Source organism: Desulfosporosinus fructosivorans (assembly GCF_004766045.1).
Lineage (GTDB): Bacteria > Bacillota > Desulfitobacteriia > Desulfitobacteriales > Desulfitobacteriaceae > Desulfosporosinus > Desulfosporosinus fructosivorans.
In genome coordinates this window covers 57,672-115,342 of sequence record NZ_SPQQ01000012.1, presented here as the reverse complement: position 1 = coordinate 115,342, position 57,671 = coordinate 57,672, and the positions used below count along the sequence as shown (strand labels likewise).

At 41.9% G+C, this 57,671-nt stretch carries 49 protein-coding genes and 5 pseudogenes (2 of these 54 cut by a window edge); 14 read left to right on the top strand and 40 right to left on the bottom strand.

Translation table 11 applies throughout. The annotated features are described in order from the left end of the window. From E4K67_RS24450 to E4K67_RS24435, 3 genes are all read right to left on the bottom strand, one after another. Positions 1 to 1,433: the 5' portion of a spore germination protein gene (locus E4K67_RS24450; protein ID WP_135551529.1), read on the bottom strand. It extends 118 nt beyond the left edge of the window; the window shows 1,433 of its 1,551 coding nt (coding positions 1-1,433); the start codon lies at positions 1,431 to 1,433; its stop codon lies beyond the left edge, outside the window. 697 nt (positions 1,434 to 2,130) lie between these two features. Then, positions 2,131 to 2,709 (bottom strand): type 1 glutamine amidotransferase family protein, encoded by a 579-nt coding sequence (locus E4K67_RS24440; protein WP_135551527.1) that lies wholly within the window; start codon positions 2,707 to 2,709, stop codon positions 2,131 to 2,133. A gap of 47 nt (positions 2,710 to 2,756) precedes the next feature. Then, entirely contained in the window at positions 2,757 to 3,704 is a 948-nt protein-coding gene (locus tag E4K67_RS24435) for a helix-turn-helix transcriptional regulator (RefSeq protein ID WP_135551525.1), read from the bottom strand. Positions 3,705 to 3,918: 214 nt separating this feature from the next. Here E4K67_RS24435 and fabZ point away from each other — a divergent pair, with 214 nt between their 5' ends. Beyond that, positions 3,919 to 4,356 carry a 3-hydroxyacyl-ACP dehydratase FabZ gene (gene fabZ / locus E4K67_RS24430; RefSeq protein ID WP_135551523.1) on the top strand — a complete coding sequence of 146 codons (438 nt, stop codon included), beginning with the start codon at positions 3,919 to 3,921 and terminating at the stop codon, positions 4,354 to 4,356. A 76-nt stretch (positions 4,357 to 4,432) separates the two neighbouring features. Beyond that, a complete protein-coding gene (locus E4K67_RS24425) occupies positions 4,433 to 4,621 on the top strand; it encodes a hypothetical protein (protein WP_135551522.1) in 189 nt (62 codons plus the stop codon). 60 nt (positions 4,622 to 4,681) lie between these two features. On the opposite strand, the gene E4K67_RS31370 is transcribed toward E4K67_RS24425, so the two are convergent. The 8 genes and pseudogenes from E4K67_RS31370 to E4K67_RS24385 form a co-directional block, all read right to left on the bottom strand. After that, positions 4,682 to 4,744, bottom strand: coding sequence for a hypothetical protein (locus E4K67_RS31370; protein WP_338031914.1), 63 nt, complete (start codon positions 4,742 to 4,744; stop codon positions 4,682 to 4,684). 229 nt (positions 4,745 to 4,973) lie between these two features. Then, positions 4,974 to 6,716, bottom strand: a complete 1,743-nt coding sequence (locus E4K67_RS24415; RefSeq protein ID WP_243454606.1) for a methyl-accepting chemotaxis protein — start codon at positions 6,714 to 6,716, stop codon at positions 4,974 to 4,976. A gap of 356 nt (positions 6,717 to 7,072) precedes the next feature. After that, complete coding sequence (locus E4K67_RS24410; protein ID WP_243454609.1) at positions 7,073 to 8,245, bottom strand: MFS transporter; 1,173 nt, start codon at positions 8,243 to 8,245, stop codon at positions 7,073 to 7,075. A gap of 262 nt (positions 8,246 to 8,507) precedes the next feature. Then, positions 8,508 to 8,870: a VOC family protein gene (locus tag E4K67_RS24405; protein WP_135551520.1), complete on the bottom strand. Its 363-nt coding sequence runs from the start codon at positions 8,868 to 8,870 to the stop codon at positions 8,508 to 8,510. Positions 8,871 to 9,114: 244 nt separating this feature from the next. After that, complete coding sequence (locus E4K67_RS24400) at positions 9,115 to 10,188, bottom strand: EFR1 family ferrodoxin (protein ID WP_135551518.1); 1,074 nt, start codon at positions 10,186 to 10,188, stop codon at positions 9,115 to 9,117. Positions 10,189 to 10,269: 81 nt separating this feature from the next. After that, a pseudogene (locus tag E4K67_RS24395) lies at positions 10,270 to 10,467 on the bottom strand (helix-turn-helix domain-containing protein); the annotation flags it as partial. Between the two features lie 8 nt (positions 10,468 to 10,475). Then, positions 10,476 to 10,943 carry a hypothetical protein gene (locus E4K67_RS24390; protein ID WP_135551517.1) on the bottom strand — a complete coding sequence of 156 codons (468 nt, stop codon included), beginning with the start codon at positions 10,941 to 10,943 and terminating at the stop codon, positions 10,476 to 10,478. A 190-nt stretch (positions 10,944 to 11,133) separates the two neighbouring features. Next, the gene (locus tag E4K67_RS24385) at positions 11,134 to 11,343 is read right to left on the bottom strand and encodes a DUF3102 domain-containing protein (protein WP_206752229.1); all 210 of its coding nucleotides are present in this window, start codon (positions 11,341 to 11,343) and stop codon (positions 11,134 to 11,136) included. Between E4K67_RS24385 and E4K67_RS30835 the strand changes: the two are divergent. After that, a pseudogene (locus E4K67_RS30835) lies at positions 11,242 to 11,478 on the top strand (XdhC family protein); the annotation flags it as partial. The gene E4K67_RS24385 and the pseudogene E4K67_RS30835 overlap by 102 nt on opposite strands. Before the next feature lie 411 nt (positions 11,479 to 11,889). Here E4K67_RS30835 and E4K67_RS24380 read toward each other — a convergent pair. The 14 genes from E4K67_RS24380 to E4K67_RS24320 all read right to left on the bottom strand — a co-directional run bounded on the left by E4K67_RS24380 (position 11,890) and on the right by E4K67_RS24320 (position 25,757). Further along, entirely contained in the window at positions 11,890 to 13,137 is a 1,248-nt protein-coding gene (locus tag E4K67_RS24380; RefSeq protein ID WP_135551513.1) for a flagellin N-terminal helical domain-containing protein, read from the bottom strand. Positions 13,138 to 13,383: 246 nt separating this feature from the next. After that, on the bottom strand, positions 13,384 to 13,779 hold the full coding sequence (gene fliS / locus E4K67_RS24375) for a flagellar export chaperone FliS (RefSeq protein ID WP_135551511.1): 396 nt from the start codon (positions 13,777 to 13,779) through the stop codon (positions 13,384 to 13,386). 101 nt (positions 13,780 to 13,880) lie between these two features. Then, a complete protein-coding gene (locus E4K67_RS24370) occupies positions 13,881 to 14,060 on the bottom strand; it encodes a carbon storage regulator (RefSeq protein WP_135551509.1) in 180 nt (59 codons plus the stop codon). Between the two features lie 244 nt (positions 14,061 to 14,304). After that, positions 14,305 to 14,748, bottom strand: coding sequence for a hypothetical protein (locus E4K67_RS24365; protein ID WP_135551507.1), 444 nt, complete (start codon positions 14,746 to 14,748; stop codon positions 14,305 to 14,307). Between the two features lie 19 nt (positions 14,749 to 14,767). Further along, complete coding sequence (fliD, locus tag E4K67_RS24360) at positions 14,768 to 16,717, bottom strand: flagellar filament capping protein FliD (protein WP_243454604.1); 1,950 nt, start codon at positions 16,715 to 16,717, stop codon at positions 14,768 to 14,770. Positions 16,718 to 16,720: 3 nt separating this feature from the next. Next, the gene (gene flgL, locus E4K67_RS24355; RefSeq protein ID WP_135551505.1) at positions 16,721 to 18,097 is read right to left on the bottom strand and encodes a flagellar hook-associated protein FlgL; all 1,377 of its coding nucleotides are present in this window, start codon (positions 18,095 to 18,097) and stop codon (positions 16,721 to 16,723) included. 42 nt (positions 18,098 to 18,139) lie between these two features. Further along, entirely contained in the window at positions 18,140 to 19,663 is a 1,524-nt protein-coding gene (flgK, locus tag E4K67_RS24350; protein WP_135551504.1) for a flagellar hook-associated protein FlgK, read from the bottom strand. A gap of 2 nt (positions 19,664 to 19,665) precedes the next feature. Beyond that, positions 19,666 to 21,156 (bottom strand): flagellar hook-associated protein FlgK, encoded by a 1,491-nt coding sequence (gene flgK, locus E4K67_RS24345; protein ID WP_135551503.1) that lies wholly within the window; start codon positions 21,154 to 21,156, stop codon positions 19,666 to 19,668. Positions 21,157 to 21,198: 42 nt separating this feature from the next. After that, positions 21,199 to 22,518 carry a flagellar hook protein FlgE gene (locus E4K67_RS24340; RefSeq protein ID WP_135551501.1) on the bottom strand — a complete coding sequence of 440 codons (1,320 nt, stop codon included), beginning with the start codon at positions 22,516 to 22,518 and terminating at the stop codon, positions 21,199 to 21,201. A gap of 33 nt (positions 22,519 to 22,551) precedes the next feature. After that, entirely contained in the window at positions 22,552 to 23,343 is a 792-nt protein-coding gene (locus E4K67_RS24335; protein ID WP_135551499.1) for a flagellar hook capping FlgD N-terminal domain-containing protein, read from the bottom strand. A 249-nt stretch (positions 23,344 to 23,592) separates the two neighbouring features. Beyond that, positions 23,593 to 24,330, bottom strand: coding sequence for a response regulator transcription factor (locus E4K67_RS24330; RefSeq protein WP_135551497.1), 738 nt, complete (start codon positions 24,328 to 24,330; stop codon positions 23,593 to 23,595). Positions 24,331 to 24,857: 527 nt separating this feature from the next. Next, positions 24,858 to 25,205, bottom strand: coding sequence for a DsrE family protein (locus tag E4K67_RS24325; protein ID WP_135551495.1), 348 nt, complete (start codon positions 25,203 to 25,205; stop codon positions 24,858 to 24,860). Positions 25,206 to 25,220: 15 nt separating this feature from the next. Further along, entirely contained in the window at positions 25,221 to 25,343 is a 123-nt protein-coding gene (locus E4K67_RS31195; protein ID WP_274594912.1) for a hypothetical protein, read from the bottom strand. 51 nt (positions 25,344 to 25,394) lie between these two features. After that, positions 25,395 to 25,757, bottom strand: coding sequence for a VOC family protein (locus E4K67_RS24320; RefSeq protein ID WP_135551493.1), 363 nt, complete (start codon positions 25,755 to 25,757; stop codon positions 25,395 to 25,397). Between the two features lie 197 nt (positions 25,758 to 25,954). On the opposite strand from E4K67_RS24320, the gene E4K67_RS24315 reads away from it, so the two are divergent. From E4K67_RS24315 to E4K67_RS24295, 4 genes are all read left to right on the top strand, one after another. After that, positions 25,955 to 26,299 carry a YciI family protein gene (locus E4K67_RS24315; protein ID WP_135551491.1) on the top strand — a complete coding sequence of 115 codons (345 nt, stop codon included), beginning with the start codon at positions 25,955 to 25,957 and terminating at the stop codon, positions 26,297 to 26,299. A 265-nt stretch (positions 26,300 to 26,564) separates the two neighbouring features. Beyond that, positions 26,565 to 28,688, top strand: coding sequence for a beta-propeller domain-containing protein (locus E4K67_RS24310; protein ID WP_135551490.1), 2,124 nt, complete (start codon positions 26,565 to 26,567; stop codon positions 28,686 to 28,688). Positions 28,689 to 29,293: 605 nt separating this feature from the next. Next, positions 29,294 to 31,219 (top strand): endonuclease MutS2, encoded by a 1,926-nt coding sequence (locus E4K67_RS24300; protein ID WP_135551488.1) that lies wholly within the window; start codon positions 29,294 to 29,296, stop codon positions 31,217 to 31,219. Positions 31,220 to 31,277: 58 nt separating this feature from the next. Beyond that, a complete protein-coding gene (locus E4K67_RS24295) occupies positions 31,278 to 31,886 on the top strand; it encodes a GNAT family N-acetyltransferase (protein ID WP_135551486.1) in 609 nt (202 codons plus the stop codon). A 96-nt stretch (positions 31,887 to 31,982) separates the two neighbouring features. Here the strand turns inward: E4K67_RS24295 and E4K67_RS24290 are convergent, their stop codons facing one another. From E4K67_RS24290 to E4K67_RS24270, 6 genes and pseudogenes are all read right to left on the bottom strand, one after another. Next, entirely contained in the window at positions 31,983 to 33,818 is a 1,836-nt protein-coding gene (locus E4K67_RS24290) for a sensor domain-containing diguanylate cyclase (protein WP_135551484.1), read from the bottom strand. A 10-nt stretch (positions 33,819 to 33,828) separates the two neighbouring features. Beyond that, the gene (locus E4K67_RS24285; RefSeq protein WP_243454603.1) at positions 33,829 to 34,464 is read right to left on the bottom strand and encodes a hypothetical protein; all 636 of its coding nucleotides are present in this window, start codon (positions 34,462 to 34,464) and stop codon (positions 33,829 to 33,831) included. A 212-nt stretch (positions 34,465 to 34,676) separates the two neighbouring features. Then, positions 34,677 to 34,829, bottom strand: a pseudogene (locus E4K67_RS30830) (AAA family ATPase); the annotation flags it as partial. After that, positions 34,826 to 35,233 (bottom strand): molybdenum cofactor biosynthesis protein MoaE, encoded by a 408-nt coding sequence (locus tag E4K67_RS24275; protein WP_135551480.1) that lies wholly within the window; start codon positions 35,231 to 35,233, stop codon positions 34,826 to 34,828. The pseudogene E4K67_RS30830 and the gene E4K67_RS24275, both read right to left, overlap by 4 nt. After that, entirely contained in the window at positions 35,226 to 35,402 is a 177-nt protein-coding gene (locus E4K67_RS29930; protein ID WP_158408567.1) for a hypothetical protein, read from the bottom strand. The genes E4K67_RS24275 and E4K67_RS29930 overlap by 8 nt, the downstream gene beginning before the upstream one ends. Positions 35,403 to 36,092: 690 nt before the next feature. Then, positions 36,093 to 38,330: a hypothetical protein gene (locus E4K67_RS24270; protein ID WP_135551478.1), complete on the bottom strand. Its 2,238-nt coding sequence runs from the start codon at positions 38,328 to 38,330 to the stop codon at positions 36,093 to 36,095. 362 nt (positions 38,331 to 38,692) lie between these two features. Here E4K67_RS24270 and E4K67_RS31655 point away from each other — a divergent pair. Next, positions 38,693 to 38,932 (top strand): annotated as a pseudogene (locus tag E4K67_RS31655) (endonuclease MutS2); the annotation flags it as partial. A 90-nt stretch (positions 38,933 to 39,022) separates the two neighbouring features. Here the strand turns inward: E4K67_RS31655 and E4K67_RS24260 are convergent. Beyond that, positions 39,023 to 40,168, bottom strand: coding sequence for a cysteine desulfurase family protein (locus E4K67_RS24260; protein WP_135551555.1), 1,146 nt, complete (start codon positions 40,166 to 40,168; stop codon positions 39,023 to 39,025). A 543-nt stretch (positions 40,169 to 40,711) separates the two neighbouring features. Between E4K67_RS24260 and E4K67_RS24250 the strand changes: the two genes are divergently transcribed. Genes E4K67_RS24250 through E4K67_RS24240 form a run of 3 tightly spaced genes read left to right on the top strand, consistent with a single transcriptional unit; the run spans position 40,712 to position 44,288 of the window. Beyond that, on the top strand, positions 40,712 to 41,347 hold the full coding sequence (locus E4K67_RS24250; protein WP_135551476.1) for a TetR/AcrR family transcriptional regulator: 636 nt from the start codon (positions 40,712 to 40,714) through the stop codon (positions 41,345 to 41,347). Positions 41,348 to 41,349: 2 nt separating this feature from the next. Then, positions 41,350 to 42,048, top strand: coding sequence for an ABC transporter ATP-binding protein (locus E4K67_RS24245; protein WP_135551474.1), 699 nt, complete (start codon positions 41,350 to 41,352; stop codon positions 42,046 to 42,048). Further along, on the top strand, positions 42,048 to 44,288 hold the full coding sequence (locus E4K67_RS24240; protein WP_135551472.1) for an ABC transporter permease: 2,241 nt from the start codon (positions 42,048 to 42,050) through the stop codon (positions 44,286 to 44,288). The genes E4K67_RS24245 and E4K67_RS24240 overlap by 1 nt, the downstream gene beginning before the upstream one ends. Before the next feature lie 424 nt (positions 44,289 to 44,712). Here E4K67_RS24240 and E4K67_RS24230 read toward each other — a convergent pair whose 3' ends face one another. The 7 genes from E4K67_RS24230 to E4K67_RS24190 form a co-directional block, all read right to left on the bottom strand. Continuing rightward, a complete protein-coding gene (locus tag E4K67_RS24230) occupies positions 44,713 to 46,017 on the bottom strand; it encodes a (Fe-S)-binding protein (protein ID WP_135551470.1) in 1,305 nt (434 codons plus the stop codon). 2 nt (positions 46,018 to 46,019) lie between these two features. Next, positions 46,020 to 47,408: an FAD-binding oxidoreductase gene (locus E4K67_RS24225; protein WP_135551468.1), complete on the bottom strand. Its 1,389-nt coding sequence runs from the start codon at positions 47,406 to 47,408 to the stop codon at positions 46,020 to 46,022. A gap of 216 nt (positions 47,409 to 47,624) precedes the next feature. Further along, a complete protein-coding gene (locus E4K67_RS24220) occupies positions 47,625 to 48,743 on the bottom strand; it encodes a 2-hydroxyacyl-CoA dehydratase subunit D (RefSeq protein WP_135551467.1) in 1,119 nt (372 codons plus the stop codon). Further along, positions 48,736 to 50,004, bottom strand: coding sequence for a 2-hydroxyacyl-CoA dehydratase subunit D (locus E4K67_RS24215; RefSeq protein WP_135551465.1), 1,269 nt, complete (start codon positions 50,002 to 50,004; stop codon positions 48,736 to 48,738). Before E4K67_RS24215 ends, E4K67_RS24220 begins: the two co-directional genes overlap by 8 nt. Before the next feature lie 18 nt (positions 50,005 to 50,022). Beyond that, positions 50,023 to 50,808, bottom strand: coding sequence for an acyl-CoA dehydratase activase (locus tag E4K67_RS24210; protein ID WP_135551463.1), 786 nt, complete (start codon positions 50,806 to 50,808; stop codon positions 50,023 to 50,025). A gap of 20 nt (positions 50,809 to 50,828) precedes the next feature. Next, positions 50,829 to 52,385 carry an acyl CoA:acetate/3-ketoacid CoA transferase gene (locus tag E4K67_RS24205; RefSeq protein ID WP_135551461.1) on the bottom strand — a complete coding sequence of 519 codons (1,557 nt, stop codon included), beginning with the start codon at positions 52,383 to 52,385 and terminating at the stop codon, positions 50,829 to 50,831. A 1,114-nt stretch (positions 52,386 to 53,499) separates the two neighbouring features. Then, positions 53,500 to 54,639 carry an acyl-CoA dehydrogenase family protein gene (locus tag E4K67_RS24190; protein WP_135551458.1) on the bottom strand — a complete coding sequence of 380 codons (1,140 nt, stop codon included), beginning with the start codon at positions 54,637 to 54,639 and terminating at the stop codon, positions 53,500 to 53,502. A 631-nt stretch (positions 54,640 to 55,270) separates the two neighbouring features. Between E4K67_RS24190 and E4K67_RS24185 the strand changes: the two genes are divergently transcribed. The 3 genes and pseudogenes from E4K67_RS24185 (at position 55,271) to E4K67_RS24180 (ending at position 56,535) form a co-directional block, all read left to right on the top strand. After that, positions 55,271 to 55,675 (top strand): MarR family winged helix-turn-helix transcriptional regulator, encoded by a 405-nt coding sequence (locus E4K67_RS24185; RefSeq protein WP_135551456.1) that lies wholly within the window; start codon positions 55,271 to 55,273, stop codon positions 55,673 to 55,675. Positions 55,676 to 55,883: 208 nt separating this feature from the next. Next, positions 55,884 to 56,021: pseudogene (locus E4K67_RS30820) on the top strand (DUF6125 family protein); the annotation flags it as partial. A gap of 79 nt (positions 56,022 to 56,100) precedes the next feature. After that, positions 56,101 to 56,535 carry a thioesterase family protein gene (locus tag E4K67_RS24180; protein ID WP_135551455.1) on the top strand — a complete coding sequence of 145 codons (435 nt, stop codon included), beginning with the start codon at positions 56,101 to 56,103 and terminating at the stop codon, positions 56,533 to 56,535. A 643-nt stretch (positions 56,536 to 57,178) separates the two neighbouring features. Here the strand turns inward: E4K67_RS24180 and E4K67_RS24175 are convergent. After that, positions 57,179 to 57,671: the 3' portion of a flavodoxin family protein gene (locus tag E4K67_RS24175; RefSeq protein WP_135551453.1), read on the bottom strand. The gene runs 44 nt beyond the window's last position; only the last 493 of its 537 coding nucleotides appear in the window; its start codon lies off the right edge, out of view; the stop codon is at positions 57,179 to 57,181.

Below are 57,671 nucleotides of genomic sequence, written 5' to 3'. Positions count from 1 at the left end.
ACGGGCAAAGGGGGGGCCCAGGGCGCTAGGTAAGATACCCCAAAGGATTTCAAACCTGCCATATGTGCCAGTACTATCAGCCCTGCTATGGACAACCCCAGTATTCCAAAAGCTCCGCTGGCAAAAAACAAAAAGTACCTGACAAGTCGCCAAGCCTGCTCCTTAGACGGGTTAGCCGTAGAAAAGGAAGCCAGGGACGTGAAAATCACCACCATGATAGTGGTTCCGGCAATGATCCCGGAGTTGATAGCCGCCTGGCCCAGAACGATGCCCCCTCCTATTCCAATAATCAGATTAATATTGGCCGGCAGTCTGACACTGGCCTCCCGGAAAATCTCAAATACCAGCATGGTTAAAAAAACTTCGATGACTGCTGGGTAGGGCACTTGGGTCCGCCCAGAGGCAACGACCTGAATCAAAAAGGAAGGCAATAACTCGGGATTAACTGAGATCAGCGCTGTATAGAGTGCGGGGAGAGTTACTGCCAAAGAAGTTCCGATAAAGCGGATCAGCCGTAGGAACGTTCCGATCCAATAGTTAAAATAAAAGTCCTCGGGGGTTTGGTAAAACTCATTGGAGGTAGCGGGCACAAGCAAAGTAAAGGGCGATTTATCCACGATAATGGCAATACGCCCTTCCAAAATCGAAGCGGCCACTTTGTCCGGCCTTTCCGTTTCCTGTACCAGGGGAAAAAAGGTTAACCTCTGATCGGTGATCATTTCGCTAATGTAACCGCTGTCAATGATCCCATCAATGCTGATTTTCTCTAGGCGTTTGTTCACTTCCACTACTGTATCAGGGTTGGCTACATCGAACAAATAGAGGATTACCACCTTTGTCTTCGTCCGTTCCCCGATTATTTTGCTTTCTACCCTCAGATTGGGGTCTTTGATCCAACGCCGGATCAGACTGAGATTGTCTGTGATATCCTCAGTAAACCCTTCCCTGTTGCCCCGGACGCTTTTTTCAGTAACTGATTCTTCAATGGGGCGGCGTGGGTATCCAGGAAGACTAACACCGAAAATTTTATCCTCATTGGGCAGAATAAGCAGGGCTTGACCCGCCAGCAAACCGTCCAGCGCATCGTGAAAATCCGTAAATACATCGATTACAGAGGCTGATATCAGCAGTTCAACTGTAGCAGCTGTGAGAGTCTCGCTTTTTTCTCTAATAAACTTGTTAATCGGTTCAATAACCTGGGATCCTAGCAAGCTACTGTCTGCCAGAGATTCAAGATAGACTGCGGCCATTACGAGTCCACTCCCTGTGGTAAAACGATGAATGATAAGATCCGAGGGACTACCAGCATACTTCGTAACGCTTGCTAAAATGTCCTCAATGGTACCGGTAATTGGTTTATGGTCAGAAATCATGGATTTTATTTTCTGAGGTTGGACTTCTTTAGGGGAACTAAATCGAGTTAAATAAAACATAATGATCCCTCGTTCTTAAAACTTACTACTTTAATAATTGTAAGTTTACCCGTATTCAATTCGATTATCCCTTAGATTCTGGCCTTAGACATCGCTTATCCTGATTTTCTCCTTCCGACTCACAGTCTACTCCTCTATTTCCTCCACCACTCTCATCCCACTCTTTAACTCAAAAACAAAATGCGCTGGTGTGAGAACTTCTATCTTCTCAACCAACGCATTATATATTTCTTCATCGAATTCTCAGTAACGAATCCTTGCTGTTTATTGTCTATTGGGTTTTACAATCAGGCCTGTGCATTCCTCTCTTAATAAGCTATGCCCAGGCTGGCACTATCCACGCCCCAAGGACAAGACGTGATCCGAATAGTAAAAGACCGAAACAAACACCATAGTAAATCGACGTAAGCAAGAGAAAGACGGACTTTAGTCTCTTCAGGTCAAAACATGCTAAATGAGCCGGAAAGCAAAAAATGAAAACAGGTTAAATGGTCGTCAGGGAGGAATTTGGAGCAAAATGGGGAATGTAGTTTTGATGAACACTATAAGAACATTATGTTGAAATTTTCGTCTTACAGGAATTCCATATGCATGTCATTTGCCTCACATATATAGTTTTCAAATGAACCCTCCTTTTTTAAGAAAAAAATTGCAAGCATACACTTTCTGGTTTGTCCTAAAATCGAACTATATTGCTTTACTTTTGATAGAAACCTAACTTGTTAAATTTATACCATTCGTCAATTTCTTCTACAGGCTTAACATTCAAATACAACGTAATTTCCCTAGCGAATTCTAAAGAAGCCGTACCATTTGCAGTTATGATATCCGAATCACAAACTGCTTGTTTTTCAATAAAATTGATGTCGCCCTTGTAGTGTGGCGCTTGTGACTTCATATACTCCAACGTATTGCCTGAATGTCTGATATTATCCAAATATCCGTTCTCTGCCATAAAGTTAGCGGCATTACAGATTGCTGCTACTGGAATATGATGCTTGATGGCATACTCCACCACAGGTTGAATGGCATTGTTTTTCTGTTCCATCCAAGCGTGACCACCAATCAAAAGCAACATCTCGAATTTTTTTGGGTAATCACTTACAGAATAATCAGGAATGATTCGAAAACCTCCCATAGAAATTTTAGGTTCTTTGTCCAGACTTAAAGTTTTTACAATATAATCCGTTTCTGATCCATTGAGTTCTGAACAAATATAAGCACTTTCCCAATCTGCATATCCATCAAAAATAAACACAAGTATTTCTTTTTTCATTGTAAACACTTCCTTTCTTAAGTATTGTACAACGAAAAAGATGACACCTATATGTCATCTTTATAGAGTTCATTTATTCTTTTTATTCTGGTTTTTATTGCTTCTTTTAGTTCAAGGGGTGCTATAACTTTAACTTTGTCTTGCAGGCTGAAAACTAAATTAGTAGCCCACTCTAAGTCAGAAACAGGAAATATAATCTGCCCCTTTTCTTCTGCACTGCTGATCCTATGAAAAAATCTTGCATCTATCTTATCTGTTAAAAAGAATTCATTAGTAACATCATATTCTAGTATAACTTCAAACAATGATGTTGGGTCTTGTGAAGAAAACAAACCAGTACCAAAATCTTTTCTAAAATCTATTTTTTCAACTGCCTTACAATTGAAACTTGCATCCATAATTTTATAAGTAGCAATTCGATTGACCTTAAACAAACGGAACTCCTGTTTATTCTCGCAAAAAGCGTATAAATACCAGTATGATTGCTTAAAAACAAGTTTATGAGGGTGAATAATTCTTGCTGAACGTGACCTCTTGGAGATATATTCTAGATAAATACAATTTTGATTTTTAATTGCCTTATGCAAAACGGATACCTTTTCTTGTGTAATGCTGTCTTGAAACCAGGAGGACAAATCAATTACATAATCACTTTCTGAAAATACCGTACTTGTTTCTTCCGGAATTAGTTTCGCTATTAGATTTGTTAAATCGGTGCTTTCATCAATACTCATGAGTCCATTAAGTGCAGTAAAAACATTTTTTATATCGTTCTTAGAAAGAATATTACTTTTGAGTTTATATCCCTCAATGACTGCTACACCGCCACCAATTCCTGAATATGTAACAATGGGAACTCCCGACTCGTTCAAAGTATCCAGATCTCGAAAAATTGTACGTTTGGAAACTTCAAACCTTTCTGCTAATTCTTGTATTGTAGTCCTGTCCGTATTGGCAAGGACATTTAAAATTCCTAGTAATCTATCAATCTTCATGATAACACGCTTTCTCCATTTCTAAGTAACAATATAAAATAGTTCTTTCTTCATCCTAAACTACTATTTCGCAACACGTAACCCTAAGCTATAGGACTCAAATTTAGATAAAGGAAATTATTTATGGCTGTCGAATGAGTTAGATGGGTAAAATTTATATGACAAGTTCGCATTATTGAGTCAGACAATAATTATTAACTTTAAGAGGTGTACTATGTTAGATAACTCGGAAATCCGAGCATTGATTCTCCATCGCTATCCTTTTTTATTAGTAGACAAAATCTTGGAGCTTGAACCGGGAAAAAAGGCTGTGGGTATTAAAAATGTATCGGCAAATGAACCACATTTTCAAGGGCATTTTCCCGAGTATGCAGTCATGCCTGGAGTATTGATTGTTGAGGCTCTTGCACAAACGGCAGGTATAGCAGTATCCATAAATAAGAAAAGAGAGAGCACACTAGGTGTATTAGCAGGGATAGATGGAATGAAGTTCAAAAGGAAAGTGTTTCCAGGGGATACATTAAAGCTTGAAGCCGAGATGCTTGTTTCAAAGCATGGTTTGATTAAAGCAAAGGTGACAGCAAGTGTAGACGGACAGATTGCTGCCGAGGGAGAAATAAAAATTATGATGACTGATCTGAATGGGAAGTAGTCATTACCCCATTGAATAGGGCTATATTTAGCTCGCTCAAAAACCTACACGCGATCTTTAGGCAGAAGGTAAGGCTATGATGGCTCAGGATATACTGTGCCAATACCTCGAAGTGCGTTTTGGTGCAGAATCCCAAGTCCTCCAAAAGAGCGTTCGCGCGATTAACGATCTCGAAGTACTCAGCAGGATTCCAAATCGAATTTTCGTTGTCACCCATTTAGATGAAGCAACGGCTCTCATTCAAGACGGGTTAGTCTCTCAATAGCCTTCGGGCTCTATCGTCCAAAAGTGTCGCCGGTGCCGAGTAACCATACTCCGCCACTTGTCAGTCCAAAACAAACTCCATTAAATGTTTCCCATACCCTTTATGCCTATATCCCGGTAACACCGATTATCTTTCTATGTAGAAAATATCATAAGCCTTTTCGATTGCTACAAATCCAATTTGATTTCTTTATACAAACCAAACATATCGATCCCTTTATCTTTCATCTTCTTGAGATTTACCAAATTTGCGAATGCTTTCCCCAGCTACATAAAAATCTTGAAAATTCAGAGGTCGCACCCTCTTAATTTAACCTGCGTGGAGGCCATCATTCACCAGGTGGGAGTAGCGATTAAAATTTATCTATTGCCTGCTGTAGCTGGTAAGCTAACGTAGAAAGACCTTGGCTAGCATTGGCAATCTCGATCATTGATGCTGTTTGCTCTTCGGAAGCAGCCGAAACTTGCTCGGTACTGGCGGCATTCTCTTCAGCAATACGGTCTAAATTTTTTAATATATCAATGAGTTGATCCTTTTTCTTTTCCATACTTTGTCCTGAAATATTCAATTCTTCAATAATTTCTTTGGTTTTCCAGACTGCTTCGGCTATTCCCTTAAAGCGTTCATCAGTAATCATAACACTTTCTTCTTGTTTCTCCGCAATGACTGAACTCTTCCCAATGATATCTACGGCATTTTGTGAATTAAGTTGTAATTCCTGAACTACCTCATTAATTTCTTGGGTTAGATTCCTCGATTGTTCTGCCAATTTCCTGATCTCTTCGGCTACAACTGAAAAGCCGCTTCCTGCTTCGCCGGCCCGAGCAGCTTCAATAGCAGCATTAAGAGCCAATAGATTTGTTTGATCCGCTACATTCTGAATCATTTGGCTGGCAGAAAAAATTTTCTCGGCACTTACATTCGTTTTAATAATTCCTTCTTGTATCCGTTCCGTATAGTGTTCTCTTTCTCTTGTTATCTCAATTAATTCAGTAATTGCAAGTGTACCCTCATCTTTCATTTTTTCAACAGCTTGAGCAGAATTGTTTAAATCTATCAAATATCGCTGATCTTGTTCAATAATATTCCCTAACTCGGTAATCTCATTGACCCCGTTTTCCGTTTGTAAGGCTTGAGTGGTGGCACTAATAGCAATTTGCTCAATTGTTTTGGCAATCTCTTCAACGGCTTTGGCTGAATCCTGGGATATAGCTGTTAGCTTTTTAGATGTTTCAGTAACTTGGTTCGTTGTTTCTAATAACCGATTTAAAATTTGTTTTTGGTTGCTATTCGTAGCTTTGATTGCTTGTCCGAGAATACTAAACTCATCTTTTCTGTTTATCAATCGTTCCATAATTCTTTCAGTTGGCAAATTCTCATGGCTATTTTTATACAATACAACATCCGTTTGTATTTCTTCAATCTCGTTCAACACAATGTCAGTAGGAATTACGCCCATGAATTTCCCCTTGAAAATAATTGGCATAACAACACTCGCCATTAAAATCTTTTTACCTTTAATATTTTCCACATAAGGCTCAGTTATCGTGATTTTGCGGGTTTTCTTCGGAACAGTGTACCATGGCTGATGATAGATTTCCTCAAGACTAATGACCTTAATGCCTTCATCCTGATCACGATAAACATAGGCTGTAAAAGTACCTTTATCATAATAGTCTACATCTAAAAAACTACTGTCTTTCCCGTCAAAAGCATTTGGTTCCCAAAATGAACTTAAAGCGAGAAATTCGTTATTATCCATTAACAATTTCTTTTGAATCTGTATGACCATATCACGGTCAAACTTTTCACTCTTCAAAACGGAAATAATTTCGTCATTCAGTTGTTTAACCAATTTCACTCCTTTTTCTAAAACCATATAATCTCCAAGTGATCCCCTTTTTAAATATTCTATGGAGTATTCTAATAACTCAAAAATTCTTCTTATCTGCAGTAAACAAATGATCATGAAGCCGCTAATACTAACTAAGAGCAAGGGAAACGCATAACTGGTATTTCTAAATATGAATCCTAATAAAACCATAACACCTGAAAATACTAACATCGCCTTGTAATGTTTCAATCTTTTACTCAAAAGAACTACCTCCCTGTAAGATTCTAATTTATTGGCTTTGGGCGAAAACCAACTTTCCTTTTGTTGAACTTACAAAAAAAGGTTCCTCATAAAAACCCGGTAATCCGGGAAATAATGAAGAGCCCCATTGCCCATATTCCTTTTTCATTCATAATCTTACTCATTCGACATGTTTATTGATATTCCTTTCGGTAGGAGAAATTATATAAACCGCTATAATTGTTTGTATCTTGACACGTGGTGGAGCCATCAATCCCCTCCCACTAAGTGCGCTTGAAAGCCAAGGGACTATCAGCCCGTCACCGTCTTACCGCCAATGACCGTCCTCTGAAAAGATATATTTGTCATGCTCACTGCTATGTGGCGGGATTCGGCTCGGAAGAGGATTCCCATGCCCTAATATCCGGCAGAGTAACAGCAAGCACTATTCCCAGGATTGGAAGCAAACTGATAATGTTTATTGTTAATGGTAGACCAAAGCGATCAGCGACTGCTCCAAGTAAGGTTACCCCAATTGAACCCATACCGACTCCAAAACCAAGCAACATACCTGAAGCAAGTCCAATATTATGAGGCAGTAACCTTTGTCCGAATACCACAGTCGTGGAAAAAGTCGAGATCAGTGCTGCTCCGACAATAAAAGCTAGAACGGGGATCCAAGTGCTGTTTAAATGCAAAAAAGGATAGATTGTGATTAGGCTAACAATCATAGAAACCAACAATCCGTTTTTTCCTCCAAAACGGTCGGCAAAAGGACCGCCCAAAATCGTGCCTACCGCCCCTGCGATTAAAAATGTACTCACTAAATATTCAGGTTGGGTAATTCCTCTAAAACTTGGAAAGTAAAATGGAATAAAATATACCAGACCGGATTGTATCCATGATCTTATCGTTACATACAGTAGCAATATTGTTAAGCTCCCGGCCCTAACCCTACTTTTTGCAGTTTGTTTTATCTTTTTATGATTTTGAGTTCTTTCGGCCAAGATCGACTTAAATCTGGGCAATAAAAACATGAAGAGCAGCGCGGCCAAAGCCCCAGGAATTATAACCCCCTTAATCGACTTCAGTCCGTCAAAACTTAATACAAACACAGCCAGCATAGGACCAAGGCCAAAGCCGAGATTTCCTCCCACCGAGAAAATCGCCATTGATGCCCCCGCTTTGCTTTCCTCGCTGAGATAATGGGCTAATTTAGATCCTTCAGTGTGGTAGCCCGCTACCCCAATGCCGCTTAATAGCACCGCTAGCAACAATAGTCCGTATGAGTGGACCATACCTGTCAGAGCCAAACCAAAACCTGAAAGAAGAAGACTTACGGGCATTAACCAAGGCATGCTGTAGCGGTCGCTTAGCACTCCGAAAATCGGCTGGATAATAGCTGAACTAAAGGTAAATGCAAGTGCGATTATACCAACTTGAAAATAGCTGAGTTGAAAACTTTTCGCTAACACAGGCGTTAAAATCGGAAGGATCCCCTGACCCAAATCAACAACTAGATGACCAATGCTCAAAAAAATTAAGTACATATTGTTCAAATTACTGCGCCTCATTTCTCAGACTAAAAAGATAAAAATCTCTCTTCTCCATAATTTCTGCCAATCTCATCTTACGATTGAATATTCAGTCATAGCTTCAACATTATTTTTTATCGCTAACCACTAGAGTAACTCGCTGGCTAGGCGTCTCTGCTTCTCATCGACGCTTTTATAACGAGCTGTAAAGCGCTCCACAAGTTCCATACTGAAAAAAGCACCTTCAATAGAAGATGCCTCATGCTCTTGAGCAAAATTACATGTTTTCTACAAATTGTATACTAACACCGTTGGGGTCTTTAACATGAAAAAACTTAATATGAGGATTAGGTTGGAAAGGCCCACTTTCTACTTCGAGTCCTTTTTCTTTTATTACCTCAATCATATTGTCAACCGACTCAACTTCAAAGCCTAAAGAAATGCCCTCGGCATTACCCGTTCTTTTTTGGTTTGGATCACAAACAAGTTCGACTTTTGTTTCTCCCTCTCCTAAAAAAGAAATCTCTACTCCTGGCCCTGCCGTAAATCTCCTACTAATTGAAAGCCCCACAATCTCTTGATAGAATTTCAGAGAATCGTCCATATTCTCAACCGTAATCGTACACCAGCAAAAGTTCATATTCTCACTCCAAATATTCATTAATTTTAGTTGAATATATCACATTTTATATTTGACAACAAACTGGAGATTCTTGAATTAGTAGGTTAAACCACGCGATTGAATCAATTATCCTGATGATTAATAAGTATTTCAAATAATTCCTTAATTTTGCCACAGAAAGTGCACCCAGTGGGGGGGCTACTCCCAGGAATAGCCTCATCTAGGGCATCTACATCTACCTATGTTCAACCTCCATTCCCGTTTAATCCTTTTTGCTTTCCATCATAATATCCTTTAGTGCTGTGTCTGGCTCGTGATACCGACGATATAAGTGTGTAAACGTTGTATAGGTACATAGCTTATTGAGCAAAGGAATTCTCATAAGCCAGGAAAAAATAAGGTAGGCTGCAAAAAATGAACTCAATGTGTAAATGTAATCGAACATTATCTTAAAGAAGAAGGAATAATGTTCGATAATTATAATTTCATTTAATCTATTTAATACATACAAAGATACCGGTATCGTCGCAACAAAATATAATACTATTGCAAATGAATGGCTTGATTCAACGGCTTTATTGGGGCAATAACCCATACATCTCATACAGCTCTCACAAGAAAATGTCCAATAAGGACGGGGCTTATTCCTTCCCGTCATTCTTATTGCCTTAAGTGGACAGCTTTCAGCACATAAACCACAACCAGTACAACTTGCTGAAGCAAAAAATAATTTTGAAAAGAAAAATCGGCCTATGATGAGGTAACCTAAAGAAATCCAACTCAGGAACAAACCCAATAATAGGGATAAAATCCCCCTAAACATTCTTTTTCCTTCTATAATACTTGCCATAAAGGAATCTGCTTTTACCTTTGCTCTGGCGATGATGAACTTGGAGTTTGCTAGATTCAATCCCCAATGCAATGACATCCAGTTAGAGGGCATATCCACCCCCATGACTCCACGTACTATGTAACCTTTCATTATAAGCAGGAGCGCAATAAGATAACTGGCCGTACCTTCCATGCCCGGAAACGGAATAGAAGCAATTCTGGTACCAGCTCTTGTCGCTACCACAAATGCATGTTTTCCCCTTCCAGGCGGTAAGTGCAATGTGTATCGAATTACCTGCCAAGGTGCGGTAAACCCATGCGTTGGGAAAACTACCCCTAACAAGTCCTTTTCTTCTTCAAGATCAGATTTCTCACAGTAGTTTGATATCTGATACAGTTTTGAGGTTATCCCTTTTTGGTCGGCTATTTCTGCCATCCATGTTGCTACTCGATAAGAATTTCCTGTTCCACTCATGAAATATATTACCATTGAACTATACTGCATACTCCACCCTCCAGATGAACATCTGACTTTAGACTCCTACCTTTCCTTTTTCGCCGAACTTCATGTTTTTCCTCCGACCAATCACCAAATCTTTCTATAAACTATATAAATAATAAATATGAGAAGCTCGTTGGACATAGGTTCCAACGAGCTTCTGCGAAGAGCAATCCATACCGCACTCATATAATATGCTTTAGATATCTTCGTCATCTTCATTTTGCAAACATACTCTAGTATTTCACCTGACTGGCAGTTAAGGGTTTTACAAATTGTATCAAGTGTTGATTTTAAGGATTCCTTATAAGGGAGCTTGTTTTAACAAATACCCAAGTAATGGTTGACCACCAGAACAAAAAAGTAAAATAAGCAAATAAGGGATAAACCCAGGGTTTAAAATCAAATAAGCCTACATTATGAACTAAATAACCATATCCAACACTAAAAGCTCCAAATCCTAAAACATAAGCGTATTGAAATAACTTTCGTGATGGTAAAAATCGAAGAAAGATCATAACAGTCAAGATCCAGCTTGGAGGGGAAAGTAAATTTTGTCCTAAAATATTAAATATGCCAGCATTTTTAAACCAAATAATATGTAGTACATTTTGAAATAAACCAACTACTATTAGATCACCTAATCCTCCAAAAAGCACACCATAAATAAAGTAGTTTTTCAAATCTCTTTGAGGAATGGTTAGCAATACAACTATAAAAGCTATTAATATGTACGTTGGATAAAATAAAGTATGCAGCATAAAAACACAACCCTCTACTTTTTTTCTGGATTAGTTTGTTACCCAGGACAGTATTTATACTAAGAAATATAATTTATGCAAAAATTATATTTCTTATACAGAGAAAGTCGGATCGAGTTTATTCGCTAAAGATCCAATTATATCGAAGTTAAGAGGACTCAGTGGCCTCCTCTGTCGTTAAAGTTGTAAATCATATCATTCTCAGATTTGACATGAGCTCACCATCATGCTCCGCGATAAACTCCTCCCTCTCCTCTTCCGGGATTCCAAGGAGGATGAGCGCTGGGCAGGCCACGTGGCCAGAGAAGTTGCTTTTTATGCCAAGGCGCTTGATTTCCAAATAACGGTGATTGATGATCGTGCGACATTTGCTCTGCCTGAGTTTTTCATAGGTTCTCATTCTGTTATTTGCAGTGATTTTGCTACTGGAATCAAGAATTACCAGCCTAGCAGTGATACTTATGTCGTCATTGCGACCAGAAGTCATCCGACAGATGCGGAGTGTCTCAAGGAGATTCTCAACTTTCGAATATAGTACGTATGCCCCTCTTGGACACCATTGAAAACATGCAAAACAAATCTGACAGTTTTCCAGTTTCCATTTTGGCTTACTTAGGTTAAGACCGACCTCATTGTTTTACTTTTTAAAAACCCCTAGGCACGATTTTGATATGCAAATAGTGCACTAGGGGTTTTTATAATTCGATATGCCTAGAGTTTTTTCCTCTTTCTACAAAGATAAGAATAGCTCTCAACATGACATACGTATAGATTTATCTGAGATATTCCAAGAGTATCGACCAAGTGCACCTATAGGAATTTTTTCAAATAAATAATCTATAAAAGGGGCGTATCGCTTTCCGTTTTCGTATAAACGTTTTGCGGCACGCCCCCCAAATTTTTGACAATACTAAATTAGAACTGACCTAAATTGAAGGCCAACATACTATTGAAGGAGGGATAAAACATTTTGAGGCTGTTGGTTGGCTTGGGCAAGCATTGCCGTAGCTGCCTGAGTCAGAACATTACCCTTGGTATATTCCATCATTTCGGCAGCCATGTCCACGTCGGCGATTTGAGATTGAGCTGAACTCAAGTTCTCCGATGACGTGTCCAGGTTATTGATGGTGTGATCGAGACGATTCTGAACTGCCCCCAGATAAGACCGTTGGGAAGACACTTTTGCCGTAGCCTCATCAATGACCGAAACAGCAATGCTGGCACCTTCTTGAGTGGATACATCCAGTTCCGCGATACCCAGAGCGTTGGCTCCCATATCAGATATGCTGACCTTCATGATTTGCCCTGAATTGGCTCCGATTTGCAGAACTGCCCGGCCATCCTCGGTTTTTGCCTCCTTGGCCGCTGTGGTTTCAGTAAAGCCAGAAAGAGCGGCGGATGCTTCTGAGTTTACTTCCCCATCGGCATCGCTTACTTCGAAGCTTATGGCTCCAATGGCATTGGCATAACCCAAGGCGGTAGTGGTCACGGCGACGTCGCCTTGGGTGTCTCCTGCTGCTGTATCAACCGACGTAGCGCCACTGGTGACTGTCCCCATAAGATCTGCAAGAGTACTTGTCGCTGTAACGGTCAGCGAAGCGGTATTTAATTCTCCATTCACTGTCCACGATACCTTAATCATATCATCTTCTGCGATTCCCAGGCTATCTCCGTTATCATCCGCTAAGGCTGTAAGCACGGTAGTAGTATCTGTTCCAGAGGCCAGTGCGGTATTGGTCAGGACATTTGCCGAATCACTGGCAACTACTCCACTCATCGAGCCGTCCAGCAAATTCTTGGTGTTGAACTGAGTGGTTTGACTGATGCGGTCTATTTCATCAACCAACTGGGTTAATTCGTCTTGGATATTCTCCCGGTCCTCATCTGTATTGGTATCTGAGGAGGATTGAACGGCTAGTTCCCTCATTCTCTGCAGGATGCTTTCCGTCTCCGACAGAGCTCCCTCTGCCGTCTGCACCATAGAAATTCCATCTTCTGAGTTGCTGCTGGCCGTATCCAGACCACGAATCTGGCCTTTCATTTTTTCACTGATAGCCAGCCCTGCTGCGTCATCAGCAGCACTGTTGATGCGCAAACCTGATGACAACTTTGCCAAGGAATTATTGGTGCTTTTCTCGTTTTGGGTAAGTTGATTTAATGTGTTAAGTGCTGCAATATTACTATTGACTCTCATAGTGATTACCCCTCCTTGTTTTGTGTAAACTTTTTTCCATGTTGATTTATATTTAGACGTTGCGGCCCCGGTTGCCGAAACAGTCTAGATACCCCATTTCTCTAAATAAAAAACGAGCTAACTTCCATGGGGTTTTGCATCCTGCAGAACACCCATGAAAATTAACTCGTCCCTGAAAAACTATAATTTGTCTCTTACTACTCATATCGGCTCGTATTCACAGCTCAGCCAAAAAGTCAAAACATTTTAAGAACCTAATTGATTATTTTGCCCTTTACTAATTTTGGCGGCAAGTGCCCAGGTATCTCTCAGCACTCTGGCATGGCTGAGGATCTCTTCAAGAATATCCCAATCCTTTTTCAGGTTAGCTTCTGTTAGCCGCCTATACATATATTCATACATAGCCAGCAAGTCGGCAGCGATTTTGTACGTCTGGTCCAAAGTATTTTCAAAGTTAATAATCAGTTTCTTAGCTTTAATGATGTTAATATGTGACTTTTTTAAGTCCTTTTCTTCCAGGCCGGCCTGAGCCTGCCTGATTAGAATCACTAAATGAGAATAAAGCAGCAAAGTCAACTTCTCGGGACTTGAGGTAAAAACGGTGCTTTCCAAATAGGCTTCTTTATATTGCTTGGCTATCATAACTGCGATCCTTCAGCTTAACTCCGAGGGTCAACTCTCGTTTGCCTGCTGCCCTTTTGTTCTTAACTCTCATAGTGACCACCCTTCATATCCACTTAACCTCAGGCGATCCGCCCGTCGTTGCCTTTCTGTTGTTCATAAACCTCTCCACGCAGAATTTTCATTTGTATAGGTGCATCAATAGCCAAGCGTAAATCACCCCCAGCACTTTTTACCACTTTGATCTTAATATTGTCATCAATCATCACATATTCTCCAGGCTTTCTTCCTAACACAAGCATCAGCCAATCCCTCCTTGAACATTATTGCCATCAACTTCCTCTTTGAGGCTTTCATTTTTCAACTCGGTTTAGGAAAACAAAAAACAAGCTACATCCCATGAGGTTTTGCGTCCTGCAAAGCACCCATGAAAAATAACTCGTCCCTGAAAAACTGTGTATTTAATTGTGACACTCTATATATCGGCAGTTCTGATGAAAACTTTAGGACTTTTTGAGAATTATTTTTATTTTTTTGCATGACGTTTCACCTCTTCCTCGCATTAGTGTATAAATCACCGATCTTTTTATCGATGAAATACCCATGGCTTTGGGGAATTTTCTTGAAATATCCTTCACCTATGGCCTTTCTGTTTAATTGTAAACAGCGAATTTTATGGGCAGCGGTCTCCTTCAGCCGCATAATATGTTCTAAAATACACCCGCTTTGCGTGACGGTCTGGTCAAGTAAACTCTTTACCTCCCTCCTAAGCTTGAGGGTTTCTTCATTTTCCGGACACTGAACTTCTTTCAGATAATTCCCAACTAATTTTGCAAGTTGATCCATTTGACGCTGCCGTACAATGAGCTGCTTTTTGATTGAAGCATAGTCTTCTTTCTCCACAGCCTTTGTTAAATTAACCGTACCCAGCCAAAGCGCTTGAGCAAGGATTTCTTTCTCCTTGAGTAACTCCAGATATTCATTTTCCATACATCAGCTTCTCCCGTTTTTATTCCAGATAAGAGAGCAAAGAATCGATCTGACTGTTCATCTGATTGATAAAGGTCTCCATGGCTGAATACTTTTCATAATAGTAATCTTCTTTGTCCGCTAATTTATCGAGCATTTGCTCTATCTCTTCCTCGTAGCTATTGATTTGACTGGTCAAGGTGTTATCATATTCCGACCCATCGCCTTCTTGACCGGCCTTTTCAAGCAAAATTCCCTTATGTCCATCAATCCCAGTGTAGGTAGAAATATTATCCTGGAGGATATCGTAAACTCTGTAGGCTAATCCTTCCTCGCTACTCCTGACCTTCCTTTGCTCCGAAGTTAAATTCACGACCGTGGTTGTCCCCCCATAAGTAGCCGATTGTTGCGCAAACAAACTCGCGACTTCCTCCGGGTTCGTGGCGATGGCTTCTTGCAGCGCGTCTGCATCAATCACCAGTTTGCCCTTGTCTGTGTAATTGCTGCTGGCGGTTATCCCGATTTCGGTTAAATGCGTAGAGACCCCAGCCACAGATTCATATAACGCAGTCCGCAAATTCTGCAGAAGATTAGCCAATGCAGTGTCATTTTGGAGGATACCCGTCTTGGCCTTCTCTTCCCAAGCTTCGATTTCATTCTCTGACATCTCGTCTTTTTCGGCATCGGTTAAGGGCTGATAGTCTCGATCGTAGTCTTCCGAGATCGTACTGTTAAGGGAGTCGATCAAGGTATTGTAATCTTCCACAAAGCTGGTTATTTTGTCCAAGACGGCCTCGGTATCTTGAGTGAGGGATACACTTTGAGTTTCAGTGCTTTCAGCCTTGAGGTTATAGATTAAGCCGTCAATGGTGAAGGAATTTTCGCTGCGGGTATACTTTACTCCATCAATGGTGGCTGCTGCGTCCTCGCCTGCCGTATAGTCGGTCAGTCCCACATCCTGCAGGAAAGTGCTTCCTGTTTCACTGATGTCCAGGGTTTTGCCGGCGCCCATTTGATCGGCCGCCAAGACAAAGCTGTCGCTGGTTGAGCTGTATGACATGGTAACCCCGGCATCGGCAGCATTGATTTCTTCCATCATCTCTTCAAGGGTCATGCTTGAGGAGAATTCAAAATCAACATCATTGATGGTCAGCCCGATATACCCATTGGAGTCAAAGCTGAAACCTAATTGGTCCCCGATGTCCGCCAAGGTCTCGGAAGTATCCAGATAATTTGTCAGGTTACCTGAACCGGAAAATCCCAAAGTCTCTAAAGCGCCGCTGCTTTCCGCGTCACTGAGGGTGATCGTCCCAATGCCGCTCCCGGCCGCTTTTTCGATGGTCAGATACCCTGTCCCATCCCCATTGGTGTCTGAAATCGCAATTTTTCCGCTTCCTACCGCTTCATCGACTGCTTCCTGCAAGCCTGCCAGGTCTGTGATATTCTCATCCAGGTCCACCGTGTATTCCGTACCGTCGATAGTCAGTACGAAAGCCTTACCCGCCGCTTGAGTGAAATCAGCAGCAGAGTCAGCTGATATCACCTCAGTGACAGCAGAGCTTTTATAAGAAGCGGCTGTAGCCAGGTTGCTGACCAAAACCGTATGGGATCCCGCTTCGGACGATGAAGTCGTTGAAATCCCTACCACCGAATCATCACTGGAGGTTAGGGTGTATTGGTCGTAAGTTGATTGAGACAGCATATTGGAAGAAGTGTTGGAGTAATTGAAATATTCATCAGCAAAGGCCTTTAGGCTGATGGACACTTGGCGATAAGCATCTTGTTTCCATTCCGCCAGCTGTTTTTTTTGCTCTAGTTTATTAAGCGGCACTGCTTTTGCTTCCATCAAGGATTCAACGATACTATCCACATCTAAACCGCTGACTAAACCGGTAACGCGCGTCGTCGTTGAAGAATAACCGCTAATTGAGGTCATGCAGAAACCTCCTTTCCTCATTAAATCTCGGCCTGGGCCTGTTCTCCCCAACAAAAACTAAGTTAAATAATCCAGCAAGCTGTTTTGAATCACTTTGGCCCCTGCAGCTAAGGCCGCTTGATAGCCAGCCTGAGCGCTTGATAAGTTAACACTTACTTCGGCAAGATCCACCTCATCGTTTTGGGATAAAATATCAGAATACGTCAATTCATTGTCTTCCAGGCGGGTCTGGGTTTTTTGAACATAATTGGTTCTTGCTCCTAAATCCGCCCTGACACTGAGCACTCGATTGATGTCTTCATCCAAATCATTCAATAAGCCGGATAGATCCAAATCATGGGTTTCCACCGTTACTCCGGCACTGGCATCATAGCTGACCGACTTATATTGAGTTTCTCCCGCCAACGCCAATTCCAACTTGGCAAGGGTATTAAATAAACTGTCCTCTCCTTCGCCGACAATGTCACTTCCCTCTGCATTGACAGTAACCCAGCTATCGCTTCCCACTCTGTATTTGATCTTTTGTGTATCCCCCGTACCGGAGTTTTGACCATCGGCAAAACTCAGACAACCGACATCCAACGTACCACTATTAATGCCTATACTACTTCCGTCTTGAACCGTAAGGACAATTTTCCCTTCATCCTGGCTCACCTTAATCAAGGAATCCGGTTGCTCACTGCTTGCCGGGAATGCTGCATCCAGCTGGCTCTGAAGTCTGTCCACCACTGCATCGATATCATAGTCAGTACCGTCAGCCAAACTGATGGTCTGGCTGACCCCGTCCAAGGTGACGGAAAAATCAAGCTCGGGAGAGACTGCCGTAAACTCTCCAAAAGTGGCAGAAGATAGTTCCGCCTGTCCACTGATTTTATCCATATTATCCGTATAAAAACTTATCAGATCGCTATCTGCTACGGAAACATCTGCAACTCCTCCCAATGATAAATACTTCCCATTATAGGTCACTTGATCTCCTATCGTCGTGGCAACCTCTGCAAAGGGGGCTTCATCGGTTTGATAGCCGGCAAAAATAGAGCGGCCTGCATAACTGGTATTGGCAACTTCGATAATGGAATTTTTCAATTCCGTAATTTCCGTACCAATTTTTTCTAGATCATCATCTGTAAGAGTCCCATTAGCTGCCTCAACGGTTTCTTCTCGAATAGTGGCCATGATATCGCCGATCTGGCTGAGTGCTGAATCCGAATAACTCATCCAGGAATTGGCTGCCTCGGCATTTTCCTGATATTGTTGGATGTTTGCCTTATAACTTGTCAATTTCAGAGACTTGACAGCAGCTACCGGGTCATCAGAAGGAACCTCTATCTTTTTTTGCGAGGAAGCCTGGGCTTGGAGCTTGGAAAGCTTGACCAGGTTGTTATTAATATTGCTGATTGTATTTTGGATCATCATATTGTTGGTAATTCTCACATTTTCACCCCGTTTCCGCGATATTTTTATCCTTTACCACTCTCAGCCTGCTCCCAGGGAATTGATGGTCACATCCAGAATCTCATCCAGAACACTGATTACTTTCGCTGCAGCGCTATAGGCCATCTGATACTTAATCAGATTGGAAGTTTCTTCATCGAGGGATACCCCAGAGATAGAGGTTTTGTGACTGTCAATTAGCTCTACAACATTTTCGTGGATATTTGCAAGCCTTGAAGCGAGAGCTGTTTCAATGGCCATTGTCGCATAGACCGCATTGATATAATCCTCCGGTGTCCCGTTGTCAAAGACCTCCGAATCATCAAACAACCCTATCAGGTCAGTGAGATTATCACTATTCTCCGCTTCTCCAGCGGCCGAGGACGCAGCAATTTGGTCCGTATCATTGAGGACATCAGATGAGAGAGATAGGTTCTCCGCCGTGATGTTGGCATAGATCCCATCCATATCCGTGCCGCTGTTCATCAGTTCAGCTGTGGATTTCTCCTCGTAGGAAAAGAACCTTACCCCAGTGCTTTCATCCAAGCCAACGCCGCCGGCATGGCCGGAGGAATGGGATTCTCCGTCGGCATAAACCCCTTCATTATAGGCTTTGGCTAAACTCCGGGCAAAAGTATTCAGCTGATTCATGTAATAGGGAATTCCCTTGACCCCCCCATCGGAACCATCCCCCTGACACATATCCAAATAGCCTTTGATTTCTCCGCCTGAAAAAGCAACCTCATTACCAGTCTCAGCCCACTGCACACCATAGGTACCATCACTATTTTCAGAACACTCCAGCTCATTGACACTAAAATGATTCACTAAACTTACCCCATTAATTTTGACGCTGAACCTCAAATCTTTTTTTCCATTGGCTAAGGTGCCATTTGACACCTCTTTGACCTCAATGTCAGCAATGCCCGAGAGCTGATTGATCAGAACAGTCCGTTGATCCCGTAAATCATTCGCTGTATCTCCGATAGATTCTGCTTTATAGATTTGTTTGTTCAAGGCACCGATTTGCTTGGCTAAGGAATTGATCTCATCCGCTTTACTCTTAACGGCACTGTTATTCTCATCCAGCAAATCCTCTAACGTTCCGTACGTATTGTTCAAATACTCGCATAATGCGCTCCCTTCAGCCACCAGGGTTGACCGTGCAGAGTCATCGCTTGGATCATCAGCCAAATCCTCCATGGCGGAGGTAAAGCTGCTCAATGCATCATCAAGCCCGTCATCAGAAGCACCGCTCAATAAGGATTCCAGTTCTGATAAAGAATCACTTTTAATGCTGTATTCCCCATATTGAGCATTTTCCTGCCAATAGCGCTGGTCCAAGAATACATTGCGAATCTGAACAATCGATTCGATTTTCACTCCCGTCCCCACCATGCCACTGCCATTGCTTGTGGAAAGGGCCCGCGAGGCCTTTTGGCTGACCACCTGACGGGAATATCCCACGGTATCCGCATTACTGATATTATGATTAATCGTATTCAGGGCAGCCTGGCTGGCAAATAACGATTTAACGCCGACATTCAAGCCGAAAAATGAATTCATTCTTACCTCCCTGCCATCTGCTGAATCAGGGTTTCTAGCATGCCATCCAGTGTACTCATAACCCGGGCACTTGCATTATAGGCATGCTGATATTTCAACAAATTGGTTAATTCCTCATCCATGGAGACACTGGACAGCGATTGCCAATTCGACTGAACCTGTTCAACCAAAGCTTCCTGATTAGAGACATTGGAATCCGCTTCCTCCCCCTGGGTTCCTATCCAGCCTATTAACTCAGCATAATAATCGCTGATATTCATGGTCAGACCATCAAATGTAAAATAATCGCTTTCTGCAAAATCGATAATTTCCGTGGCAATAGCACCATCATTTGAACCCCCTACACTGGAAGCCGCAATCAGGTCCATATCCTGTAGCTCAGGATTTACTTGGATATTCCCTATTCCGAAGGGCAAACTTTCATTGATTTTGACAAAGAAATCTGCCCCTGTACTTCCATCCAAGGCTTCCCCGCTGCTGTGAATCCCATTGATCTTTCGCGCCATCAGATTGACAAGGATATTAAACCCTGTCCGTATTTCTGATATTAAGTTTGCGCTGTCTCCGCTAAAATTATCGTTTGCGGCATCCGCATCCACATCTGCTTCAGTCGTTCCCGATTCCGCGACTGAACTATCTTCGCCTCTGGCCTCAATAAGACCTAAGAGCATTCCATCTTTCAATTTCAATTCCAGATGACTATCTTTCCAGACCACCGTAGTAAAGGTTCCATTCGAGCTCTTGGTTTGGCAAGTTAATTCGTTTGCCTGGGTACTGTTAACCAGACTAACTCCTCCGATCGATACGTTATACATCCCCTGACTGTTTATGGAAACCTTAGTATCCACGTACTCTGATAAGGTAGCCAGTAAGCTGTTCACCTGATCTCGGTAATCATTGGCATTATCCCCATTGATCTCAGCCATGGCGATTTCTTTATTCAGCCCTGCAATCTGCCCGGCTATGGTATTGATGTCCGCAGTCATTGACTGGATTTGGGTATCCAGATTTTCTTGGATCTGATCCAGCTGATCATCAACGAGATTAAACATTGCTGTTAGGGAATCGGCATAGCCTAGAAGCGAAGCTCTGGCAGTATCGCTGGACGGGTCGTTGGCAACGTCTTCCCAAGCCGCAAAAAACTCCTCCATCGCCGTTTGGATTCCCTCATCATCTGAGAAATCGTTCACTACTGCTTCAACATCTTCAAGCGCACTGGCTTTAGTTTGCCAATAGCTGAGAGCGCTTTGCGCTTCTCGATACATGTTATCCAGGAAGATGCTTCGTATTTGGCGCACGGCTTGCACACTGGTCCCCCGCCCGACTTGATATTGCCCGCTTTTCAGATAGGATTGGTCTACTTGAACGACTTGTTGTCGCACATAACCTTCTGTTTCCATATTGGAGATATTGTGACCCACGGTATTCAAAGCCCTTTGGCTCGCTGATAAACCAGAAGCTGCTACAGACAAGCCAAAAAATATTGAACTCATCTTTCTCCTCCTTTAACCGCCCTCGCTTTCTTTAAGACTCATCTAACGCTTCATATTAATCAGAGTCTCCAGCATTTCATCGGCTGTGGTAATCAGTGTGCTGTTAGCCTGAAACCCTCTCTGGGTAGTGATCATTTGGCTGAATTCATAGGAAAGGTCCACGTTAGACATTTCAAGGGTCCCAGAAGAAATCGCCCCGTTGGCGGAAACTCCATTCGTGAATTGCCCTGAATTTGCTGTAGCGCTGTAGTAGCCTGAACCTGTTTTTTGCAGTCCGGAAGAATTAGCAAACTGGGCAATACCAATCATCCCTAAGGGCTGCTGAGATCCGTTCGAGTAAACTCCCATGATAATCCCATTGGAGTCGATGGATATATCTTCTAAGGTTCCCGAAGAATAGCCATCTATTTCTCCAGCCTCTACGGAACTGTCATCTGCACCTGTACTAAGATTTGTGAAATCCAAAGTGATTTCCAAGTCGGTAGCTCCGGTAGTCGGAGTTATCGTCAGGACTTGGGTGGTAGGATAGGATGTATCGTCTTCAACAATATCTCCATATTCATCGAATTGTAGTTCTCCGATATCAACTCTGGTAAGAATAGCGTCACCCTCTGTATCCGTCTCTCCAGAATCATAGGTCACATAGCAATCCCACGTATTGGTATCCGATTTGATATAATTAACCGTTAATTCGTGCTCATTGCCCAGACTGTCATAGACCGTCATTGAGGTGGTGTACTGTGGTTCTGTATCGTCGTCAATGTCCTCGATAGCTTCCTCAGATGAATCTAAACTGCCGCTGAAGACCACATTTTCAGTAGCTTGTGCTGAAAGAATTTTCTTATTGCCGTTATAGGCATCCGCATAAATATTTATCGCTTCAACCTCGTTGTCCGTATCGAATTCATAATCACCCTCTGCATTCGTTGAATAACTTGACCATCCATAAACGTTCATTCCATCACTGGTGACGAGATTCCCCTTCTCATCAACAGTGAAATCTCCTGCTCTGGTAAACATATAGGAACCGGTAACTCCATTGCGTACAATAAAAAAACCATCTCCTTCAAGGCTGAGATCTGTTGTATTCCCAGTGCTCTCCGTTCCGCCATCCGTCATTAACATATCTATAGAAGCCACCCCTACCCCCAGGCCGATCTGCTTTGGATTAGTTCCTCCAACGCCGCTGTCGGAATTCGCTGCCGTAGCCTTGCTTAGCGTCTGGCTTAAAACATCACTGAAAGTCACCCTCGACGCTTTATAGGCCACCGTATTGACATTGGCGATATTATTGCCAATGACATCCATCTTTTTTTGGTGAGCCTGCAAGCCGGAAACTCCGGCAAAGAGAGCTCTCATCATAGAAATTCCTTCTTTCTTTTGTCAGATACCTCTTCAATTCACACTATAGATTCCATCAATGGGGACTTTGACGCTGTTCAGACTTAAGCTGATCGTGCCGTCGTCGCCCTCTGTAGCTGATTCCAGCACCGCTGTAACTGGAACTACTTTTCCAGAATCGGTTATATTCACACTGATCTCCTCACCGATATGGTCAGTTAAATACTCCAACTCATCTTCTGAATCGCTATAATCGTCTGAGCTAATGGAATCCAACGTGGCAGTTACGCCATCGACCATGGCATAATCTTCATAGGTCCCTTTGAATACCCCTGCTACGGTTCCTTTTACGCTCATCACATCTAACGTGTCTGCATCATAGATATAGCCTTCACATGTTTTGCCGATCATCGAGGCAAGACTGAAAAGGTCCGATCGGTCATAGTCATAGACAGACGTAACATCGTCCAGTTCAACGCTTGTCCCATCAATGACAAGGCTTGCCTCACCATCGTCGAGAGTGACTGAATCTACCGTTCCCTCCACTGAAGTGACTGTACCTGTGCTATCCGTTACTGAGGCTGTGGCGTATTTTCCTGTCATGGCAATTGACTCCAGAACAGCCATTCTTGCATTCAGATTGCTCATCTGTTCAAGCACACTGAACTGAGCCAGCTGTGATACATATTCTGTGCTGTCTGCCGGATTTAAAGGATCCTGATATTTCAACTGAGTTACCAAAAGATTGAGGAAATCCTCTTTACCCAATTCACTGGAAGTACTTCTGCTTGAAGTTGTTGTTGAAGTTGTGTAACTCGTACTGTTCGCAACCGAATTTACACTCATAAATTCCCTCCGTCCCTACTTTTAGTGCTACTTTTAAAGAATGTTAGCAGGGAATTGCGGGATAATTATTGAAATATAATGTTTATTTATGATTAAATGCTCAACAATTGTGATATTTAATGGTAATCGTGTATTTTGTGATACATTATGAAAATAAAAGCTAAATTATTAACTACCCAGAGCATAATAAAAAAACCTCTGAAATAGATTTGGCATCTATCAGAGGTTTTTATCATCTTTTATATATCTTTACTGAAATAACCCTTGGATATCTTCATTTTGGGTAGTGACCGTCTTACACCCTTTTATCTTAAGAACTTGGTTGGGCAATAATCTATATCCGTACGAATAGATCGACTCAATTCGCAGGTTTCTCATTTTCCGGCGTAGTCTTCTCACCAAGTCATCTACAGAGCGCTCCGCCCCCAAATGTCCATCATTCCAAACGTATTTAAGTATTTGTTCTCTGGAAAAGGTCCTATACAAATTCTTGACCAGCAGAAGGAGAAGGTCGAACTCTTTGGAAGTTAGATTAATCATTTCTTCATCTTTTTGTACTATACGCACTATTTCATCAATTTTGTATTCAGCATATAACAGGATTCGATTTCGGTTTTTAACATTCCCATGGATATGCTCCAGAATTTTTTTGACACGCAGCACCAGTTCTTTAGGCAGAAAAGGCTTAGACACATAATCATCACAGCCCATTTCTAAAGCCACAATCCGGTCAATATTCGAATTTTGCTCCGAAATCATAATTACCGGGATATCAGGATATTTACTCTTCACTTCGCTTAATATTGTAAAGCCGTCAATAGTCGGCGTTTCTCTGTCCAAGATCCAAAGATGGGGATTCTTATCAATATTTTTGATTGCTTTTTCTCCATTAAAAAAGGACGTTGTTATTAATCCTTCTTTTTGAAGATATAAGCATAGGAGATGATTTAATTGCATGTCTGGTTCAACTAAAAAAACTTGAAACATCTATGATTACACTCCAATCAAAGTTTGCTGTACCATCTCCTTTTCCTTAAGGATAACAACATTAAATTGCGCAGGCTCAATATCCTGCAATTTAATGCCGCTTACTGCATCCATGCAATATATTCAGTTTTACTAAGGCTCGATTAATATGCACCTTATCATGAATCCCCAATGATAGCGAAACTAATGACGCACTACCTCAATGATAAAACCATGATTATATGTCATAGTACAATAGTTTTCTGAGTTTGATCTGAGTGTTTGCTGAAAATCAGCTGAATTCGCTTAAATTACTCTTTGTGACTTTGATCCCGTTTGAGTAAAATCTTCTTCTGCTTATTTTCATCGAGGACACCCTCTATGCCCTTTCCCAAGCTATGATTAAAGGCAATGACCTCATAAGGTACTTGAAGTTGTATTTATAAGATATGAAATGAGTATAGATTGTCGTTGTAAACAGATGGATTTTTGTTTGTTTAGAAAAAGCTATCCGTTTCTGAGATTATTTCACATTACTCTACCCTCGATCAAACGGTTATTACTCTCGTATTCTCGTCTTTCAAAAAGTCTGTCAGTACTTGACCCGTATATATCACGTTTATTCCCATATTCGCTAAAACTTCAGACACACCATAACTTTCTGCGCATGCTTTGCAGGCTAAAAGTTCTACGCCTGCATCTTTGATTCTTTCAATGTATTCCTGTAACATTTTATCTTCTGTTAGAAGTTTGGCCGATGGCCCCCAAACTATTAGCGTTACCTCATCCCACCATTCCTTAAGCTTTGAATTACGTGTATACATGAATGCCATACGGATAGCAACTTCCCTATCCCCGTTAGTCCAAACAACTATCAACTTATTTGGCTGACCCATATCAGTAGCACCTCCTTATTTTTGTATTCTGTCCAAGATCAAATCTACCACTTGCAGTTCCTTTGGATACTGATTGAGTACCTCGCAGCCATCCTCGACAACCATCACGAGGTCTGTAAATCTCTCCGCAAGTACCATACTGAAAAAAGCACCTTCAATAGAGAAGATGCCCCATGTTCTATTGCAAAATTACATGTTTTCTACAAATTGTATACTAACACCGTTGGGGTCTTTAACATGAAAAAACTTAATATAAGGATTAGGTTGGAAAGGCCCACTTTCTACTTCGAGTCCTTTTTCTTTCATTAACGCAATCATATTGTCAACCGACTCAACTTCAAAGCCTAAAGAAATGCCCTCGGCATTACCCGTTCTTTTATGGTTTGAATTACAAACAAGTTCGACTTTTGTTTCTCCCTCTCCCAAAAAAGAAATCTCTACTCCTACGCCAGCTGTAAATCTCCTACTAATTGAAAGCCCCACAATCTCTTGATAGAATTTCAGAGAATCGTCCATATTATCAACCGTAATCGTACACCAGCAAAAGTTCATATTCTCGCTCTCCAAATATTCATTAATTTAGTTGAATATATCATATTTCAAATTTGACAACAACTGGAGATTCTTGATTCTATTGATGTACGACTGATTGCGTAAAGCTATTTAAGTTTATTTTCATTGAATGAGGATAATGTTAGTATAGACACATTAAGCGGTATAATTTACATCACGAAATAGGAGGAATTCACATGCAATACTTATTGATAATCTGCCATGATGAGTCTTTTGCACCAAATGAGACGTTGACCAGGGAAATTATAGCTTGGAATAAGGTAATGGAAAGCAGGGGAATCCTGAAGTATGGGAATCCATTACGGCCTCCCAGCGATGCAAAAACCATACGGGTACGCAAGGGAAAATTATTACTCACTGACGGACCGTTCTCAGATACAAGTGAAAAGATAGCTGCATATGTTTTGATAGAATGTTCAACCCCGGAAGAAGCAATTGATGCGGCAGCTCAACACCCGATGGCAAAGGCTGCAACAATTGAGGTGAGACCTATCTGGGAGGATTTGTCCAATTTTATATAATTTTTTCGGATTCAGGCTGGCAATATTTCAAAAACCTTCCGATAACGTATAATAACATCGTGTGTGTTTAGTTTTACGAATACTTTACAAACTGATCACTTACGATTTGAGGAAAGTATAAGCTGTCAAATACAAATACTGTCATAGATAAGGAGAGTCTCCATCAAGGCGTCAGTTTTACTTCCACAGCAGCGTCTATTAAATGGAGTGCTCTAAATTGTCTTTTCATTAGAATTCTATTTGTGTGTTGAGGAGGGTTTTAAAAATGAAGAAAGCTTGGTTTTTAGTGGTTTTGCTCATGGTGTTTGTCCTTGTCACTTTGCCTAAGCAAGGTAAAGCAAGCAACGAAGAGGTAGCGGTAACCCAGGAACAAAGTCTACCCGTAGTCGAAACAGCCGAAAATCTGCGCAGTATCTTGAAGGAGTCTCAAAGTTCCCGAACATTGCTGGGACAAGGGAGACTCTATGCCGGTGATGTAATGTTGGGGGCAGTCAATAAATCCGCACAAACATCAGAAGTATCAGCACCCTCTTCAGCCAATTTTGATATGACGACGGGAAGTTCTGATCATTCATCCACGAATCTGCAAGTGGAGGGTGTCGATGAAGCCGACATTATTAAAAACGATGGTCAATACATCTATCAAGTAAACAATCAGGAACTCATTGTTACTCAGGCTTATCCTGCCAAGCAGATGAACATAGTCAGCCGTATAGCCTTTAAAGAGGGAGAATTTACACCACAGGAGCTCTATGTGGATGATCATTATTTGGTCTTAATAGGCAATGCTTATTATCCGGAAACTTCCTCTCCAGATACTCCAAAAGTTCAACCTCAAGTTCAGAATGGTTCCCAAGTTCAAATATATCCTCCAGTATTAACTCGATTTACCTCCAAGGTAATCGTCTATGACCTGGCCGATAAAACCAATCTGAAGAAGCTGCGGGAAATTGAGCTGGACGGGGACTATGTGTCTTCCCGTAAAATCGGTTCGAACCTTTATTTAATCGCCAACAAATATTTGGACACTTATCGGATTATGGAAGAAGGTGTAGAACCACCACTCCCCAGTTATCGTGATACTGCCGGCAAAGGGGATTTTGCAACCATAGGCTATAAAGACATCCATTACTTCCCACAATCAATCGAAGCCAATTATTTGCTGATAGCTGCTCTTGATCTGGATCAAAGGGATAAGGAAATGCAGGTTGCAGCTTATCTGGGTTCAGGTCAGGCTGTCTATGCTTCTGCCTCCAATCTCTATGTGGCAGTAACCCAATACCAGCAGGTTCATCAACCTGACTCTGATCTGCCTTCACCTGAATCTGCAGCAAAAGCGCAGCCGGCGCCAAATAACTCTTCTGCCTCCTCCCCGGCTATAGCCCCTAAAAAATTAATTCCCGGTTCCTTTAAAATAACAACGGCTCTCTATAAATTTGGACTGGCTCAAGGCGGAACTACTTATAAAGCTAAAGGTGAGGTACCAGGTACCATTCTTAATCAGTTTGCGCTGGACGAAGATAAAGATTGCTTAAGGATTGCTACAACTACTGGTCAAGTTTGGCGAACGGATGAGCTTACCTCTAAAAATAATGTCTATGTTCTTGATCAAAACCTCCAACTGACAGGTAAGCTTGAAGATATTGCGCCCGGTGAGAAGATCTATTCCGTTCGATTTATGGGAGATCGCGGCTATTTGGTAACCTTTAAAAGTGTCGACCCCTTCTTCGTCCTGGACCTTAAAGACCCGGCTGCTCCGACGATTTTGGGTGCTTTGAAAATACCGGGCTACAGCGATTATCTCCACCCTTATGATGAGAATCATATCATTGGTTTCGGCAAAGAAACCATCGAACTAAGCCAAAACGCCGGTCAAGGCATCCTTCCCGGTGAAGCTGGGAGCTCGACGGCCTTTTACCAAGGCCTTAAGCTTGCCGTATTTGATGTAACGGATGTTGCTCATCCTGTCGAGATGTTTAAGACGACTATTGGCGACCGCGGAACGGATTCCGAAGTGCTTCGCAACCACAAGGCCTTGCTGTTTGATAAGGAAAGAGGGATTTTATCCTTCCCCGTTACCCTTATGGAAGTTGCCAATCCAGGTGGCGTCAATTCAAGAAACGGCTTCCCTGACTATGGGCAGTTTACCTATCAGGGTGCTTATGTTTATCAAATCGATCTGGTCAAGGGCTTCACCTTAAGAGGCAAAATAACCCATCTTAAGGATGAGGACATCTTGAAATCCGGTCAGTATTATCTGAACAGCTCTAAGGCCATAGAACGGATTATTTTCATCAAAGACACCCTCTATACCCTTTCCCAAGCTATGATTAAAGCCAATGATCTTACTTCACTGCAAGAGGAGAACAGCTTAATTCTAAGGCGATAATGTCCTGTTTTGACTCATCATTAGTTCAATAAGGACTTCTTTATCCCCCATCTTCGCTCGTTTTATCATCTTGATAGACTCGTTTTCCAAAGTTCTCCCCTCACCTCTATACCTACGAGTTCTATCTTACCTGATCAGTTCATTTTTGGGGAGATATCAGCATAACGTCCAACAGTACCTGGCCACATTTCAGCACATTCCCATAAAATGCTGCGATGGATGATTTTGCATTGGGGATTTTGCACTCCCTCTGGCTCACATTTACACATCTTGACAATAGCAAAAAATGACATTATAATAAGGTGAATAATTTTAAAAGGTGGAGTATTGATGTCGGTTCTATCTGTTACGGTGGGTCTCAACTAAATATAGTTGCAAAAGGCGTTCGATTAACGGGAAGTATCCCGTTTGTTGTGTTGCCCTTTTGAAAAACACCTAACAGACTGCTTCTATACTTCCAATCATTGATGCGCGTGACAGGGTGTGCTTGTCGCGTCGTTTTTATGTTGAGATTTTGCCCGCAGGAGCATTTTGCACTTTTACAGGTGTAGTATGTTTTTCTGCGGGCTTTTTATTTGATTAATTTTGTTATAAGGAGATACCAAATGAAAAATTATATAACTCTAGAATTTGACAAAATCCTAAAGCAACTTGCAGATAAAGCACAGTCTAATCTTGTTAAAGCTCGCTGTCTCGCCCTTACGCCATCATTGAATGAGGCGGAAGTAAGACGGCGCCTAGATGAAACAACCCAAGCCAAAAGAATTATTGAACAGATTGGGACCCCGCCCCTTCCCACTATGACGGATCTGCAAAAGGTCATCGACCTGATAACTATTGATGCAATGCTAACGCCTGATCAGATTGCCCATGTTTCGTCCTTCCTAGTATCTTGCCGAAGAATAAAAGCTTACCTCGAGAAAGCTAAGTCGACAGATATCATCATCGCCTGGTACGGTGAATCAATCAACCAATTATCCGAGCTTGAAAATGAAATCGAGCGCTGCATCCGGAACGGTATTGTCGATGATAAGGCGTCAACTGAGCTTGCCAATATTCGGCGACATACCTCTATCACGATTGATCAGATCAAAGCAAAGCTTGATGCACTACTCAGGAAAAACAAAACCTGGTTTTCGGAGAGTTTTGTTTCCTTAAGAAACGGACACTATACTTTGCCAGTTAAGCGTCAACACAAGAACAATGTCGCCGGTTCGGTTATCGACCTGTCGCAAACCGGAGGGACCTGCTTTATTGAGCCGACATCTGTGGGCAGACTGCAATCAGAGCTGTCCGCACTGCAAATTGAAGAAGACAGCGAAGTCAGGCGTATCCTGTATTCCCTAACGGCTCTTATAAGCGATAGTCTTCCGACTATTAAGCAAAACATCGAGACCATGGAAACACTGGACTTTCTCTTCGCTAAAGGTAAGCTAAGTTTGTCGATGAAAGCCTCGTCCGTCATCATTAATTCTGAAAGAAAAATCCTGATGATCAACGCCAGACATCCCTTGCTTAATCCCGAGACTGCCATACCTTTAAACTTTGAAGTTGACTATACAACAAATGGCGTCGTTATCACTGGCCCGAATACGGGTGGCAAAACCGTAGCCTTAAAAACCGTAGGACTTCTCTCTCTGATGGCACAAAGCGGACTGCATGTTCCCGCAGAAGAAAACAGTATTTTTTGCCTGCACAATCTGGTGTTGTGCGATATTGGCGATGGGCAAAGTATTACCGAAAATTTGTCTACTTTTTCTTCTCACATTAAGAATATCATCGCGATATTAAGCCAAGCAAATCATGAATCACTGGTCCTTCTCGACGAACTTGGCTCCGGAACTGACCCGGCCGAAGGAATGGGACTGGCAATTGCCATATTAGATGAGCTGAGCGCGAAAAAGTGCCTGTTTGTTGTGACAACCCATTATCCGGAAATCAAAGAATACGCGGCAAATAAGCCTGGGCTTGTAAATGCCCGCATGGCCTTCGACAAAGAGAGCCTTTTGCCGCTCTACCGGCTGGAAATCGGAGAAGCTGGGGCGAGTTGCGCGCTCTATATTGCAGAAAGGCTGGGTATGCAACAACACATGCTGATACGCGCTCACGAAGCCGCCTATGGAAATTCAACTAATCAATACGAGGGTGCGCTACAGCAAAGTAATCCGTTACCTGCTCAGGCCACTATAGTACCCCAGATTGTCAAACAAGAAGCATCAAAGCCAAAAGTGCCCTCTCGCAGCGAAACGTTCAATCTTGGTGACAGCGTCATTGTCTATCCTCAAAAAGAAACCGGCATTGTCTACGCACGTTCCAACGCTAAGGGCGAAATTGGCGTTCAGATTAAGGGAAAGAAAAGCCTGATAAACCATAAACGGCTAAAATTGCGTATTGCCGCCAGTGAACTCTACCCCGCTGATTATGATTTCTCCATCATCTTTGACAGTGTATCAAACCGAAAAGCCCACCATCAGTTGGAGAAAGGGCACTATGAGGGGAATGTGATTGTTAATGAGTGGGATAGAAAATGAAGATAACTCACACTTGCCATTTGAAACAAGTCAGTTTTACGGTGAAAGGAAGAATAAAATGAGCATAATAATTCGTCTGGAAAACGAAAAGGATTATCAAGAAGTAGAAAATTTAACAAGGGAAGCTTTTTGGGATCTCTATCAACCGGGATGTACTGAGCATCTGATTGTTCACAATATCCGCAAGGGTTCCTCTTTTATACCCGAACTGGATTTTGTAGCTATATTGGAGGATAAGATTGTCGGCAATATTATTTATACCAAATCAACCGTTGTGGACAAGGATAACAATGAGCATGGGGTGATAACCTTTGGTCCCATAAGCGTTTTACCGTCTTGTCAAAAGCAAGGAATTGGATCAGCTCTGATTGCACATACCAAAAAGCTCGCTCAAGCTATGGGATATAAGGCCATTATCATCTTCGGAAGTCCTGCCTACTATCACCAGTTTGGTTTTGAAAGTGCAGCAAACTTTGAGATAAGTACTGCCGAAGGAGCAAATTTCGAAGCATTCATGGCGTTAGAGTTGTCTAAAGGCGGTCTGCAAGGCATAACTGGAAAGTTCTCTGCCGATCCTGTCTTCGAAGTCAATCAAGAGGAACTAGAATCGTTTGAAAAGGAATTCCCCTATAAAGAAAAACATGTTACTGATACGCAGTTCAAATAACAGTCTTATCAACAAAGGCATCAGAACTTATAAGTTCCGATGCCTCATCTTTAAAAATAACGATTCCTATTCCAACATTTAATATGGTAATGATAGCTACGCGGAAATCATACACTGGTTTCTTCCAGCTAATTTGCCCCGATAAAGAGCCTCATCTGCGCTGGCTATTAGTATGTCTAAGGAGGTGTTTTCCCGGTATTGACATAATCCAAGGGTCATCGTAACACTCTTGCCGATATCCGCGTAACAGTATTCTGCTACTGCCCTACGTATCTCATTGGCCTTGCCATGAATCGTATCCAATTGCTCCGTCTCCAGTACTATTAAGAATTCCTCGCCCCCCCACCGGCCAACAAAACCACAGCCGCCAATAGCTGCCCTTAATACTTCTGATAAAAGCACAAGGATTTCGTCGCCTTTAACATGCCCGAACTGATCATTAATCTCTTTAAAATGATCAATATCAGCTAAGCCAATGTAAAAGTCCTTTTTCTGCTCAATAAGTTCCTTAATTTTGGCTAACGCCAACCGTCTGTTAGGCAATTTTGTCAGATAATCTGTTTTAGACATGACTTCCATTTCCTCCAAAGCCTCCTGTAAATCGGAAGTCCGTTCCTTAACCAGGGATTCAAGATTACTGTTCATAAGCTTAAGCTCTGACAAAATAGCTTTATTCTCTACAGAGAGCTGCTCAGCTCTGGTAAAAGCATTGGAAAATCTGGCAGACAAGGTATAGGCCTGCGTAAAGGTAAATACTGAAACACCAAAGGGAATTAGGGAAGGGGTATTGCTAAGTGTGATATGGTAAATTAAATCATTGATCAATGTTATCCCTAAAAAAGCGAAACCCAGAAATACGATATTTGCAAAAGGAACACTTTTAAATACGCCAATAACCAAGCGAATCATTGCATAGCCTAATAATATAAATGCAAAGACAGCATAAATCATCAATAGCCTGTCCGCTGAACTATAGGGAATCCATAGGATGAGAAAACCAAACACTGATCCCAGAGCGATACTGAACTTGACAAACCATTTGGCGAATAGGCCATCCAAAGCATAGTATAAGAATCCACACAAAGCTGCAAAACCGATAAACACAGATAGATAAGCCATTCGCCCGTAAACAAAAAAACTGAGATTTAAATAACTTGGTAAAAAGCGTTCTCCTACCAATAACATACGGAGTGCAAACAAGAGGCAAAAAACCCCGAAATAAAGGGGTGCACGATCCTTTGTCCTCATAATATATAGACCAAAATGATAGATTCCCATAATGAGCAACATACCAAAAAGGAACAAATCCCTGCCTAAACCCAACTGTACTGCTTGGGAAATCTGGGAGGCTAATCCGATTTTGGGCGCCACGATGGTACAATCTTCCGCTGTAAAATCAGATGTCTGATAAATTAGTTCCACTTCATTACTTTCCGGATTAAAGTAGGTGGTGAGTATATTGTAGTAAGGTACGCTATTCTCCCAGCCCGTTCCGACTTTTCCCACTTTACCGTGTAGATTGCCGTCAATGTAGAGTTTAAAGGATGTCAGTATGATATCTGTCCTTAGTCCATAGGTCTTCCTACCCTCAGGCAGTTTTATAACCAACCTCATGGTGCCATAGAATTTATTTTCCGCAAAAGGCTTGATGGGTGCCATGCTCTTTTGGGTGCTGGGTATTTCTAGAGGAGTCGGCATAACGTCCTGGCCCTTTACAAAGTCTTCGTGGGTCAGAAACCGATTGAAGTAAAATGACCATGTGCCTTCTAAACTAACAATTCCATTTTTCTCAAAGGACCAGTTGCTTAAATCCAAGACACCGTTGATTGGTTTTGGTGGCTGTGCGGCAGTTGGTTTATTTAAAAATAATGCAGCTGATAAAAGAATGATTAGCATTATAATTACAGATATCGGAGCGATTTTCTTTCTCATAATATCATCTCTACTTATTCAGTCTGGCCCCGTCAACAAAGTGAAAAGGCTGCAGGGAGGGCATATTGTCCCCTTTGTTGAAGTCATCCGGGCAATACCCGTTTGGTACGTATTCTGTAGAGATGAATCCCATCGCCATAAAGGTCCCTGCTGTTAATTCACTGCAAAATACTTCCGTATCGGGCGCTGGTTTATTAAAAGCTCTGCCTTCTATATAGTATTTCAAGGCATTTTCAGCCGTTGGAAATCCACAATCATAGACTTTGTTGATGAAATCCTTAAGCTGTACCAGCTCCGGTTGCTTCAACGAACGATTCAAATATTTCACCAGAAAATGCGTATCGTAATGTTGATTTACATCCACCTGGATACGATCATGCAGTGATACGAGCATGGGGCCGTTTTCTTTGGCTTTGCCGGTCAGGTAATCCGTCAGGCCGTCACCGGAGGCTGTCGACTCCCAAAAAAGAGGGTCTTCGCCGGTCATGCCGATGTCCTTGGGTAAAACAACCATACCCACGTGTGACCAGTATGACCATTCAATCAATTCGATCAGCTTACTTGTCGTTTCTACACCATGGAATAAAATCAGATCCCCGGTTTTGAGGCTGTCTTTTACAGCATTGTAAGCTATCTCTCTAATCATAGTCTTCATCATCCTTTTAATTTATTAGCAAAACCCTTGCCCGCTCCAACCTTACCCCTGTCTCTCATGAGTTAAATTTACCTTGCATTTAAACACTAATCTTTCTTTTTCGAGTTAACCTTTAATATTCCGCGTGATTTCTTTATTCCCTTCCAGAAAATTGGCAAAAAGCAAAAAAAAAGACCTAGTCTTCCACGCGCTTGCGATTTGGCTTAGAACTCATTTTCATAACGTTTGAAAGATTCATAATAGGTTCGCACGTTTTCCAACTTTGTCCACTGCTTCACATCAACTGGCTTCTCATCAAGATCATAAATTTTTGCTCCACGCAGGGCAAGCAGAAATGGCGAATGTGTTGATACTATTTTTGTTCAATTTCGGTAACACATTCGCTTTTGATCTTTTCAACCAAAAATTGCAGTGCGTCAACAACATGTGGTCTGATATCGCCGCCTATCAGTACATACATTATGTCGTCGCCAAGTTCAAGTTGGCCTTCATTAAGCCAAACCCTGACAGAGAAAATACCATCCAGCTTATAGGTTTCAGCAATCGCAGTATCAACCTTTGCTGCATCATAAGTAAATTCCATTCCCGTTACCATTGAACCGTCATCAATGCCTTGGCGTACCTTGGCTTTAGGTGTTTGGCGCACAACACCATTATGAACTAAAAACATCCCTTCCTGTAAAGCCGTCGGGTCAGTTTTTGCTTCTTTGAGCCATTCATCCATTGATGGCGATAGCTTTTTCATTTTTTCATTAATCATAAACTAATACACTCCCATTCTGTTTATATCGCCAAGGATATTTCCAATCGAGGTTTCCTTGGGCTCGTTGCTCCCGGGTCCGATCGCAGGTTTCTTGATGAATATCCAAGATGTCATTCCAGAGAAGAGCTGACTCCTTACGTAGGCGATCTACAAGATCGTGCTGCACTGGCTAAACCTCAAGGGGATCTTAGAGACGAGAATATCGCAATCTTTCTTCATATCCTTTGACAGATCGTTTTCGCGTTTGGCTTGCTTGACACCCACTCTATTCACCTTCCTTCAAATTAGGGATTGATATGATTAGATTATATCAGAGAGCCTCGACAAAATTATGTAGGGAGACGCAATTTATCCCCCACTTAAACACTGACTCTTCCTCATATTTTTTTCCATTAATATTTTCAGCTTATTAAAAAATAAAAGCACAACTCCAACTAATGTAATTAACCATTATTTCGTTACGTTCAGTTATACTCTTAACTAGACTTCAACTAATTTCTTAACATACCTGCCATAAATACCATTATCTAAAAATAAACCTTCTTCCAGAACGTAATAAAAACGTTCTGGAAGAGGGTTATTTCTTGCTATTTCCAACTTCCCATTATATAAGCACTTATACTCGATTACCTCCACTTTCGAGGACGCCTTCATCCCCGTGACTGAAGTCAGGGGCTTTCGGCTACGCAATCGTAAAAGGACACTATGGTACCTCAAAGACTAACTCAACAAATTGCAATAATTAAGGAGATAATTTTTATGGATAGGCGTATTGCAAAATCCAAGCAGGCCATTATGGGTGCTAAATTGAGAATTTCACAGTCTCCAGTTTAAAAATTGCCGGTTTTGAGATGGACTAATCTAGATTAGCCAGACCTCGAAACCGGCAATTTTCAATCATCTCCTCGGACACAGCCTCCACAACATCCTTCCATTGATGGGCCGGTTCCTTCACCAGTTCCGCCGGCACTGTCTCCGCCAACCGGGTTTGGCTGTCACCAGAGCACTCTTTGACCTGCCGGACCGCTTCCGCTACCTGATCCTCATAGTGATGTTGTTTCAATAGTTCCGCCGCAATCTTTTGGCCCAGCTTATCCTGAAGGCTTTGATCCAGGCTCTCCTGCATGATCCTTGCGGGGGGTATCACTTTGCCTTTATCGTGCAGTTGGATTTTCCCCTCCAACCAGGCCAGAAACTGGGGAGTACTCATGGCATTCAGCTCCACTCTGTAGTTCTGTAGCCATCTCTCCCACCGGGAATCAATATAGCTGGCCACGCCCTTCTTACGGCTAGATTTTTGCACCGTTTCCACCTCCAACCCCATGGCGATGGCTTCTTCAGGGTCTAAGCCCAGATTGATGATCTTCACTTTTCTGCCTGGCCTGGCTCCGGTTTCATTTTGCAGGGTATCATAAATGATCGTGCCATAAGCGTCGGCGTCATGAATGCAGAAAAAGGTGATCTCTTCCTCTGAATTTTCCCCGAGGGCATCCAGCAAATCCTTGACCGCCCGGCTGGCATAACCTTTACTGGTGAGCAAGGCCAGATCATATTTCTCCGGGATTTTCTTTTCCTTGAGCACATTAAAGAAGCCCTCTTTTTCAATATACAGGACTTTGTTGAAGGTCCAGGCGGGCTTCTGATAATTTTCCACTGCGATGGTGCCGATGGGAATATCCTGACCGCAATGGGGGTGATACAGCGTCCCCCGCTCATCCCGGTACATCAGCGGAATGTCGCCGTGTTCCGCCTCATAACTGCCGATCAGATCCCGGCAGAAATAGTTGTAATCGGGCTCTTTACCCGTTTCACGGATCACGTAGGGCCGGACGGCATAATAGAGCTGACGCAGGCTGAAGCGGTATTCCCCATTGCCGCTGGCTTTGGCAATGGCTTTTTCCAGGCAGTCCGCCACGACTTCTTTCTGGGATTTCGTTTTAATCCCAGGGGTGGGCAGGGAGTTTTGGGCTCTACTGATCGCCTTTTTAATGCCGTCTCGAATCTCGGCGGCGATGACCGAGAGATCTGGCTCTTTCCCGTCCGTCACAATGGGAATATAGGGCGTCATGATATTGATTAAAACAGCCGCAGGCTTGGCCTTAACCGCTAACCTTAAGCCACAGCCGAAAAGATTCAACTCATTTTTGCGGTGGTAGATATTGACCTCGCCGGTCACCGGCGATTTGTTGAGCAATACCGTGAGATGGGGAGTATCGGAGATCGCCGCATAGACTTCTAGGACAAAGGGTATTTCTGCCTCCTGGTTCCCTTTCATCGTCCTGACCTTAAAGACAGCGGATGATTTACAGTAGCCGTCCCAGTCAACCAGCTGGCCAATCCGCCCCAGCCGCTCCGGGTTAACATTTTTAACCTGGTCTCTCAGCTCACCTAAAAGCCCTTCTGTTTCGCTAAAGCTTAAAGCAGCGGCGGGTGTCTTGGTATAGTTAACGGCTATTATCCCTGCTTTTCTGCCGGTACAGCCGTCAAATAACGCGATCAGTTCCCTGACTGATCCGCTGAAGGATTGAAATAATTCAAAAAAGTTCTCACTGGTATACCAATAGGGAGAGGTCTTTCCCCGGTAGGTTTCACCTTGGGCATAGTCCTTGGCCAGGCGCGCCAATCTTGAATTGATGGGCATTTTACCTAAGGTAAAGCTGATTTTTGTCCCCTCTTCGTGATAAGGGCCTAAGCTTTCCGGGAGAGCCCTACCGTCCTTTTGCCAATGGATTTTATAGGTTTCCCCTCGGGTGGAAAGATAGAGTTCGCCGCCCGATGCTTCTACTGCCCCGGCTACCACGCGCAGGCCGTTTCCCAGCGCCCCTCTGGTGGGTAATCTTAAATACTTGGAGGATCTGAGCGGCCTGCTGATGGAAAACAATTCGGGATCCAGGCCGCTACCCTGATCCTTGACATAGAAAAAATCCCCCTCATAACCTATTTCACAATCGCCGCCTAGGTCCAGGGCATTATCCACCAGTTCCTTGCAAACCAACATGGATAATTTGCTTTTAGGCACCCCTGCCTTTTGGGGCAGTGTCTCCATATTTCTGAACAATTTCCAGTCTTCCCGTTCAAAGAGCATACTCTGCATTCATTCCTCCTCAAAGAAATACTGAAATATAATATGTTCAGGCTCTGAAAAAGGTCAGTCTGGTTGACAAATTACTTTAAAGCAATCCTGTTATTTCGCTGATTAATTCTTTCAGATGGTTACATGCGCTTAACAAATCTGTACAGGCCAAAGAAAAAAGAGTATCCACTCTATTTTTGAAATTATCAGGATGAATAGCCAACCGCGAAGGGTTGGCATAATCAATCCCAACATAAAAACGCTCGGAAACCGAACGTTTTAGAATATAGACTTATATTAAATTGCGTATTCTCTTCTTCCTTCCACAATAGCATATGTTCAATCGTTTCTTCCGATTTTAGCATATATTTTTTGCACCGCTGATTTTCCCTCAGGAGACTAAAACGCTTTCATCAACGATTTTTCCTCTCAACTCTAAGGGCGAAATTGGCGTTCAAATTAAAGAAAAGAAAACCCTGATAAACCATAAACGGCTAAAATTACAAATAGCCGCCAGTGAACTCTACCCCGCTGATTATGATTTTTCCATCATCTTTGACAGTGTGGCAAACCGAAAAGCCCGCCATCAGCTGGAGAAAGGGCACTACAGTACTCGGAATTAAGATTACTGAAACAATCCAGATACCAAGGCCATGAGTGCAATCATCATTAAGAAGGATTTTGATTTATATTTTTCTTCAAGGTATCGCCTTTTATTCCATACGCAGCGTAGAAATAACTGAGGGAATAGTCTCAAGCAAATAGTCAATGTCCTCTTCGCTGTTGTACTCATTAAGCGTAATACGCAAGGTACCATATGCAAGCGATTCGGACGCTCCCGTTGCAAGCAGGATGCGTGAGGGCTTTACTGAGCCTGCACTGCAAGCGCTCGCTGAACTGGCATAGATGCCGGCCTTGCTTAAAGTTGTTACAATAGGTTTTGAATCCAATCCCTCAAAAGCAAATGAAGCATGGCCCGGCAGCCGGTTTTCAGGATCGCCCGTCAGGTATGAGCCGGAAATCTTGAGTATTCCCTGGATAATCCTATCTCTCATGGAAATGATTTTTTTATTGTTATCATCCATATCTAGCACAGCATCTTCAAGTGCAGCTGCCATGCCCACTATGCCCGGCACATTTTCAGTCCCTGATCTTGAGCCTCTTTCCTGACCTCCTCCATACATGAGCGGAGAAATAATACGTCCAATTCTTACAAACAGAGCACCAACACCTTTGGGGCCTTGAAATTTATGCGCGGATATGGAAAGCAGGTCGATGCCAAGCTCTCTGACGTTGATCTTGATGTGCCCCACTGCCTGTACCGCATCTGTGTGGAAAAGCACGTTTCTTTTATGAGCTACATCACACAGCTCCTTTATCGGTAAAATGGTACCAATTTCGTTATTCGCCATCATGATGCTGACCAGAATCGTATCGTCCCTTATAGCATCCGAAAGCTGCTCTGGCGTTATCCGTCCGTATTTATCCACAGGCAGGTATGTTACCTCATAGCCTTGCTTTTCAAGGGCTTCGGTTGTCTTAACCACTGCGTTATGCTCAACAGTGGTAGTAATAATGTGTTTCCCTTTGTATGAGTATGCTTCTACAATTCCCCGGAGAGCCCAATTATCCGACTCCGTTCCCCCGGAAGTAAAGAAAATTTCATTATTTTTAGCTCCTATGGCGCTTGCAATGAGTCTTCTAGAACGCTCAAGCGCAGCTTTGGCATCCGATCCGTAATTATGTATGGCGGAAGGATTTGCATAATGCTTGCCAAAATAGGGAAGCATGGCCTCCAGCGCTTTATCAGAAAGAGCGGTTGTTGCTGCATTGTCAACGTATACTATCCTTTTTTCGATGATCTTCACCTTCTAACTATAAGAGTTATATGTCTGTCTGATGCTCTCAATTATATGACACAATTATACTATAGTAAACGAACAGATTGGTTCTGCTATATAAGCTTTCGGGGGCGGCTACCTCTGGAGACCTTTAGGGTGTGTCGGCATGGCGGCTGACATGACCATAAGCATAATGTGCTGCTCATATTTCAATTTGAGCAGCACATTATCAATCTATTTAGAAAAGGAAAAGTGCAACAAGGAATTACTTGATATGGTCGGGCTGTCAGCAAAAAATGATCCTCTAAGGGCTATCCTATTTCTATTTCCGCCAAAAAGTTGAACATTCTGCCTTACCCAAACTATTGAACTCGATCATTTTTTCAAATAATAATAAATCAACCGGGTGTGGCGGGGACCTAGCTCAGATTTGACTGCTCTAACTGCTTGCAAAAATTTTCTTCGTCACTTTACCAAAGAGTATTGCTTTTATGACTTAAAAGTCATAAAATATGACTAACGAGTCATGTGCTTGATTATAAAAAAGGATGGTGCTGCTTAGTGCCCAAGAAAACATTTTTCAGACTTGATGAAGAAAAGCAGGAACGGGTGGTACGAGCGGCGATCAGCGAGTTTCATACCAACGGTTTCGCGAAAGCCAAGGTCGAAACCATCGCCGAAAATGCCGCTGTGGCCAAGGGCAGTATCTATCAATATTTTGAAAATAAAAAGGAGCTCTTCATGCACTCGGTGACCTGGTCAATGGAATATTTCATGAGAGAGATCGACAAATATACGCCGCTGCAGGAGATGGATGTCTTTGACTATCTGCTCAAGGATGGGCGCAAGCGTGTCGAATTGCTTAATCAAGAAACCACCCTGATGCTGTTCTTCCAAGACATCATGTCCGGAAAATTCGGCAGCCTGACCAAAACCATCAACGATGAGCTCTGGAAAATCGGGGATAAATATATCCTGCAGCTTATCGCTGTCGGCAAACAAAAAGGGACGATTCGGACTGACCTGGATGATTCAATCCTCGCGCTCTACTACAAGGGAGTTACCAGTCAGTTTGATGACTATGTCTTCAGGATCATAACCGAAAATAATTTTGAACTAAGTGATTCCGTCTATCAGGAAATTGAAGCCACCATCAACCAAGTGATCGAGTTATTAAAAAACGGAATGGGGCGATAAGCATGTTTATTACGGTTAAAAATCTGAAAAAGAGCTATAACGCGGGTAAGAATAAAAGTGAGGTACTCAAGGGAGTAAGCCTGACCCTGGAAAAAGGGCAAACCGGCGTGATCCTCGGCCCCTCCGGCTCAGGTAAGTCCACCCTGATGAACATGATCGGCGGCGTTGATCGCGTGGACAGCGGCAGTATCCAGGTCGACGGCCTGGAGCTTAGCACTCTTGATGATGCCCAGCTGACGGATTATCGCCGGGACTCGGTGGGTTTTATCTTCCAGTTTTATAATCTCGTACCCAATCTCACGGTCGCGGAAAATATCGAGGTAGTTTCCAACATCGCCAAAACCCCGCTGGATATAGATACAGTACTGAAAGCGGTTGGCCTGGCAGGGAAAAAAAGGAGTTTCCCCAGAGAGCTTTCCGGCGGAGAGCAGCAGCGGGTCGCTATCGCCCGGGCGATTGTCAAGAACCCCAAGCTGCTTTTGTGTGATGAGCCAACCGGCGCCTTGGATTATGAAACATCCCGCGGGGTCCTTACCCTTCTGCAAAACCTCAACGCCGAATTAGGCACAACTATTTTAATGATCACCCATAACACCGCCATCGGCGAAATGGCGAATGTAGTTTACAAGCTGCGCAGCGGCGAAATTGTGGAAACGATCCGGCATGAGGAAACGATTTCGGCGGAAAGGATTGAGTGGTAATGACGCTCTTGAGAAAAGCCATCCGGACCATGCTGGAGCAAAAGCCCCGCTACATCGGCTCCCTGCTTTTGCTCATGATCAGCAGTATGATGTTCGTTATGCTGAATACAACCTCGCTCAATTTGAACCATACCTTCAGCACATTTTCCCAGCGCAATATGCTGTCCGACGCGGAGTTTTCGGTCAATGGCAAAATTGACCCTGCGGCGTTGGGCAACAAGTTTGCAGCGCAGGTTGAGCTGGGCGGCACGGCCGATTGCCAAGCGAAGCCCCGTCAAACCCTGCGGGTGTTCAGTCTGATGGATGAGGTCAATATTCCGGCCGTTGCAGCGGGGAACTTGCCGGGCGCTTCCGAAATCACCCTCGACCGCTTGTTTGCCGAGACCAACGGCTACGCCATCGGCGACACCATCACGGTGGCGGACAAGGAATTCACCGTTTCCGGCTATAGTTTTCTGCCTAATTTCATTTACGTGGTTAAGTCCAAAGAAGAGATCATGAACGACCCCAAGACCTTCGGTACGGGTGTTGTCAGCAAAGCGGATTTCGAAGCCTTGCCGGATCAGAACGAGGTTTATGCTATCCGTTTTGACGAACGGGAAAATATCAAAGCTCAGGAAGCAGCCGTCAAAAACGTGCTGCGTTCACAAGGTGTCAACATCACAAACTGGCAGAGTACGGAAAAGAAAGTCAATGTCTCCTATGTGCCCATGGAGATCAGCGTATTGTCCACGATGAGCGCCGCTGTGCCGCTGGCCATGCTAGGGCTCTCCTGTGTTTTGCTCGGGATGCTGATGTGGCGGATGATCCAGAGCGAATCCGTCATCATCGGGACATTTTACGCCCAAGGCTACCGAAGAAGGGAATTGCTCCGCCATTATCTGACCTTCCCGCTTTTGGTGTCCGTGATCGGCTCGGCGGCCGGCTCATTATTAGGTCTGCTGCTGATGAACAGTGTCTTTAAGTTTATGCTGACGGCCTTTCCCATGCCGGTCTATGAAACCATCTCTAATCCCTGGTTGATTGTTTTTGAGGTTCTGCTGCCGGTGCTCATTCTTTGCGGCGTCACCTGGGGAATTACTAATAAGATCCTGAAAACCCCGCCGGCCATCCTTATGAAAGGTGGGGAAACCAAAACCAAGACGAATTTCATCGAGCGGCATCTGCGCCTTGACCGCTGGAAATTCAACACCAAATTCCAAATCCGGGAACAAGTCCGCAGCTTATCCCGAACCTTCTTCCTGCTCTTTGGGATTGTCGTCGCCACGATGCTCATGCTGTACGGCTTGACCATGAAAAGCTCGGTTGACTATATGCTCAACGAGGGGATCAAGGAATTGTACAACCTGAAGTACGAATACGTTTTCACCTCGGAGAAAACCGGGCCAGCGCCGGCAGGCACCGAACAGTTCGGCGCAGCCTATGTGAGCCTGAGCGGCAATGAGGATCTTAGCTTTTATGTGACCGGAGTTCTGCCGGACACCGACAAGATCAAACTTAAAGACAGCTCCGGACAGCCCTTCAAACCGGAACAGACCACAATTACGGCTCCCCTGGCGCAAAAACTGAATGTGAACGAAGGCTGCAACCTGACGGTGTTCGACACGGATAATGGTCAGGAGCACACCTTTAAGATTGAAAAGATAGCCGATACCTATGCCGGGGATTTCCTGTTTATGCCTCTCGCTCAATTCAACTCAGAGTTTAAGCTTCCGACGGACGCTTATATCGGAATCTGGAGCGACCAGCCGAGGACCTTTGCTCAGGGCGAGATTCGCAGCACCAAATCCATCGACGCCATTGTCACGGGTTTCGGCATCTTGCTTGCTCAAATGGCCCCGATGATTTACGGCCTGATTGCCGCCGCCTTTATCGTTGGGTTGCTGATCATCTATATTGTCACCGGCCTGGTAGTTGACGAAAGCCGAACCAGCATCTCGCTGATGAAGGTTTTCGGCTATAGAAAAAAAGAAATTGGCAAACTGATCTTGGGCAGCAATACCCTGATCGTCATCGCGGGCTATCTGCTCGGTATTCCCGCTTTGCTGGGAACCGTGGGAGCGCTGTACGGATCACTGACGGACAGCCTGCAGATCGTACTGCCGGTTAAGCTTAACGTCTGGTATATGCTCCTGGGTTTTGTGATGGTGCTGGTTACCTATGAGTTCGCCAAATTGCTCTGCCGGAAAAAACTGGCGCGTATCCCCATGAGCGAAGCCTTAAAGGCTGGGACGGAATAAACTAGACTGCCGGTCGGCGATGAAAGCCAGCGGTTCGGCAGCAGCCGTCAGCTTGATTTCCACTGCGGTCGCCGCTGCTGCTTCGCTGCCTTCATTGACCTAAGATGACCGCCTTGTGCAGCATTCAGCTGATACAGACATTATCGCCTTTACGGAAAAATTGGCTTTATCTGTAAAGGCTTCCCACATCATTTAAAAATACACCCTTCATTATCCTTCATATTTTGTCTTCAACCTTCAAATCCGGCCCACCCTTTTAAAGAATCAGTTTATTGATCCCTTAAGAAGTGCTTTTGCTTGGACGGATTCTCACTTCCTCGTTTCTCGGAGAATTTATTTTACTTATTGATTTTCTCACTTACAAAACCTAATATTCTTACAAAAAACATGGAAACACTTATTTAAAGCGTTTCCATCATTCCAACTATTTAGAACGTTTTAGTTCTTCCTTACCGACTCGATAAGACTCAGCCAAGATTTGAACAGTATGCAATACTTCTTCGTCAAATCCAGCATTTTCGACCCCACTTTGTAGCTGCAACCGACAAGCTGGACAACCCGTTGCTACTGTATCCGTATTGGTCGTCTGGATATCTGCTGTTTTACGATCAGAAATTTGTACGGAGAGATCCGGGTGTACAAGGCTGAATGATCCAGCCATACCACAACAACGACCCGGCTCTTTCATTTCAATCAATTCCACACCGGGAATGCTCTTTAAAATTTCGCGCGGTTCATTACTAATCCCCTGTCCACGGTTTAAGTGACAAGGTTCATGATACGTCACTTTACGCGCTACTCGACCCAAACCTTCTTTCTTAAAGGGAACTTGATGAATCAGGAACTCAGAAATATCATAGGATTTCTTAGCCCACTTATCCGCCAAGGCTTTAAGTTCGCGATCATTTTCAAGCAATTCTCCATAAACATGTTTCCAAGCAGTACCACCAGAAGAACAGGCAACGACTAAGGCGTCTGCCCCCATCTTCTCAAAGGCCCGTAAATTGCGTTTGGCCAAAGTACGTGCTGAAGCCACATCCCCATTGACCGAGGCTGGAATACCACAACAAGCCTGGAACTTAGGAATGACAACTTCGATGTCATTTTCCGTAAGCACCTCGATCACCGCTCTGCCGATGTCCGTGTAAAAATAGTTGATCATGCAGCCCGTGAAAAACCCAACTCTCATCTTTGGGTTTTTAACCTTAATCACTTCAGGGAACTCGGAACGCAAGGTCTTCTTGGACAACATTGGGAATACTTTTTCTTTGCCTATCCCAATATCAACACGCATCCGTGCTAGTTTGCTGTGCCTATTCGGTATGTTCTTTAAGGCAACACCCTGGAAGATACTTCCCGCCTTCATCCCGAAATCAAACACTCGCTGCATCTTCAACGCAGTAAAGGCAATTTTTTTGACCGGATGTAGCCCTTTTTTACGGACGGATTCCGCTCTTGCTGCAAGAATAATTTTATCAAACCGAACGCCGCAAGGGCAATTAGTATTACAGGCCATACAGGTTGTGCAGAGGGAAAAGCGATCCGCCATGCCTGCAGTCATCTCTATTTCTCCGGAGAGGATAAATTCCGCTAGACTAATCTTTCCCCTTGCAGTCGCTACTTCTTGACGTGTTTCCTTATAAATCGGGCATACAGCTTGGCAGTTTCCGCATTTCATACAATTACGGAGTTCTTCGGTAATCGAATCCAGTGAATTATATACGGACACGACTAGTCCCTCCTTACAATCTTCCCAGGATTCAAAATATAGTTAGGATCTAGGGCTTCTTTAATGTGTCGTAATGCCGCTACACCAGCTTCACCAAATTCCCAGTCAAGAAATTTCATTTTGGCAATACCAATTCCATGTTCGCCAGAAAGGGTTCCTCCGAGAGATATGGCCACTTGGAAAATTTCGTCCACTGCTAGGTGAACCCGTTTCATTTCTTCGGTATCACGTTCATCTGTCAAAATCGTGGGATGTAAGTTCCCATCTCCGGCATGCCCAAAGGTGGCAATTTGTAAATTGTGTTTTGTTGCAATTCTACGAATCGCTTTAAGCATATCCGGGATTTTGCTTCGGGGAACGGTCGCATCTTCTAGCACGGTCGTAGGCCTTTTCTTAGCAAGAGAGGGCAAAGCACTACGACGCGCTAACCACAAAAGGTCACGTTCTTTATCGTCTTTAGCAATTTTAACCTGAACGGCTCCTTCTTCTTTCAAAATCCGTTCGACTAAAATTGCTTCCCGTTGGACAACTTCTTTGTACCCATCGACTTCACACAACAGGACTGCTACGGCATCGAGCGGAAGTCCTGCATGGACAAATTCTTCCACAGTCTGAATCGTCACATTATCCATAATCTCTAGAGTTGCCGGAATGACCTTATTGCGAATAATAGACGCAATGGCTCTCCCAGCCTTATCTACGTCATCAAATATTGCCAAAATACTTTTGCGTGCCTCGGGAGCCGGTATTAGTTTAACAATAATTTCGGTAATAATCCCCAATGTCCCTTCAGCCCCAGTAAAGAGGGCCACTAAATCATACCCTGTGACATTTTTAACCGTTTTTCCACCCCAGCGAATGACCTCCCCATTCGCCAAAACCAATTGTAAACCCATAATATAATGTTTGGTCACTCCGTATTTTAGGCCACGCAATCCACCCGAACACTCCGAAACCGAGCCACCCATAGTTGCTGTGGTGACTGTACCGGGATCCGGCGGATACAATAACCCGTGTTTTGCCGCTTCATCATTCAGAGCCTGGATGATCACCCCAGGTTGAACAGTTGCCGTTAAATTATCCTGATCTACTTCCAAAATTTTGTTAAGGTTGAGCATTGAGAGAACGATACCCCCTTCAACGGGAATAGTTCCCCCACTAAGGTTCGTTCCAGAACCACGCGGATAGATAGGGACATGGTAGCGCATGGCAATCTTTACGACATCTGCCACCTGTTCAGTAGATAGAGGTGCAACCACAACATCCGGCTTATGATGTTTCATCGCCGCAGTTGCGTCATAAGCATAGGTCAATAAGTCTTCCTGCTCTGTGAGGACATTCTCACGACCGAGCACTTGAACAAGTTCTTCCAAGACTTCACGAGCTAACATCCTTATACCTCCTTTATAACGCTTCAAATATGGCACACGCTTGTCAGACCACTTAATTAATTATTTAATAATTCAATTTAAGCGAAACTTTAATAAGTAACCCTAATTCTCTACTGAACATACAAAGTGGGAAGGGTGAAATACTACCTCTTCCCACAGAATCATGCTACAAACAAGCAACAAGAGATATAACTTAAAGTTCTATTAACTTAGAAATCACAGCATTTCACTAAAACTTTGAACTCTGGTTTTAGTCTGTTCAAAGGATGTTGTTTCGAGGTCAATTTCTATAAATAAGCTCTTAATTCCAGCTTCTTCAAACTGTCTATAGTAGATTGGATAGTCGAATTCTTCTGGGTCACAGAACTTCATCATGCAAACCACAACTGCATCTGCCTTAGATACTTTAACCATATCCATAAGCATAGGACCTCTTGATTTTTTCGCATCTGTAGCAAGAGAACAACCATCGAATTCTTGCCACCATTTAGCCAATCTATATAGTGGGTCTGTACCTGATGGAACATCATTTCTAAACTGTCTTGATTCCTGCGCAAGGTCGTCTGCAACAACAGCAAAACCGTTTTCTTTTAATATTTCTAATACTTCATTTGGTTCAGCCATAATTCCTGTTAAAACAACCTTTTTACCCGTAAAGGCTTCTACAGGCAAAGATATAAGCTCTGCATTCAATTCTTTTACCATAGCGGTATGTTTAGATTTTTCCATAAAACATCTTGCTTTAATAATAGCATGACGTTTTATTGGATCAATAATCTGAGGATAATTAGTAGCTATGTCTGTAAATTCACGCATTACTTTACGATTTTCGTTATAGATTTCAATGCTTTTGTTTAGTGCCTCATCTGTAATCTTAACATCCAATATTTTTTCTAGTTTTTCACGAACAAGCCTATATTCCTCAGCAAGAAACTTATTTGCTGCTTCTAGTTTTCTGTTTTGAGGATGAGTAAATACGATGACAGGTGATGTTCCTTTCCATTTTTGGCTAAGACATTTTAAAGTGTCACAAAGAACGGGGGAAAGTATAGCTTCTAAATCATCATATACACCTTCAAGCTGCATTTCCATAACGGATTGCATAATTGAACAAGCAAATGGAGGTAAATATGCACGGGCTTTAGAAATACTCTTTTGTCCTCCCCAAATGCCTACTGGAAGAAAACCTGCAGCATGAATTATTTCTTCAGGAGCATAATAAGGCATAACACCTACTGACCCTTTGCCAGTTTCTTTCTTATAATCTTCCATAGCCTTTTTGGGATTATTTGAAATCGAAGATAATTCGCTTATAATATTTTCAATTCTACTCATTAGAAACTCCCTCCTTATTCTGCTTCATCATTTCATCTAACGCCTGTACACGTGTATCAAACTGTGCAGGAGCAAAGTTACGAGGATCAGTTTGGTCTCCATCAAAGCTTACATATGGTAAACCATTTTCTTTTTGTAGCATATCAGCAGTTTCTACATTTAGAAAACTCATTAGCTTACAGCTTCTGTTTTGATGATAAACAACACCGTCACACTTTCCTCCACTAATTATGTCACTAAGAACCTTAACTTTGTTATCAAGACAAGTATTTATATAAATTCTAGTATAAGCTTCCGCCATTGAACTCATATCACCTGGTGTATAAGAAAGATTCCACAGACCAGGATAAGCTGAACCTGTCATTATATTGCCAAGATTCTTTAATCCTTTAAATGTATGTCCAAGGTGTGGCCAAACAGCTATACCCTCCCAAGTTACACGCCTTTGTTCACTTCCTTTAAACGCGAAGATACCATTTTTAAGATTTTCTTCAAGTTCATCGGCAAACTTTTTAAATGTAATTTCTGCGTAGTCTTTACTTCTTGCACAAACTATAAGTGCCATATAGTTGAAAAGATCAAAACAATTTAAAGGTGATGGTTTATGTGATGACAAAGCAGCAACTCTGTTCCATTGGGCAACAGAACGTTGTGTTTGTTCCTGTACTTTCAAAAATTTGTCATAGTCGAATTTCTTACCACAAATTTCCTCAAGCTGAGCAATAGCATCCTTAAACTGTTCCGCAATATAATCCATAGCATACTGTGGAATTGGCATTGTATGATTAAATGGCACATCAATTATGATGAGAGGAATATTTAATTCAACGGCAAGATTCTCATACCACTTAAGCAATGTGTTACAAATGTTGTTACATGTTATTAGAAGATCGGGAAGTGGTATTCTTGCCGCTGGGGATTTTTCAAGCTTTTCTGGTGTTTTTCCCGTTAAAGCCTCTTCTTTTAAAAGTTCCATATAACCAAGATTTACTCTTGCATAAGAGCAAGTATCCAGGTTATAGCCTTTTCCATCTGCAACTTCAAGCATATCTAATGCACCTTTTCTTGCACCAATACCCGCAGCATGTGTTTCAGGATATATCATAGCAATATCCATAGTAACACAAAGCTCCGAAGGAGCAACAGATGCAGACCAACAAACAAGTTTTCCTTCTTTTTTTGCTTGTCTCGCTTCTTCATACAATTCTTCTTGATAAAAACCTAACAATTCTTTTGCACTCATATTTGTTGTATCAGTCATTTACCATACCTCTTCCCTTTATTTATTAGCTCTAATAGCTTCTTCGAAGGCAAATATAGCTGCTCCAAGTGCAGCTGTAGTTTGTGGATTAGGAGCAACAATTACTGGTTTTTTTAGTTCTCTGCTTATTGCCCTAACAACCCCTAAGTCTTTGGCAACTCCTCCGCACATAACAATGTCCTCTTCCACCCCACATCTATAGGCAAGTCCACAGGCTTTGCTAGCAACTGACTGGTGCACCCCGGCAATAATGTTCTCTTTAGCAACTCCGTTTGAAAGCTGCGATATTACCTCAGATTCTGCAAAAACTGTACAAGTGCTACTGATACTAGCAGGTTCTGTTGCACGAGAATCGTATTCTGCCATTTCATCAAGATTAACTTCAAGTACTCGTGACATAACATCGAGAAAACGTCCTGTTCCAGCGGCACATTTATCATTCATAAAAAACTGCTTAACGCCGCCTTTGCTGTCAAGTTTAATTGCCTTAACATCTTGACCACCGATATCAATAATAATTTTTGCTGAAGGAACTAAAAAGAAAACTCCCTTAGCCTGACAACTGATTTCGCTAATTTGTTTATCTGCTGCTTCCACAGAAGATCTTCCGTAGCCTGTAGCAATAATTCTAGCCATGTCTTGCAAGTTAAGACCTGCTTTTGAAAGAGCTTCATCTAGTACACGTTTTGGTCCTGTAGAACCTGTTCCAATCTGAATAACCTCTCCAGCGATAATATTAACTCCATCTTCAAGTATTACAACCTTTGAGGATGAGGACCCAATATCAATCCCCATTGTAAACATAGATTAATCTCCCTCTTTGATTATTTTTTCAAGTTCATTAATTCTTCACTAAAAAGTCTTGAGTCCATAATCTTAACATTCTTGTCAATCTTAGGGACAAAATCCATTAAATCTATAATTTGTGTTTGGATATCAATTCCAGGAGCAACTTCTATTAAGTTAAGTCCATCTTCTTTTAATTCAAATACAGCTCTTTCTGTTATATATAAAACGGGTTGTTCAGTTTTAATTGCATATCTTCCGCTAAATGTAACCTGTTCAACTTGTTTAATAAATTTCCTTTGCTTACCTTCTTGGTCTATTATTAGCTTGCCATCTTCAATTCTTTCCTTTAAGCCTCCCGCTGTGAATGTACCGCAGAAGAATACTTTTTTGGCATTTTGGGTGATATTGATGAAACCACCACATCCTGGTATTTTGGGGCCAAATTTACTAACATTAATGTTACCCTCTTCATCACATTCAGCTAAGCCTAAAAATGCCATGTCCAGACCGCCGCCATCATAAAAATCAAACTGACTATTTTGGTCAATAATAGCGTCAGGATTTAAAGTAGCACCAAATCTAGCTCCACCTTGAGGACTGCCACCTATTGCCCCTGATTCAACAGTTAATGTCATATAACTTGCTATTCCTTCTTCACTTGCAACTTGAGCAACATACTCAGGTGTTCCTACACCTAAATTAACAACTGTATCCTCTACCAATTCCATAGCTGCTCTTCTGCCAAGAACTTTTTTAATAGTCAAGGGGGTCATTTCCACACTACCTTCAGGTGCTCTTACTTCCCCACAAAGTGCTGGATTATATTCATGTCCAACACTTTGTTCATGATCTTTCATATCAACTACTTCTACAACAGCATGAACATAAATGCCGGGTATTTGTACCAGTCTGGGGTCTAAAGTACCACCTTTTACAACCTTTTCCACTTGAACAATTACTTTTCCACCATTATTTATAACTGCCTGTGCTATAGAGGTAACCTCAATAGTAGCTACTTCTTTTTCTAGGGTTACATTACCATAATCATCCGCATAAGTACCTCTAAGGAAGGCGATATCTATAGGAAATGCTTTGTAGAAAAGCTTTTCTTCATTGCCGATTTTTATAACTTCTACTAAATCTTCTGTCGTCCTAGCGTTTATTTTACCTCCGCCATTTCTTGGATCAACAAAAGTACCTAATCCAACATGTGTAATTGTACCAGGCCTATGACCCGCAGCATCTCTAATAATATATTCCAAAGCACCTTGTGGTAAGTTATAACCTTCACATTTATTAGCTAGACACAGTTCGCCTAACTTTGGAGCAGTATTTAAATGACCTGCTATTACTCTTTTAACCAAAGCTTCGTGAGCAAAATGATCACCGCCTGTGCCGTTCCTGCTGCCTTGTGATGCTGGATAAAACAAAGTTATATTTTGAGGATAGCCAGTCTCTAAAAATTTCTTTTCTATAGCCTTAAAAAGTGCTTCCGGAAGACTATTTCCAACAAATCCACTTGTACAAAGAGTGTCCCCATCTTCAACTAAATCAACAGCCTCTTCTGCTGTCAGTATAATAACCTTCTTCATATTATGCCCCTCCTCCAATGTTATCCTCAGTGAGTTAACCTGCCCCGCAAATTGCGGGGCATTAGATAAGGATATTCCGATTATTAAGTTACAGTGGACACTTCAGTCATGATTCCGTTAAATTTTAAAAGTAGTTGGACTACTTAAACAGTACAAATGAAAATGGGTATGGGATTGCTCACCAACAAAAGCTAACACAGAACTTCCAGGCTTCTCTGTTGTTCACACTTCATCAAGTCAGGATTAAAGGCATCTGGCCGGCCGGAAGGATCTGAGATTAGAGTAGTCAAGCAATTCTCAAATGGTAGAGATCGATCTGAATACCAAAATATTACTTAGAGAGATCTCTTCAACAAATTAATACAATATTCAAAAAACCAATTGACTTGAGTATACGACTAGTCAATTATTGATAAGTACCCAGAAGTGTCAATTATCTGTTTTAAGGCAAACATGAACACGATATGATAATAGCGTCCCGGTCTTAATAAGTAACTGAGAAAAAAACACTTTAATTTCGCTTATAGGTGATAGATAAGAGCGTAATAACAGCGACGTTATGGGGAAGCGTATCCATTCCACTTGCTGCCTTGGATTCATGTTGCAAACTATGGTAGCAGTTTCCTAAAAATAGTCCTCTGCATAAAGGTTTAGGAATCCACAATTTAAACAAACAAACTTTATTATCTTTTGACTTTGTGGACTAACAACTACTTCACTATTCTCAATTAAGGTAAATACATCATCTCTTGTTATGATATCCACCTGTTTTATTTGTCTAGAATGACAAGCAATACACTCTTTCATTCATTCTCTCCTTTCAACTTAACGACATCACTCCATAAGCCGTCGGTTGGTCTTAATATTTCCTTCTTCATCATTGCAACCTCGAATTTAAGGAAATCTCATTACTCAAAATAGAAAATTGTTTGAAGGGCGATAAAGCCGTGGTGTCTTAATACGAAAATATCTCGTTACCATTCCTTATGGGTCAACCCAGTGATAACTGGGAGCGTAATAACAGCGACGTTATGGGGAAGCGTATCCATTCCGGTATTCATTCCGCCCTCTGCCATGGTCGTAAATCTGTTATAACTGAGGATCTAAGTTTAAATTATTTAAAAGTATTTCCGGCAATAATCATTCTCATTATTTGATTTGTTCCTTCATAGATCTGAGTTATCTTAGCATCTCTCATCATTCTTTCAACATGATAATCCTTCATGAAGCCATTTCCACCAAGCATTTGAACACATTCTATAGTTACATGCATCGCTGCATCTGTACAAGCCATTTTTGCCTTAGCTGCTGAAACTGCATAAGGTCTTCCTGCTTGTTTATCAAGAACTCCTTTATACAATAAATACTTAGCTTGTTCAATTTCAATCTCTAATTCAGCCATTTTAAATGCTAAATATTGATTCTTAAATAAAGGCTTGCCAAACTGTATTCTATCTTTCATATATTGTACCGCTATATCAAATGCTCCTTCTGCAAGACCAAGTCCTTGTGCTGCGACTCCGAATCTCCCACCATCAAGAGTTTTCATTGCTATGCCAAAACCTTTTCCCTCTTGTCCTACTAAGTTTTCAACTGGGACAATACAGTCATCAAAAAGCAGTTCTGAAACTTGAGTAGCTCTTATCCCACATTTGTTTTCAATAGTGCCTATTGAAAATCCCGGGAAACTTTTTTCAACAATAAACGCTGTTAATCCTTTTGTTCCTTGACTTATATCAACTGAAGCAAATACTAAGAAGGTCTCTGATAGAGGGCCATTTGTAATGAAGCATTTGGAACCATTTAATATATAGTGATCTCCATTTTTTTTAGCTGTAGTTCTTACACCTGCTGCATCTGAGCCCGCATTTGGCTCAGTTAATCCGAAGGAGCCAAATTTCTTTCCGGAACATAGATCTGGAAGATATTTTTTCTTTTGTTCCTCTGAAGCGTTTTGATATATTCCTCCTGCACAGAGAGAGGTATTTACAGAATATGAGATACCAACGGCACTATGCACCTTGGAAATTTCTTCTACGGCTAAGATGTAGGATAAATAATCTCCGTCGGAACCACCATATTCTGATGAGAACGGTAAGCCCAGCAAACCCATCTCACCCATCTTCTTATAAAGTTCTACAGGAAATTCACTTTTTTCGTCGCTCTCAAATACGATAGGTAAAAGTTCCTTTTGTGCAAATAATCTTGTCGTGTTCATAATCATTTCTTGTTCTTCTGATAAATTAAAATCCATTTTGATTGCCTCCTCCAAATTTTAAATAGCCTCTCGCATTATGATGTGTCAACACATGGACACTTGGTATTCTCACTCGAAAGAGAACTTCGCTGATCTTAAAGTATTAATTTTCCCCAAGACTGCTTAACGATCTTTTGTGTTTTAAAAGGAAGACTGTGACGCTTATTTGTCATGTTCATCTTTAATAAGCATCCTGTTTACGACATTTCTCTTTGAGCTTCAATAATTCCCAGTTATTTTTGGGGAATTTTCCTGTTTTAGCTCCCGAAATGCCGAGAGACTATTTAATTGTTCGCTACTTGGCTAAAAAATATAGAATTTTTATTTAGCCTACTTAAATATAGGTTCACGTTTCCATAACGCATACTAAAACCCCATATCACCCCCGAATTTGCAATATACTTAATATTCAAATATGTTTGATAATCAATATATTACTTGCTAACAAATAATTTGTCAACAAATTAATATGTATAAAAATGTATAAATTTGTATAAAAATAGTACTTTAGAATTCAAAGTTCCTTTCGAGAAATTCCAAGTTAAATTATGCTTTGTAAACTTAATTGACAAAATTAACAAGTTTGAAATATAGTGGTTATATAACTAAAAAAAAGAGGTGAGTAATTATGGAAATGACTGAATGTATTAATTTCTTACTAACTCAGGCACAACAAAAAGTTTTTAAATATTTAAAGTCAGAACTTGATCCGTTTAACGTAACGCCTGTGCAATATGGAGTATTACAATGTCTTTGGGATGAGGGCAGTCAAACCCCCAAGCAAATTGGGAATGTTTTGAGTTTAGATGGTTCAACTATCACTGGAATCCTTGATAGATTGGAAAGCAAAGCATTGATTATGAGGAATATTGGTATAGAAGATCGGCGAACCTTTAAAGTTGAATTAACTAAAAAGGGATCCAACTTGCGTGAGCCAATAGGTAAAATTATTGAAGAAGTAAATATAGAAGTATTAAAACAATTTAGTTCAGAAGAACAAAATCAATTAAAGGAAATTTTAAAGCGAATTTAAACTAAAAATCTGTTATAAAAAAAGGCTGACGAAAGCCTATTTTTTATAACAGATTATTTTGTTGAAAACTATTTGTTAGCAAGTAGTTTTCAATTAACTTACAACAAAATCAATAATATTGACAATGAAATTCTTTTAATGAATTATTTCACATTGAAGGAAGTAAACAAAAAATATAGAATATTCAACATTATAGCAAGCTCTTGACCTACTAGAAGACTTTACTAAACGTTGGTTAGTGCACAATGGGCTATGGTTCCAAGCTATTGAGCAAGTGCGTGAACTAAGATGCAGTTCGACCTCTTTACTCAAGAAAATTAAAAATTCAATATATAAATACTTTTAATTTATGCAAATGAAATTAATTAATTTGCTTAATAAAGAATACTCCTATATATTTACTTTAAATTAAGGAGGTGTTTCAAATGAAAAGCACTTTACAATCTGGTTTGTATTATGAGTTTAAGTTTACTGTTCCAGAAAACAAAACTGTTCCTTATCTTTACCCTGAATCGGAAGAATTCCAAGCAATGCCTAAAGTGTTTGGAACGGGATTTATGGTGGGCTTATTTGAATGGGCATGTATTAAAGCTATCAATCCTCATTTGGATTGGCCTAATGAACAAACCGTTGGAACCGATGTTAAATTAAGCCACATTGCCGCTACACCGCCAGGTTTAACTGTTACAGTTAAACTACGGTTAGAAAAGATCGAAGGTAAAAGATTATTGTTTCATGTTGAAGCCCATGATGGGGTAGACCAAATTTCTGAAGGTACTCATGAGAGATTCATCATTGATGCGGCTAAGTTTAATGAAAAGGTAAACAGGAAATCAGAGATTGTAAGGATAACTGAGTAAGAAGCCCCCAAGAACAGCACAGTTAGAACACTTTGCCTAACATCCCGCACCCTCTTGCAACGTCGTAACCGCTACCCCTAACATTCAACAATTGATCTGAAAGTTCCTATATTCACCTATGCTGACACTGGTTCGGTAATACCCCATAAAATGGCGGTATTACCGAACCAGTGTCGCAAATGTTTTAGATAATTCGTTTGAAGTTGATTTTTAGAGAAAGAAATTTTATTAAAAGTCAGGAACATTTATCTGAAGTTAATTATGAGTTTAACCTAATTTAGCTTCAACAGTAAAACAATCTTTAAATTTAGACGAGGGAAAAATAATTTTTGTTGAACTTTGACTAAATTAATAATGAAGCGGTTGTATAATATATTGAATAAAATTACAGTTATTCAACGTAAAGTTTCCTTCCAGATGTGATACCTCGTATATTGCTTTTGCCAATTCATCTCTCGTCATCTGTTTATTCCTCCAATGATCCTGTTCCTTTTGGGTCCTATAACTTGGCATTACGAAAAGCTTAGCACCTTTCAAAGGACGCTAAGCTTTAAATTTATTGAACTCGCAAATTCATCCGTCACGGGTTCCAACCATTCGGCTGGGCCAGCTGATACATCCCCTTCAACTGCAAGCTGAAGTCTTAAACACTCTTCCCCATTTCATTGGCCCCATGTATGGCCTTGCTTCCGTGGATATCCCCCTTATGCCATGCTCCGACACCGTAGACAACACCCTTTTCTATGGCATCATTCAGACATAATGTAAAACCTCGAAAGCCCTCAAGGGTCCTTTCCATGGACTCTTTACTGCTGTCGGCTGCGGCAACGATGAAATAGAACTCTTTGCCTGTAATTTCTTCATATCTTGGAACCGTTCGATCAATCAGGGTTTTCATCTGAGCGTTCATAGTATAGAAGTAAACTGGCGTCGCCATAACGATTACATCGGCGGCAATTATTTTCTCTAAAATTTCCACCATGTCGTCCTTCTGAACACACTTGTGGGTGTCGTAGCAAACCTCGCAGCCGGTACAGTAGCCAATCTTCTTATCTCCCAAAAAAATCTTTTCCGTCTGATTTCCCGCCTCCTGTGCACCAAGTAAAAACTGATCGCACAGTAGATCGGAATTACCG

Bases quoted from the DNA above. Each gene is read 5' to 3' on its own strand.
- E4K67_RS24245 (WP_135551474.1), top strand. From the start codon at position 41,350: ATGTTTATTACGGTTAAAAATCTGAAAAAGAGCTATAACGCGGGTAAG.
- E4K67_RS24440 (WP_135551527.1), bottom strand. From the start codon at position 2,709: ATGAAAAAAGAAATACTTGTGTTTATTTTTGATGGATATGCAGATTGG.
- E4K67_RS24390 (WP_135551517.1), bottom strand. From the start codon at position 10,943: ATGCTGCATACTTTATTTTATCCAACGTACATATTAATAGCTTTTATA.
- fliS (WP_135551511.1), bottom strand. From the start codon at position 13,779: ATGATAGCCAAGCAATATAAAGAAGCCTATTTGGAAAGCACCGTTTTT.
- flgK (WP_135551504.1), bottom strand. From the start codon at position 19,663: ATGAATTCATTTTTCGGCTTGAATGTCGGCGTTAAATCGTTATTTGCC.
- E4K67_RS24180 (WP_135551455.1), top strand. From the start codon at position 56,101: ATGAAAAGCACTTTACAATCTGGTTTGTATTATGAGTTTAAGTTTACT.
- E4K67_RS24215 (WP_135551465.1), bottom strand. From the start codon at position 50,004: ATGACTGATACAACAAATATGAGTGCAAAAGAATTGTTAGGTTTTTAT.
- E4K67_RS24220 (WP_135551467.1), bottom strand. From the start codon at position 48,743: ATGAGTAGAATTGAAAATATTATAAGCGAATTATCTTCGATTTCAAAT.
- E4K67_RS24300 (WP_135551488.1), top strand. From the start codon at position 29,294: ATGAAAAATTATATAACTCTAGAATTTGACAAAATCCTAAAGCAACTT.
- E4K67_RS24185 (WP_135551456.1), top strand. From the start codon at position 55,271: ATGGAAATGACTGAATGTATTAATTTCTTACTAACTCAGGCACAACAA.
- E4K67_RS24310 (WP_135551490.1), top strand. From the start codon at position 26,565: ATGAAGAAAGCTTGGTTTTTAGTGGTTTTGCTCATGGTGTTTGTCCTT.
- E4K67_RS24190 (WP_135551458.1), bottom strand. From the start codon at position 54,639: ATGGATTTTAATTTATCAGAAGAACAAGAAATGATTATGAACACGACA.
- E4K67_RS31195 (WP_274594912.1), bottom strand. From the start codon at position 25,343: ATGGTACTTGCGGAGAGATTTACAGACCTCGTGATGGTTGTCGAGGAT.
- E4K67_RS24275 (WP_135551480.1), bottom strand. From the start codon at position 35,233: ATGATTAATGAAAAAATGAAAAAGCTATCGCCATCAATGGATGAATGG.
- E4K67_RS24285 (WP_243454603.1), bottom strand. From the start codon at position 34,464: ATGATTAGAGAGATAGCTTACAATGCTGTAAAAGACAGCCTCAAAACC.
- E4K67_RS24380 (WP_135551513.1), bottom strand. From the start codon at position 13,137: ATGAGAGTCAATAGTAATATTGCAGCACTTAACACATTAAATCAACTT.
- E4K67_RS24365 (WP_135551507.1), bottom strand. From the start codon at position 14,748: ATGGAAAATGAATATCTGGAGTTACTCAAGGAGAAAGAAATCCTTGCT.
- E4K67_RS24290 (WP_135551484.1), bottom strand. From the start codon at position 33,818: ATGAGAAAGAAAATCGCTCCGATATCTGTAATTATAATGCTAATCATT.
- E4K67_RS24435 (WP_135551525.1), bottom strand. From the start codon at position 3,704: ATGAAGATTGATAGATTACTAGGAATTTTAAATGTCCTTGCCAATACG.
- E4K67_RS24410 (WP_243454609.1), bottom strand. From the start codon at position 8,245: ATGTACTTAATTTTTTTGAGCATTGGTCATCTAGTTGTTGATTTGGGT.
- E4K67_RS24330 (WP_135551497.1), bottom strand. From the start codon at position 24,330: ATGTTTCAAGTTTTTTTAGTTGAACCAGACATGCAATTAAATCATCTC.
- E4K67_RS24425 (WP_135551522.1), top strand. From the start codon at position 4,433: ATGATGGCTCAGGATATACTGTGCCAATACCTCGAAGTGCGTTTTGGT.
- E4K67_RS24210 (WP_135551463.1), bottom strand. From the start codon at position 50,808: ATGTTTACAATGGGGATTGATATTGGGTCCTCATCCTCAAAGGTTGTA.
- E4K67_RS24335 (WP_135551499.1), bottom strand. From the start codon at position 23,343: ATGAGTGTAAATTCGGTTGCGAACAGTACGAGTTACACAACTTCAACA.
- fabZ (WP_135551523.1), top strand. From the start codon at position 3,919: ATGTTAGATAACTCGGAAATCCGAGCATTGATTCTCCATCGCTATCCT.
- E4K67_RS24405 (WP_135551520.1), bottom strand. From the start codon at position 8,870: ATGAACTTTTGCTGGTGTACGATTACGGTTGAGAATATGGACGATTCT.
- E4K67_RS24205 (WP_135551461.1), bottom strand. From the start codon at position 52,385: ATGAAGAAGGTTATTATACTGACAGCAGAAGAGGCTGTTGATTTAGTT.
- E4K67_RS24370 (WP_135551509.1), bottom strand. From the start codon at position 14,060: ATGCTTGTGTTAGGAAGAAAGCCTGGAGAATATGTGATGATTGATGAC.
- E4K67_RS24295 (WP_135551486.1), top strand. From the start codon at position 31,278: ATGAGCATAATAATTCGTCTGGAAAACGAAAAGGATTATCAAGAAGTA.
- E4K67_RS24240 (WP_135551472.1), top strand. From the start codon at position 42,048: ATGACGCTCTTGAGAAAAGCCATCCGGACCATGCTGGAGCAAAAGCCC.
- E4K67_RS24315 (WP_135551491.1), top strand. From the start codon at position 25,955: ATGCAATACTTATTGATAATCTGCCATGATGAGTCTTTTGCACCAAAT.
- E4K67_RS24225 (WP_135551468.1), bottom strand. From the start codon at position 47,408: ATGTTAGCTCGTGAAGTCTTGGAAGAACTTGTTCAAGTGCTCGGTCGT.
- E4K67_RS24325 (WP_135551495.1), bottom strand. From the start codon at position 25,205: ATGGGTCAGCCAAATAAGTTGATAGTTGTTTGGACTAACGGGGATAGG.
- E4K67_RS24320 (WP_135551493.1), bottom strand. From the start codon at position 25,757: ATGAACTTTTGCTGGTGTACGATTACGGTTGATAATATGGACGATTCT.
- E4K67_RS24340 (WP_135551501.1), bottom strand. From the start codon at position 22,518: ATGATGAGAGCTCTCTTTGCCGGAGTTTCCGGCTTGCAGGCTCACCAA.
- flgK (WP_135551503.1), bottom strand. From the start codon at position 21,156: ATGAGTTCAATATTTTTTGGCTTGTCTGTAGCAGCTTCTGGTTTATCA.
- E4K67_RS24385 (WP_206752229.1), bottom strand. From the start codon at position 11,343: ATGAGAACCTATGAAAAACTCAGGCAGAGCAAATGTCGCACGATCATC.
- E4K67_RS24400 (WP_135551518.1), bottom strand. From the start codon at position 10,188: ATGCAGTATAGTTCAATGGTAATATATTTCATGAGTGGAACAGGAAAT.
- E4K67_RS24270 (WP_135551478.1), bottom strand. From the start codon at position 38,330: ATGCAGAGTATGCTCTTTGAACGGGAAGACTGGAAATTGTTCAGAAAT.